Origin of the sequence: Dictyobacter arantiisoli (assembly GCF_008326305.1) — a bacterium.
Lineage (GTDB): Bacteria > Chloroflexota > Ktedonobacteria > Ktedonobacterales > Ktedonobacteraceae > Dictyobacter > Dictyobacter arantiisoli.
In genome coordinates, this window is record NZ_BIXY01000050.1 from 1 (window position 1) to 52338 (window position 52338).

The 52338-nt window shown below is 49.9% G+C and carries 46 protein-coding genes; 17 read left to right on the plus strand and 29 right to left on the minus strand.

Going from position 1 to position 52338, the window contains the following annotated elements:
- Positions 1–76: 76 nt before the first annotated feature.
- Entirely contained in the window at positions 77–1147 is a 1071-nt protein-coding gene (locus F1593_RS16385; protein ID WP_149402643.1) for a hypothetical protein, read from the minus strand.
- Positions 1148–1951: 804 nt separating this feature from the next.
- A complete protein-coding gene (locus F1593_RS16390; protein ID WP_149402644.1) occupies positions 1952–2458 on the minus strand; it encodes a hypothetical protein in 507 nt (168 codons plus the stop codon).
- A 309-nt stretch (positions 2459–2767) separates the two neighbouring features.
- Here F1593_RS16390 and F1593_RS16395 point away from each other — a divergent pair, with 309 nt between their 5' ends.
- Positions 2768–3655: a hypothetical protein gene (locus F1593_RS16395; RefSeq protein ID WP_149402645.1), complete on the plus strand. Its 888-nt coding sequence runs from the start codon at positions 2768–2770 to the stop codon at positions 3653–3655.
- Positions 3652–4119: a hypothetical protein gene (locus tag F1593_RS16400; RefSeq protein WP_149402646.1), complete on the plus strand. Its 468-nt coding sequence runs from the start codon at positions 3652–3654 to the stop codon at positions 4117–4119. The genes F1593_RS16395 and F1593_RS16400 overlap by 4 nt, the downstream gene beginning before the upstream one ends.
- Before the next feature lie 179 nt (positions 4120–4298).
- Here F1593_RS16400 and F1593_RS16405 read toward each other — a convergent pair whose 3' ends face one another.
- A complete protein-coding gene (locus F1593_RS16405) occupies positions 4299–4505 on the minus strand; it encodes a hypothetical protein (RefSeq protein ID WP_149402647.1) in 207 nt (68 codons plus the stop codon).
- A 586-nt stretch (positions 4506–5091) separates the two neighbouring features.
- Here F1593_RS16405 and F1593_RS16410 point away from each other — a divergent pair.
- Both F1593_RS16410 and F1593_RS16415 read left to right on the plus strand, forming a co-directional pair.
- Positions 5092–5910: a hypothetical protein gene (locus F1593_RS16410; RefSeq protein WP_149402648.1), complete on the plus strand. Its 819-nt coding sequence runs from the start codon at positions 5092–5094 to the stop codon at positions 5908–5910.
- 79 nt (positions 5911–5989) lie between these two features.
- Positions 5990–6550: a hypothetical protein gene (locus tag F1593_RS16415; RefSeq protein ID WP_149402649.1), complete on the plus strand. Its 561-nt coding sequence runs from the start codon at positions 5990–5992 to the stop codon at positions 6548–6550.
- A 105-nt stretch (positions 6551–6655) separates the two neighbouring features.
- Here the strand turns inward: F1593_RS16415 and F1593_RS16420 are convergent, their stop codons facing one another.
- The 4 genes from F1593_RS16420 to abc-f form a co-directional block, all read right to left on the minus strand.
- Complete coding sequence (locus F1593_RS16420; protein ID WP_149402650.1) at positions 6656–7930, minus strand: hypothetical protein; 1275 nt, start codon at positions 7928–7930, stop codon at positions 6656–6658.
- Entirely contained in the window at positions 7927–8547 is a 621-nt protein-coding gene (locus tag F1593_RS16425) for an RNA polymerase sigma factor (protein ID WP_149402651.1), read from the minus strand. Before F1593_RS16425 ends, F1593_RS16420 begins: the two co-directional genes overlap by 4 nt.
- 221 nt (positions 8548–8768) lie before the next feature.
- Positions 8769–9455, minus strand: a complete 687-nt coding sequence (locus F1593_RS16430) for an HAD family hydrolase (RefSeq protein WP_149402652.1) — start codon at positions 9453–9455, stop codon at positions 8769–8771.
- Between the two features lie 356 nt (positions 9456–9811).
- Positions 9812–11761: a ribosomal protection-like ABC-F family protein gene (gene abc-f, locus F1593_RS16435; protein ID WP_149402653.1), complete on the minus strand. Its 1950-nt coding sequence runs from the start codon at positions 11759–11761 to the stop codon at positions 9812–9814.
- Positions 11762–12332: 571 nt separating this feature from the next.
- Here abc-f and F1593_RS16440 point away from each other — a divergent pair.
- Positions 12333–13004 (plus strand): orotate phosphoribosyltransferase, encoded by a 672-nt coding sequence (locus tag F1593_RS16440; RefSeq protein ID WP_149402654.1) that lies wholly within the window; start codon positions 12333–12335, stop codon positions 13002–13004.
- A gap of 180 nt (positions 13005–13184) precedes the next feature.
- On the opposite strand, the gene F1593_RS16445 is transcribed toward F1593_RS16440, so the two are convergent.
- Positions 13185–15056: a MutS family DNA mismatch repair protein gene (locus F1593_RS16445; protein ID WP_149402655.1), complete on the minus strand. Its 1872-nt coding sequence runs from the start codon at positions 15054–15056 to the stop codon at positions 13185–13187.
- A 256-nt stretch (positions 15057–15312) separates the two neighbouring features.
- On the opposite strand from F1593_RS16445, the gene F1593_RS16450 reads away from it, so the two are divergent.
- Positions 15313–15585: a hypothetical protein gene (locus F1593_RS16450; protein ID WP_149402656.1), complete on the plus strand. Its 273-nt coding sequence runs from the start codon at positions 15313–15315 to the stop codon at positions 15583–15585.
- A 54-nt stretch (positions 15586–15639) separates the two neighbouring features.
- Here F1593_RS16450 and pdxR read toward each other — a convergent pair whose 3' ends face one another.
- On the minus strand, positions 15640–17175 hold the full coding sequence (pdxR, locus tag F1593_RS16455; RefSeq protein WP_149402657.1) for a MocR-like pyridoxine biosynthesis transcription factor PdxR: 1536 nt from the start codon (positions 17173–17175) through the stop codon (positions 15640–15642).
- Between the two features lie 134 nt (positions 17176–17309).
- Between pdxR and F1593_RS16460 the strand changes: the two genes are divergently transcribed.
- The 4 genes from F1593_RS16460 (at position 17310) to F1593_RS16475 (ending at position 23421) form a co-directional block, all read left to right on the plus strand.
- Positions 17310–18320: an SIS domain-containing protein gene (locus tag F1593_RS16460; protein ID WP_172632175.1), complete on the plus strand. Its 1011-nt coding sequence runs from the start codon at positions 17310–17312 to the stop codon at positions 18318–18320.
- 500 nt (positions 18321–18820) lie between these two features.
- Positions 18821–20953 carry an AbeC-like domain-containing protein gene (locus F1593_RS16465; protein WP_172632176.1) on the plus strand — a complete coding sequence of 711 codons (2133 nt, stop codon included), beginning with the start codon at positions 18821–18823 and terminating at the stop codon, positions 20951–20953.
- A 30-nt stretch (positions 20954–20983) separates the two neighbouring features.
- Positions 20984–21673 (plus strand): CHAT domain-containing protein, encoded by a 690-nt coding sequence (locus F1593_RS16470; RefSeq protein WP_149402660.1) that lies wholly within the window; start codon positions 20984–20986, stop codon positions 21671–21673.
- 80 nt (positions 21674–21753) lie between these two features.
- Positions 21754–23421 carry a serine/threonine protein kinase gene (locus F1593_RS16475; protein ID WP_149402661.1) on the plus strand — a complete coding sequence of 556 codons (1668 nt, stop codon included), beginning with the start codon at positions 21754–21756 and terminating at the stop codon, positions 23419–23421.
- A 558-nt stretch (positions 23422–23979) separates the two neighbouring features.
- On the opposite strand, the gene F1593_RS16480 is transcribed toward F1593_RS16475, so the two are convergent.
- The 3 genes from F1593_RS16480 to F1593_RS16490 all read right to left on the minus strand — a co-directional run bounded on the left by F1593_RS16480 (position 23980) and on the right by F1593_RS16490 (position 26368).
- A complete protein-coding gene (locus F1593_RS16480) occupies positions 23980–24891 on the minus strand; it encodes an energy-coupling factor transporter transmembrane component T family protein (RefSeq protein ID WP_149402662.1) in 912 nt (303 codons plus the stop codon).
- A gap of 95 nt (positions 24892–24986) precedes the next feature.
- Positions 24987–25568: an ECF transporter S component gene (locus tag F1593_RS16485; protein WP_172632177.1), complete on the minus strand. Its 582-nt coding sequence runs from the start codon at positions 25566–25568 to the stop codon at positions 24987–24989.
- Complete coding sequence (locus tag F1593_RS16490; protein WP_149402664.1) at positions 25457–26368, minus strand: DMT family transporter; 912 nt, start codon at positions 26366–26368, stop codon at positions 25457–25459. The genes F1593_RS16485 and F1593_RS16490 overlap by 112 nt, the downstream gene beginning before the upstream one ends.
- Before the next feature lie 314 nt (positions 26369–26682).
- Between F1593_RS16490 and F1593_RS16495 the strand changes: the two genes are divergently transcribed.
- From F1593_RS16495 to glk, 3 genes are all read left to right on the plus strand, one after another.
- Positions 26683–28131 (plus strand): amino acid permease, encoded by a 1449-nt coding sequence (locus F1593_RS16495; RefSeq protein ID WP_149402665.1) that lies wholly within the window; start codon positions 26683–26685, stop codon positions 28129–28131.
- 267 nt (positions 28132–28398) lie between these two features.
- Positions 28399–29142, plus strand: a complete 744-nt coding sequence (locus F1593_RS16500) for a type 1 glutamine amidotransferase (protein WP_172632178.1) — start codon at positions 28399–28401, stop codon at positions 29140–29142.
- Between the two features lie 136 nt (positions 29143–29278).
- Positions 29279–30283: a glucokinase gene (gene glk, locus F1593_RS16505; RefSeq protein WP_149402667.1), complete on the plus strand. Its 1005-nt coding sequence runs from the start codon at positions 29279–29281 to the stop codon at positions 30281–30283.
- Positions 30284–30323: 40 nt separating this feature from the next.
- Here glk and F1593_RS16510 read toward each other — a convergent pair whose 3' ends face one another.
- Both F1593_RS16510 and F1593_RS16515 read right to left on the minus strand, forming a co-directional pair.
- Positions 30324–30761, minus strand: a complete 438-nt coding sequence (locus tag F1593_RS16510; protein ID WP_149402668.1) for a MarR family winged helix-turn-helix transcriptional regulator — start codon at positions 30759–30761, stop codon at positions 30324–30326.
- Between the two features lie 43 nt (positions 30762–30804).
- Positions 30805–32703 (minus strand): chloride channel protein, encoded by a 1899-nt coding sequence (locus tag F1593_RS16515; protein ID WP_149402669.1) that lies wholly within the window; start codon positions 32701–32703, stop codon positions 30805–30807.
- Positions 32704–33144: 441 nt separating this feature from the next.
- Between F1593_RS16515 and gnd the strand changes: the two genes are divergently transcribed.
- Positions 33145–34158 carry a phosphogluconate dehydrogenase (NAD(+)-dependent, decarboxylating) gene (gene gnd / locus F1593_RS16520; RefSeq protein ID WP_149402670.1) on the plus strand — a complete coding sequence of 338 codons (1014 nt, stop codon included), beginning with the start codon at positions 33145–33147 and terminating at the stop codon, positions 34156–34158.
- A 236-nt stretch (positions 34159–34394) separates the two neighbouring features.
- On the opposite strand, the gene F1593_RS16525 is transcribed toward gnd, so the two are convergent.
- From F1593_RS16525 to F1593_RS16565, 9 genes are all read right to left on the minus strand, one after another.
- Positions 34395–34766 (minus strand): glyoxalase superfamily protein, encoded by a 372-nt coding sequence (locus tag F1593_RS16525; protein WP_149402685.1) that lies wholly within the window; start codon positions 34764–34766, stop codon positions 34395–34397.
- A gap of 210 nt (positions 34767–34976) precedes the next feature.
- A complete protein-coding gene (locus F1593_RS16530) occupies positions 34977–36152 on the minus strand; it encodes a cysteine desulfurase family protein (RefSeq protein WP_149402671.1) in 1176 nt (391 codons plus the stop codon).
- A 264-nt stretch (positions 36153–36416) separates the two neighbouring features.
- Positions 36417–36698 (minus strand): glutaredoxin family protein, encoded by a 282-nt coding sequence (locus F1593_RS16535; protein WP_149402672.1) that lies wholly within the window; start codon positions 36696–36698, stop codon positions 36417–36419.
- A gap of 215 nt (positions 36699–36913) precedes the next feature.
- Positions 36914–38155 carry an NAD(P)/FAD-dependent oxidoreductase gene (locus tag F1593_RS16540; RefSeq protein WP_149402673.1) on the minus strand — a complete coding sequence of 414 codons (1242 nt, stop codon included), beginning with the start codon at positions 38153–38155 and terminating at the stop codon, positions 36914–36916.
- A 196-nt stretch (positions 38156–38351) separates the two neighbouring features.
- Positions 38352–38561 carry a hypothetical protein gene (locus tag F1593_RS28990; protein WP_216368885.1) on the minus strand — a complete coding sequence of 70 codons (210 nt, stop codon included), beginning with the start codon at positions 38559–38561 and terminating at the stop codon, positions 38352–38354.
- A complete protein-coding gene (locus F1593_RS16550; protein ID WP_172632179.1) occupies positions 38536–39714 on the minus strand; it encodes an RNA-guided endonuclease InsQ/TnpB family protein in 1179 nt (392 codons plus the stop codon). Before F1593_RS16550 ends, F1593_RS28990 begins: the two co-directional genes overlap by 26 nt.
- A 1-nt stretch (position 39715) precedes the next feature.
- Positions 39716–40114 carry an IS200/IS605 family transposase gene (tnpA, locus tag F1593_RS16555; protein ID WP_149402675.1) on the minus strand — a complete coding sequence of 133 codons (399 nt, stop codon included), beginning with the start codon at positions 40112–40114 and terminating at the stop codon, positions 39716–39718.
- Positions 40115–40223: 109 nt separating this feature from the next.
- A complete protein-coding gene (locus F1593_RS16560; RefSeq protein WP_149402676.1) occupies positions 40224–40823 on the minus strand; it encodes a spheroidene monooxygenase in 600 nt (199 codons plus the stop codon).
- Between the two features lie 238 nt (positions 40824–41061).
- Positions 41062–41835, minus strand: a complete 774-nt coding sequence (locus tag F1593_RS16565; protein WP_149402677.1) for a prohibitin family protein — start codon at positions 41833–41835, stop codon at positions 41062–41064.
- Positions 41836–42291: 456 nt separating this feature from the next.
- Between F1593_RS16565 and F1593_RS16570 the strand changes: the two genes are divergently transcribed.
- Positions 42292–42918, plus strand: a complete 627-nt coding sequence (locus F1593_RS16570; protein ID WP_149402678.1) for a helix-hairpin-helix domain-containing protein — start codon at positions 42292–42294, stop codon at positions 42916–42918.
- Positions 42919–43012: 94 nt separating this feature from the next.
- Here F1593_RS16570 and F1593_RS16575 read toward each other — a convergent pair whose 3' ends face one another.
- The 4 genes from F1593_RS16575 to F1593_RS16590 form a co-directional block, all read right to left on the minus strand.
- Positions 43013–43852, minus strand: a complete 840-nt coding sequence (locus tag F1593_RS16575; RefSeq protein WP_149402679.1) for an aminotransferase class IV — start codon at positions 43850–43852, stop codon at positions 43013–43015.
- 71 nt (positions 43853–43923) lie between these two features.
- Positions 43924–44337: an EVE domain-containing protein gene (locus F1593_RS16580; protein WP_149402686.1), complete on the minus strand. Its 414-nt coding sequence runs from the start codon at positions 44335–44337 to the stop codon at positions 43924–43926.
- Between the two features lie 208 nt (positions 44338–44545).
- Positions 44546–45028, minus strand: coding sequence for a DUF4188 domain-containing protein (locus F1593_RS16585; protein ID WP_149402680.1), 483 nt, complete (start codon positions 45026–45028; stop codon positions 44546–44548).
- Between the two features lie 87 nt (positions 45029–45115).
- On the minus strand, positions 45116–45709 hold the full coding sequence (locus tag F1593_RS16590; RefSeq protein WP_149402681.1) for a TetR/AcrR family transcriptional regulator: 594 nt from the start codon (positions 45707–45709) through the stop codon (positions 45116–45118).
- A 284-nt stretch (positions 45710–45993) separates the two neighbouring features.
- Between F1593_RS16590 and F1593_RS16595 the strand changes: the two genes are divergently transcribed.
- The gene (locus tag F1593_RS16595; protein ID WP_149402682.1) at positions 45994–46353 is read left to right on the plus strand and encodes a DUF4342 domain-containing protein; all 360 of its coding nucleotides are present in this window, start codon (positions 45994–45996) and stop codon (positions 46351–46353) included.
- 131 nt (positions 46354–46484) lie between these two features.
- Entirely contained in the window at positions 46485–46958 is a 474-nt protein-coding gene (locus F1593_RS16600) for a DinB family protein (protein WP_149402683.1), read from the plus strand.
- A gap of 327 nt (positions 46959–47285) precedes the next feature.
- Here F1593_RS16600 and F1593_RS16605 read toward each other — a convergent pair whose 3' ends face one another.
- Together F1593_RS16605 and F1593_RS16610 are read right to left on the minus strand one after the other, a co-directional pair.
- A complete protein-coding gene (locus F1593_RS16605; RefSeq protein WP_172632180.1) occupies positions 47286–49778 on the minus strand; it encodes a DNA gyrase/topoisomerase IV subunit A in 2493 nt (830 codons plus the stop codon).
- Positions 49779–49793: 15 nt separating this feature from the next.
- Entirely contained in the window at positions 49794–51890 is a 2097-nt protein-coding gene (locus F1593_RS16610; RefSeq protein ID WP_235932604.1) for a DNA gyrase/topoisomerase IV subunit B, read from the minus strand.
- Between the last annotated feature and the right edge of the window lie 448 nt (positions 51891–52338).

Sequence of the window (52338 nt, forward strand, 5' to 3'; positions counted from 1 at the left end):
GTCTGCTGATCCGCTGGGAGAAGCGCCCGCGTTCCTATCAGACCTTGTTGTGCTTGGCTTGTGCGCTCATTTGCTTTCAACAATGTGATCGCGTTTCCTCCTTGTAGGTTTTCGGATAAGTTCTTAGAGGATTTAGAGTGTCACAATACTGGACTATGGCATCTTCAATAGTTGAAGTATCATGAATGGCACCACCATGACCATAGCAAAAGTCTTGGCTGTAACTGCTACCATAGAGCACTTTATGATTTGCTGCGGTGTAGAGCGGATCATCAGCAACTAAAAGATCACAACTGCTTGTAACGACTGTCCAATCGGTCGTATATCCTGATACACTCGGGGCTTGCCCATGTGTAATCATGTCATTTATGAAAGCAGAATTTGTGGTCATTTGATGACCTTGGTAACAACCAGCACATCCCCAAGTTGCTAACGCTTCACCAATATTAGGGGTATTAAATATGATAGCATCTGTTACATTCCCAATATTGGTTGGGAAACCAGCCGCATGATCTCTGACCAGTTGCAATGTTCTTCGTACAATGAGTCCCCCCATACTATGACCAACGAGGGTTTCAGCCCAACCATGTTGGCCAAAGTTGTAGTAGAGGTACCATGCCAGTAAACAACTTATATGATCCATGTTCTCGTTATTTGTTCCTGCATTTGAATTTCCGCCACCAACATTTCCACATTGATTTCGGTATGTTTGCGTTTGGAGATTAGCTGAGTAGGTGTGTTCATTTCCGTTGTCCGCACATCCTGAGCCATTTGGCTTGATTTCATTAGCGTAGTAAGTTAGTTGTCGAAAGTCACCCTGCCAGCGACTACTTAAAAAGCTACGTGCATCGCTCCAATAGGTATCGCATCCGGGCATTTGGCTACTTCCATATGATGCAGTTCCTGCTGAACCATCTCCCGCATTCAGTCCATGAACAGCAACGACACTTTCGTTAGAAGTAATTGAGAATGGAGTAACCAATGAAGGTTTATCTTGGTATTTAGATATTGTTGCTTCTCCTCTCTTTGCATTATGAGGAGGCACTAGAGGTGATGCATCAGCAATAGGCGAGAGAAAAATCACTATTAATGTAAAGAAATAAATGCTTAATGAGACGTGTTTAAAGTTAAAGATGTTTTGAAGCACGGAGTAAAATCGACGAAGTTTTGATTCCCTTCAAGCCTTACTTAATATTATATACTTTATATAAACAAAAGAGTGATGGAAGTATCATAACAGATTTTTATACAAGATGCAATAGATTCTTTGAGAAAAATGTATGGAAATAGTTATCGTTTGTCGAAATTCTTGGGTCTGTGTCGTTTGAGTCAATTCACAGGTCTTTCGAAGCATAAATTGTTCATGACCACTCTTGGGGCTTACTGCGCACTTGCTGAACTTGGATTTCTCAATGTAGGAGCGTAGCAACCAAGCAATTTTCCCTAAAGTGGATATGATCCAAATTATGGAACAGAAATTACTTCCAAGAACATTATTCTCGTATATGGATAATTATCGTGGTTTATCACAAAATGCTGCAACATGAACAAAGAGAATAAGTAACCTCATTTGATCTTTGAAATGAAATATTTCCCATTTTGATGGACATTTACTGAAAAAGCTAATAAAGAAGTGGAAAGTCTCAAATAACAAGGGAAACGGATTCCTTGCATCTGGGATAGAAGCGTGCTAGAAAAGCCAGAAATTAGTATTGCAGAAGGATTATAACCGGTTAGATCAAGTAAGGCAAAAAGGCTGAATCGTTCAATATTACTTACAAAAAACCGTTGGGTAGCTCTTATGCGCCACCCAACGGTTTTTTGTCAATGGAAAATGGAAGAAAATTTGAAATCGAACAAATGGACTCTTTTCTGATTCGATGCTCACAACACACATTCTCTAAAAACTTGTTAGTATGTTTTCATCTTGCTATCTTACCATACGCTATTTTTAATCATGTTTGTATGAACGCGCTTCTATGCTCAGAAATAGCCAACTTAAAAAACGCTGAAGAAGAGGACCAAACCCGGTTAGCAGAAAAGAAACAATCAAAGCCGCCCCAAGCCAGGGTAAAATACTTGTGAGAGGTGTATTAAAAGGCCATAAATTATCGTAAATCCCGCCACCAGAGATAAAGGCCCAATAATACCACTGCGCAATAATAATCATCCATAAGAATATTAAGATGCCCCACCAAGCAATTTTTGCTTGTAACGTTCCGAAACACAACAGGAACAAACCAATACCAATATATTCAAGAGCGCCAAACAGCAAACTAAACCCTACCAAACTCATAAATGGAAGGTATCCAATTCTTGTAAAATAATGTCCACCTACTCCATAGTTTGTATCAACTACCTGGCTCGAAAAAACACCATATGCTTGATAAAGTCCCCACAAAATAACAAATCCCCCAGCAGTGAAAAGTATGCTTTTGCAAAGTGTGGATATCCTCATATTCGTATGCACCATTTCTTTTGAAAAAACATTAATAGCTTAAAGATACTCTGTAATATACTATAAATCATAAAAATATTTTATTCAATATTTCAAACACGTATATATTGCTATGATTAATAACACTAACCAAATCACATAATACTTATTGACTTTTCCTTAAAAATATAGTATTTAAATACATGTAACTAAATTAATAACTGTAATAATAAACTTGTCGTTATTAACATTTAAACGATGAATGCCATTTTCACCACCATTCCAAATCATGGAACAGCTTGAGTTAAACAGTGTAAAGAAAGGACTCTTATGACCAATACTACAAATTCATGGAAGAAGACTTGCTTGATTTTTCTTCCTGTCTCAATTGCTCTCGTGTTGATCGTGCTTTTCATGCCATCCATTTATACGGAAGCACATGTATCAAGTAATGTTCCCTCTCCTCTTTCCACGAAGCAAGGTTCCTGGTTAACGCACAATACCACGCTTAGAAACCAAATCATCCACTATACACAAGTGGAGACACTATTCGTAAAACACGATACAGGCCAAAACTATACAAGCACATTACTGGGTAATGTCTGGCTCGAAGTTGATGCTCAAGGCCATGTGCAAGTTGCTCATACCATCTATACATCACTGGATGAGAAGGTATTTCACCAGGAAATCTATGAAGATGGCACTACCAATATAGTTGTCTTCGGAAAAAATGATAGTAATCACCCGTCTATTAAGAACCCAACCGCATCCTCAAATACAACTTGCCTTGTACAAAGTCCGGCAAATACAGTACAAATCAGAGATATGGCATTACCTTCTTTTGTTAATCTAAGCGATCTACAAAAACAGGGGTATGTTTTAAAAGTAAATGCACATACTAAATCCCAAAACGTGCCAACTATCCTGGTGACAACGAAGGCACTACCAGTGAAACAGTATGTTACCAACGCCCCAGTTCATATCTGGGAAAATACAACGCAGCTTGCTGAAGTCAATGCACAACGCTTCGATCATTTCGAAATTGATCAACAGAATCGATTAGTATTCCATAGTACCGCCCGTAAAGACATGAATGGGACAATCATCAGTAGTTCCACATATTCCTACGGTACCATTAGTATCTATAACACTCACGATGTTTCTCTCTCTGTACTTTCTAACCCACAACAGATTCTAACAGAAGGATGCACACGATGAAACGATTCTTTCTTAGCTTAATAACAGTTTTAGCCTTGCTAAGCGCAGACGTATTCTTTTATCAAGGAAACATTGCTCATGCAGTCTCGTTGCAATGTGATCAGGGGCAGAATAACTATGCTGATCCGCAATACACATTTAGTGGTATTAGAATTTGGGGGGGTGTATGTATGGAGTATCCGACTAGTACAACTTGGGGAGCTATTGTTGAAACAAGATCAAGCCAATGGGCAACTATTGCATCCTTATCTTCTGGCATTGATCAGTGCGGCAGCAATGGTTCCTGGGTTTCTGAATTCAATCAACAAGGTAGTTACGCCAGCGCTAACTACGTTACTGTTACAGGAGTTGGAAACTATTTAGAATGTGATCAACTTGGTCATAACTACAAGGTTTATAGTGAACATGATATTTTGCTACAGGGTACCACGTACTTAACAATATACAGTCACTTAAATCCCTAACTGAAACCATTAATAGTATTTCCCTAAAACAGAGCATATTCTAAATGCCAATAAAGGGTTTGTAGAAAACGCGTGATAGGAAAAAGAAGACTTCTACAAACCGGATATCTAGAGCAAAGCATGCGTATACGCGTCAAAGTGACGCATATACGCATGCTTGTTTGATGATTGGCGGCATGTTAGCGTGCGCTGGCCTGGGGATGCAGGAATTGTTCGGGGGTGATAAAACGGGTATCGCCGATCTGTTCGACGGTCAGGTCAGGGACAAATCCGTCACTAAAGCCAGCGTCGGCGTATTTGCCTTGCTTCACAAACAGGGTGGTGACAGTATCCCCTTTGATCTTCTTGATATCCATCAGGATCTGCGGCTTGTCGTCGATGACCACATAGTGATCAGCGGGATAGCGGGCGCTGATTTCATCAAGATGGTGCTGCTAGAACAGGGGAGCGACTTCCGTTTTGAATATAAGATTTTCATAAACAGTGGTGCATCTATAACCCATAATATTTATGAATACGAATTTACGCTTTACATATGACTATATTTAATAAAAAATTAATATTACTAAATTGATTAATATTGACTTTTATGTTATACATTGATACAAGATTATATATAACTTACCATTTGCTTAAATCTTAGATGTATTTTGAGAATCGTCCTCTCAGGCATCCAACATTTGATCATGTAACTATAATTAAACCTTGCCTTGGTGATGAGGTTTGATTTTAATCTCAAATATTATTAGTAAGTGGGAACACATCTCTGTTTCTACCCAAAAATTTAAGCGAAAGATAAGATACAACATATAATTTTTACAAATTTTCTGATAATGTGTACCAGCTTAAAGTAAAGCTAAAGAGGAAGGTGTTATCAAATTAGAATCTTCTAGTGGTTAGATTTAAATCATGAAACAACTTTTTCCTTGTGTGATTCAAACGACATAATCTAGATGTAGAAAAGGATTGACTATGAACTTTTGTCCAAAAAAATCCCCTCGTATTTTGAATACAAGGCAGCATTTTGAATTGCGTGTTGGACTTATAAGTCTAGCGATTTTATTTTCTCTTGCTTTCCAGCTCAATCAAACTTATGCTGCTGGTAATACACCCAAAATCACGTATAATTGCATTAATACTCCAGATTCAACCTCTGGTCACTGCTACTCTATGGCGGAATGGAATGGAGCTTCAGGAGCATTTACAGAGATTTTTACTAATCAACTTTATTCTGGTGGAGGATTTGTAACAAATGAAATGTGGATAGGATCTGGTAATACTCGATGGGTCGAAGCGGGGCTTATATCTTCCGATGTAAGTCTGACACAAGGTTCTGGATCATATAACCATGGTAGCACAGCTGAATTTTTGTTCTGGGGAGATGTTAATAACAGTGGTAAATTTTATTTTCATCCCGGTCCTAATTTAGCTAGTAGTGATTTTGGGAAGACCGCATTTGTTGAAATACAGAAAACGTCATCTACTGCGTATGGGGTATATATTTCGAATCTTCCTAGTGCAAGCCTATTTGGTACGTCCACTAATAATACGATGTCTGACGATTATATACATACAGGCGGTGAATTATATGGGGCAACTACAGCTTCAGCGCCAGTAAATGGATATAGCTACAATGAATGGTATAACTCAAATGGTGGTGGAAGTTGGAATCTTCAAGGAGATACCGATGGATTTGTTAATGGTCCCTGGGAGGGCTATTGGCAGTCAACTGCATCTTCTGATGGCATAGGTGGGGATTGGCGAACCTGTATTCGTGGTGCTGGCTGTTAACCATCAGGAGGATGTTTTACATTCATTTCCTCTTCAGGTTTTATAGGGAAAGTTTGACACTCATGAAAGGATATATGAGATGAGAACTCGCTTATTCTCAGTTAGCTGTATTGTTGGCGCCGTGTTCTTTGGATTATTTATATTAGTACAACCAAATGTACAGGCAGAAAAGACAGATATTATCATACCAAAACCTTTAAATCTTTCTCAAATGAAAGCTAGCAGTTTGCCAGATCATCCAGGGCATCCGGCAATTGATCCTGTTAGCAGTGCAACTGAAATTAACACTGTACATTCAAATGTAGAAGTTTCCATTCGTGTTAAAAGTGATAATGTAAAAACGTATCTACTCAGTCATGAGTTTCCCTGTGGTCCACTCGTAGCAGGTGCAATTCTCAAGGTGGTTTCTATTGATTTACTTTCCAGTAAAGATGCATCAGCAAGATTAAGTGGTGAATCTTTAGGATTACCAGATACTGCTCCTGTGTATTTAGTAAAAGTTCAAGGACCTTTTAAAACAACCATGATGCCCTTTGCTCCAGGAGCAAAAGCAATCTCTCAAGTTCCATATGGCATAGAAGTTTTCGATGCAGAAACTGGTAACATGCTGATTTGGAGTATTCCTATATACGGAAATTAATTTTTTGTATACATGATACGACATTGGCGAGATTTCATTTGGCAAAACAACCTCAACTAAAATGAGGTTGTTCTAATTTGCCAGCGAATGTAACCTATAATCAACTTATTTCTTTACTGTCGCAGTTTCGGTTGCATTAAACATTTTTCGCAATTGATCTTGATTCACAGGATGGCACGTTCCGCAATTTGTATGTGTTGGTTGAGGCCCTGCTAAATGTATAAAATCTGCTTGAGAAATAACTGTCGCTTGTACTGGTGTCTTGCTTAAGAGATAATCCAGACGTATGTACAACGATTGATTGGTGGTTGGGGCTTTTTGAATAGATGATAGTGTAAGCGATAGCAGGTTAGCCGTATGAGTAGCAACGTATGCCTTCTTATCAGTTACATCTGGTATACGCATTATAAGCTCTGGTAAATTTTTTTGATCGACTATAAATGCTCCATATTCTCCACCAGAGCTAGAATCTCCTGTAGGTAATGTGGTCATTTGCGTACATAGGGTCAGATGCCAGAGATTTGGCTGCTCTGGAAATGTTCCTTGTAATACTATCGATTGTTTTACCCTGTTTTGTACATGCATATAAATTATGCCTATTTCAAACTCTCCTATTGTTCCCAGTGATTGGATATGATCAGGAATAGTAATACTGCTTCCTTGATGATATGGCAATATAGAATCAACCTCAATGTGTGGTAACGTTCCTGGGTGCGATGAACGATACGCATAAATGATACCAAATTCGCTGTTATTCACAATAGGAATAAACTCTACTGCAAATATGTTTTGCCCTTGCCGTATTGTCGTTGCGACCTGATCTTGTTGGAACATCCATATCGGTGGTTGTGAGGTTGAATCTACGCTAACTCCAGTTTTATTCTTTGATATAAATTGGCTGATAGCCGAAAAAAACAAGACGTTTAATAGAGCGATACACATAACCGCAGCAGCTAGTCCAACAACCCACCGTAAACGGTTCTTGTACCTTGCCTTCTCTCGTAATGAGACAAAACGAACTGGCTGTTGCGCTACGATTGATGAGCTTAATGTTGCTGGCGTATGTTCTCCACCCATCAGTGTAATACGGTCAAGTATACTATCTGCCAGTAGCGATACGTTTCGTCTATAGGTGGGCGTAAGACTATATTCATGAAGCATTGGTGATCGAAGATCATTCTCTGGTAATTTGAGGAGTGTATGAAGATGTGAGATGTCAGTCAACATATATTGACACTCCTGGCATGAAACAAGATGATGCTCTACGAGCGCTTTTTCCAGATAGGTAAGCTCATCAGTTGAATAGCTGTCGAGAAGCACTATGACTGCTTTATGGTCATTAGAATCAAACGCCTGGGTCGTTGATTGATCCTTTTTCATAATAGCCCTTCCTCATCTTTTAATGTAACGTAGGCAGAACGCAATGTAATTAATCCACGAGCAATACGTTTGCGAACGGCTTCTGTGGTTGAATTGATTTTTTGTGCAATCTCGCCGTATGACTCATCACAACAAAAACGAAGAACGAGACAAAGTGCATCTTCTTCTGATAATAAATGCAATGCTTCCACCAATAATTCTTTTACGAGATATCCTTCTTCTGGTAAGATATCGCTTATTTGCATATTTACTGATAGGCGGTTAGATATATGTTCTAGCCGTTTCTGCTTCTTAAGAAAATCTAGTGCTTTATTCGTTGCGATTCGATAAAGCCAAGAAGATAATGGATGAATTTGGATGTGACACTTTTCATCTACTGAGGTTGTTTGGGTTAGTTCTGCTATATTCAGTTCGGGAGGTTTCCAGCGAGGGAGTGCGTAATAAGCGGCGGTCAAAGTCTCTTGAACCACATCGCGCGTACATTCCCAATCACGAAGAATGGAATAAATGTAGGTCAATAAGGGGCGTTCATAAACCAATACGAGAGCGCCAAATGCCTCTTGATCACCAGCCAGAGTTTGCCGTATTAAATTTAGTTCATGAGTATCCAGTGACATCTATGTATATCCATTTCCACTCTTATTCCTTCTCATACAAGAAGAAGAAAACTTATATCAGATTGGCTTATAGAATGATAACTACTGGGAATGGCAAAAGCGGACAAAATAGTATTTGTTTGTCCATTTTAGGAATTGACATTTAGATAAACGAGTAAAAAAAGTACCCTTTGACAACCAAAGGGTACCTATCTCTCAGCCAGTGCCAGAACGATAGCATGTTAGCGTGCGCTGGCCTGGGGATGCAGGAATTGTTCGGGAGTGATAAAACGGGTATCGCCGATCTGTTCGACGGTCAGGTCAGGGACAAAGCCGTCGGTGAAGCCTGCATCGGCGTATTTGCCTTGCTTCACAAACAGGGTGGTGACAGTATCCCCTTTGATCTTCTTGATATCCACCAGGATCTGCGGCTTGTCGTCGATGACCACATAGCGATCAGCGGGATAGCAGGCGCTGATTTCAGCAAGATGGTGCTGCTTATGGACAAAGAGCAATACACGACCATCCACGGCGGAGGCGATACTACTATTGACAATCTTCTCGGCCTGATAGTGTAAGTCACCATCCGAGACAATAACGGGCTGGCCGATGCGGTTCAGATAATCCAGGGTTTCCATGACGTGGGGATAGAGTTCATCCGCGAAAGGGAAATTGGTGAAGATGGAATGAACATGTTGATAGGTCAAATCATCCATCTCGGAGAGCGCTATATGTTCGCGAAAGCGCTCCAGAGCGAGAGGAATATCCACAACCTTCCGTTCATTGCGAACCTCTTCATAGATATCCCAATAGCGCTGAGCGAGTTGGGGTCCGACCTCGGCGTGGAGCGCCTCATTCTGTCTTTCTTTGATGGTATCGTTGTCCAATAATGTGTTATCAACATCGATCCAAAATACAAGTGTTGCCATGGTATGTTATCTCTCTTTATATTTAATGCTATGGTCTGATCAGGCATGGGACGATTGCGTAACGGTTCCATTAAGAAACACGTATCGCAACCCTTGCCAGTATACGACCAGAACCTCTCTCAACACAAAATCTCGCTGGAGAAGGGGATACATGCCTCTCTTCAGCGAGATTTGTGCTGATATACACAATGAAATTGTCAAACTCCCACTACCATCGGGAGCTTGCTGGCAGGCGCTTGCGCGCCTGCGCCCTTTTTTAGTGTGGTGGAGAAAAAGATGTTTGAGTACCTACAGTGCGAAAACGCATGCACAGAAACCGTGGAGACCACGGATGCTTGCTGCTCAACTGATGATCTCTAGCTAGCCATGTCGGCGAGTTGCTCCCATTCGGCGAGCAGCACATCGAGGCGAGCTTTGGCCTCTTCATATTCGGCCGAGAGTTGCGTGAGTTGCTCGGCGTTGCCTTCCAGCGCGGCCTGCGAGAGCGCGTCTTCCAGGCTTTTGACCTGGGCTTCGGCTTTCTCAACGTCGCGCTCAACCGCTTCCAGGGTGCGAACCTTTTCTTTGCTCCCTTTTTTGTTGCCTTTATTGGCGGGGACAGCTTTGGCTGGCTGGCTTTTCGCTACTACGGTCTTCGCAGGCGTACTGGCACTTGCGGCATTGAGCGCGCTTTGCTGGCGACGCTGGCGATATTCCGTGTAATTGCCCTGGTAAGCATTGAGTACACCATCTTCAATGGCCCAGATGCGGGTAGCCAGACTGTCAATAAAATAACGGTCGTGCGAGACGAAGAGCAAAGAGCCTTCGAATTCGCTCAAAATCTCTTCCAGGAACTGGCGTGATTGCAGATCCAGATGGTTGGTCGGCTCATCGAGGATCATCAGATTGGGACCCTGAAGCGTGAGTTTAGCAAGCGCGACACGGCTACGTTCACCACCACTGAGCTTGCCAATCGGCTTGAACACATCATCCCCACTGAAGAGGAAGCGGCCCAGCAAGCTCCGAGCGCCCTCTTCACTCAAGGCGCTCACCTGCCGAATCTCATCGACAATTGTGCGCTCCATATCCAGTCCCGAGTGGGTCTGGGAATAATAGCCCACGCGCACGCTGCGGCCAATATTGACATGTCCATTGAGCGGCGGCAATTCACCGATCAGGGTACGCAGGAGTGTCGTTTTGCCAGCGCCATTGGGACCCAGCAGGCCGACACGATCACCGCGTAGCAGTTCCAGTTCAGGAACCTGAACCAGCACTTTATCCTCTGGCATCTCTGCCGTTGAATGCTCGCCTTTCGCACGATAGCCCACCGTCAGTTTATGGGTCTCGATCACAATCGTCCCACTGTCATTGACCGGCGTGAACTCAAAGTGCATTTCAGGCATATCCTGCGGGCGCTCGACACGATCCATACGATTCAGCAAAGTCTGGCGACCACGCGCCTCACGGCTCCGCTGCCCCGCTTTATACTTGCGAATAAACTCTTCAGTATGCGCGATATACGCCTGCTGAGCCTCATATTCACGGCGGCGCTGCTCCATACGCTCTTCGCGCAAGGAGAGATACTTCGTATAATTGCCGGGATATTCTTCGATGCGCCCAAAGGCCAGTTCAATCGTGCGTGTCACCACTTTATCCAGGAAATAGCGATCATGGGCCACAATCACCATCGCGCCATGCCAGGCGGTCAGGTAGCCCTCCAGCCACTCGAGGGTCGCCAGATCCAGATGGTTAGTCGGCTCGTCGAGGAGCAGCACCTCAGGTTCTTGCAAGAGCAGTTTGCCCAGAGCTGCACGCGTCTGCTGACCGCCGCTGAGTTGCATCACAGGTGATTCCTGCTGCTCACGCGTAAACTCCAGACCATCCATCACCTGCTCAACCCGATTCTCATAGGTATAGCCGCCAGCATGCTCATGCATCAACTGGAGCTGATCGTAGCGGCGGAGCAACTTCTCATAGCGCACTGGATCATCCTGGACTGAAGCTATTTCAATCGCCAACTCACCGAGTTCGCGTTCCCAGGCACGTGCTTGCGCAAATACCGACAACAACTCGGCGCGTAACGTATTTTCCGCATGGAAATCCGTCACCTGCGTCAGATAGCCCAGGCGTGTATTGCGGGCCAGCGCGATAGACCCCTCATCGGGCTCCTCGCGTTTCGCCAGGATATTCAACAACGTTGACTTCCCTGCCCCATTTGGTCCCACCAGACCAATACGATCCTGCGGCTCAACCTGAAAACTGATTCCCGAAAAGATGCGCTCGGCACCAAAGGATTTTCCCAAATTATTGATATTTACAACTGGCATTTATTTTTCACCCAAGAAATCAAAACAAGCAGAAAGAGAGTGGATATGTTTGAGTTAGCGTACCATAGTCATCCGCTTGACGCAAGAGTTATACTAGCGGCGGAGATCACAGGTCACTCTCATAGAACGAAAACCATCTGTAACAACCACCCATCACGGGCAATACCGTTAAAAGAGCAGTAATCCCGATGGAGCGATGTAGGTGCGTGCCAAGGCCGCAGCCGAGGTGCGCTTTCCCGTTGACGTGCAATCATCTCTCCCGTAGGCCATATAGTACGATGAACAGCAAAGCGCACCTCGGTTGCGACCTCGGCACGCACCTACATCGCGGCCCGACGCTCTGTTCCCTGCCCTGGCACCGTTGTTTAGATATAAATACCTCTCCGTTTGTAGCCATACGCTCAAGGGATAGGCGGCCAAAATTTGCATTACGATCGGTACCATTGCATAATGGAAGAGGTCAGGTACCAGCAGGCAGAATTCAGGGCAACCGGGATGAGGTTGGCTGAACTTATGCAATTTATGATATACTGAAGAAACTAATCCTTCTGTTGAGAGAAAGGATGCTGAGGTGGCGAAAGAGCAGTCTCTGGATAATTTGTGGTTGGCCCAAACACTTTATGATCTGGGCGGCGTGAAATTCGGCAACTTCACGGTCAGTGAATCTGCCGTCAGTTCTCCCGTTTTTGTGAATCCTAAAGTATTGATCAGTAACCCAACCGCGCTTCGTGTTGCGAGCAAATTAATGCAACAAGAAATTGATCTGGCCCAATCATTGCGCCGTCCACGCGTACACCCTTTTTCGGTCGTGGCCGGGGTGCCCGTGGGTGGACTATTACTGGCCAGCGCCTATTCACTGGAAACAAATATTCCTTTGATTTATGCCCGCAGCCGACCGGAAGGGACCGGCAAACGCGGCATTGAGGGACATTTCACCCAGGGTGATACGGCGATTATTATCGACGACCTGATCACACGAGGAAGTAGCATCCTCGAAACAGCTTCACTGCTGGAAGAAAATGATCTGAAGGTAAAAGATGTGATTGTGCTGATTGATCGCGAACATGGTGCGGTAGAACGCCTACGCAGTCATGGCTACAATCTGATCAGTATCTTAAAGCTAGACGTTATGCTCATGCACTACATGTCACGAGGACTCATTAACGAAGAGACCTATCGAACATGTTCGGAGTATGTACGGAGCAAGCAAAGCGATACCCATACCGGGCCTCTGGGACTCTAAACCAGAGCACAAAGAAAGAGGGAGGTGTTGTGCCATTGTGCACAACACCTCCCTCTTTCTTTGTGCTCTGGCACGGACATAACAACCACCCATGAAGGGCAATACCACAAATCATTTTATTTAAGCGGTATTGACCGTAAGGGTTCGCGTTTCGGGGAAATGAGGGAAGATGATCGAAGATTATGCCGGCGTGGCATCCCAATGTACGGGTAGACCTTCCATTTGCATGATGCGCAGGGCGTTGCGCGTGGGGCTGGGGCCATCATGCAGCAGATATTCAAAGACCATCTTGCCGTCGATGATGTTTTCACGGAAGTGATAGTTTTTAATCATGGGATTCCCCTCAGCCAACTGGACAAGTTCAAGATCATGGGTCGAGATGGCTCCTACGCACTTTTTGTCGACCAGCGCCCGAATATAGGCTTCGCTGCCGATGGCTCGCTCATAGTTGTTGGTGCCCCGAAAGATTTCATCGATCAAGAAGAAGACAGGATGATCAGTGCCTTCATCGAGTAGATCCAGCAACCCTTTGAGACGGCGCACTTCGGCATAGAAGTAGGAGTAACCGTCGGCCAGCGAGTCGGTGACGCGAATACAGGCGTAAAGATCGAAAATGGTGGTTTTAAACGAGGCGGCGTTGACGACGCTTCCGGCATAGGCCAGCACCAGATTGATGCCGATGGTGCGTAAGAAGGTGCTTTTACCCGCCATATTGGAGCCGGTGATCAACAGGATCTCGCCCGCCGGGTCCATCGTGAAGTCATTGACGACCTTGTGCTCAGGCTTGATCAGAGGATGTCCCAATGCTTGCGCATCGAAGAAGATGGGATCGCCCGATCGCTTGCGCACTTCAAGCTCAGGGAAGGTGTACTCTGGATGCAAATGCGCGAAGTTTGCCAGTGAGTTGGCGGCCTCTAACTCATACCAAACATCCAGCCAGACTGGCAGATATTCCGCGAGCAGGGTGGTACACTGGATAAGTTGATGGGCCAGGATGGCTCCAATGGGGAAGAGGACATTTACCAACGCCCAGCCTTCGGAGCTGGTGGATAAGGTGGCGCGGTTCAAGATGCGTTCGATGCGCTTGAGGAGGATGGATGGACGACGGTCGGCATGCAAGAAGAAGGGTTCACAGAGCTGACGTAGCCGCGATTTTTTGGCATAGCGGTTCTTTTCCAGAAATTCAAAGATCAGTTGCAATTGTCCAAAGGCGATACGCTGCCGATTGCTGCTTTGCGAAAGCTGTCCCTGCTCTTTTTTGGTGCGTAGATACCAGAACAGGCTACAAAGCAACGCCGCAACGCAGAATAGTACAGAGGTATGCACAAAGAGGAAAGCCAGAATTGAGGCATAGAACAGACATGCCAGCAGGAGCGCGACAACCAGGGATGAGAGAGGCTGTTTGAAGTTTGCTTGTTCCTGGACCCAGGCCGTCAGGGCTTCACTATCGATGGGACTGGTGGAGAAGCGCGTGGCAAAGAGAGAATTGAGCAGGAACTTATTGCGGAATCCGGTCATGGGGATGAGTTCGCGCACCAGACTGCGGCGCGCCCGTATGACCTCCAGATCAGGATTCAGTTCCAGCAACCAATCGCGCAAGAGCAGAGTTCCCTCTAAAGAGACGCCCGTATTGAGTAAACGATGCAGTGAACGCTCTCCGCTGATATCCAGATCGAGCTCAAAAGGATGCATCTCGCCCATCTCCTGCTCCTCACGCGGAGGGACAGGTGGCAGGGCATCCCAATCCAGGTTCAGGCGTGCAATCTGTGTATTCAGCATCCGCACCCAGGACTCATAGCGCAGAGCGCTCTTGCCAAACGCAGGCTGTAGACGCGCTCTCAGCCAGAAGATCACGCACGAGAGCAGAATACAGATAAAACCAATCCAATGGACCAGCGACAGAAATGTCACCGTCACAAAGATACAGAGCGCCAGGATGATGAGGGTTCGCATCTTATTCTGCTGATCCAGTGCCTGTACCTTTGCCAGCCGACGTTGCACTCGCGCCAATTGCCGCTCAAGCACCACCTGCCGAGATGGGATAGTATCCATCTAACTTCTTCCTTATCATATGAAATTACATCTATCATCCACCCGCCAATCGCTGGCGAGAACAAAAGCATAACCATTGACCATTGTCGCACACAACATCGAACATCACAATCCTGAACCATTCAAAGAACGAGAGGGTGGCTGCTACGGGTGGCTCCTCTGGCCTTCATTCCTCTTCTTTAAACGGTATTGTGCGAGCCAGGTGTATAATAGGGGGTGAGTTTTTCGATATTTCCAGGTAGGAGTTGGTGAATAAATGAAGGTTGTGTTTAAGAGTAAGGATTTTGCGAGCGTGGATAGCTCGGGTTATGGCTTTAATAATCGTCGACCAATGGCGAATCCCTGGCAGTATCAGGGGCGAGTACAGCATCGCCAGTGGCAGGGGATCTATGAGTGTGGTTGGCAGAAGACGAATGATCGTTTGAAGCAGGATGAGCTGCTGTGGACGGTGCGCGGCGATGCTCGTTTGTTTGGTCTGGCCGCCGCCCTGAAGACGAAGGGCTTTGAGGTCGAGGTAGAACAGGATTAGAAATTGATGCTGTTCTACCTATGATACAAACTTGCTGGCAGCACCAGTAGCTCGTTATAATCCACTTAACCAATCCTGCTGGCTGAGTAGTTGCTGGAGATGGCGGATACCGGTGCGAATCTCCTGTTCGTCAAAGGATGTGTAGCCAAGGATGAGGCCGTTGCGTGTGGAATGCTGGTAGGCGTATCTTGAGATGGCGGTGAGGATGAGGTCTTGTTCGGCGGCTCGCTTTGAGACAAGCACATCGGGATAAGCGGCGGGCAGGTGCGCACAGAGATGCATGCCAGCTTCGTCGGGTTGGACGGTAAGCAGACCAGTAGCATCCTCCTTCTGGAGCGCGTCCAGCATGATTTCTTGGCGACTGGCGTAGAGGGCACGCATGCGACGGACATGGCGGGAAAAATGCTCTTCAACCATGAAGTCGGCGAGGACCATTTGATCAAGCATGTGTGAATTGCGGTCGGCGGCGGCATGGGCGGCACTAAAAGCATCAATCAGGTCGGGCGGGGCGACCAGATAGCCGAGCCGCAAGCCCGGGAACATCACCTTGCTAAAGGTCCCGATATAGATCACACGGCCCGCCTGATCTAATCCCTGCAAGGATGCCAGAGGATGGCCCGTGTAGCGATATTCTCCATCATAGTCATCCTCAAGAATCCAGGCTCCAGTGCGGGTAGCATGGCGTAAGAGCGCCAGACGGCGAGCCAGGCTCATGGTGACGCCGGTCGGGAACTGATGTGAGGGTGTGGTGTAGATCAAACGTGCCCGAGGGCTCATCCGTATGCCGGCCTCAAGCTCTATGCCCTCGGCATCCACTGGCACGGGGACCAGATGCGCGCCACTACTCAAGAGCGCCCCACGCGCACCCAGATAGCCAGGGTCCTCGATCCAGACATCATCACCGGGATCAATCAACAACTGGGCCGCTAAATTGATCGCCTGCTGCGAGCCTGCGACGATGATGATCTGCTCCTCGCTACAGCGCACCCCACGCGCCGTTTGCAGATAGGCCGCGATCTCCTGGCGCAATGGTCGATAGCCCGCCGGATCGCTATAGCCAAAGTAATCTGGATTGATCTTTTGCCAGCGTTTATGCGCCAGCCGCGCCCAGAGCTTGAAGGGAAACTCATGGAGCGCAGGGATACCATGCCGAAATGTCTGACGTAGGATCACCTGCTCCCAACTCTGGATCGGAGCAACCGGAGCAGCCGCGATCAGCCGTCCCCGCGCCGATAGTCCCGGCGTATGAGGATGCGCCACCCGATCAGCATCCTTTGACGGACCCTGCTGAGACGACTGAGGCAGGCGCAGCAGCTCATCCGGCAGGCTCTCCTCGACATAAGTGCCGTTTCCCACCTGACCACGCAAATAGCCCTCATAGAGTAATTGCTCGAAGGCCACGATCACCGTAGTACGCGAAACGCCCAGCGTGCTGGCGAAGGTGCGCGTCGATGGCAGCCTGGTGCCAGCAGGCAATGAGCCTGATAAGATTGCCTGCCGCATCGCGGAATAGATTTGTTGATAGAGCGGGGTCGAGGCATGATGATCCAACATCAATGTCAATAATATGCTGCTTCCAGTCTTCTGCATTTAGATCTCCAGCGGATAAGAGAATGGTATGCACAGTATAAAGGAAAATGGCCCTGTACGCAAGACCACTTCTCTGTTAGTATAGCGCCATCAACTACTATTCAATTTTCCCATTCTATAAGGAGATGTGTGTGATGCCAGAATTTAAACTTGATACTCAGATTGCAGCGCAGGCGGCGAGCATTCACAGACTGCTGACACAGCATGACCTGCCACGATTGGATGCTGAGCGGCCTCTTATTTTAGCGGGCATTGGGACCTCCTGGCATGCCTGCCGGGTCGCGGCCTACTGGCTCATCGCATTGAGTCATGGTCAGATTCGTCCCCTGGTCTATAACTCCCATGATCTGGCTCTCAACGCACCATTAAGCAAGCAGGATCAGGTCATCGTCGTCAGCCATCGTGGCAGCAAAACCTTTCCACGGCAGGTCCTACAGCGGGCCCGGCAGATCGGTGCCACCACCATCGCCATCACCAGCAGCGACGCACCTGCACAGGATGCGGATTATCATCTCCACACCTGTCCCGGCGAAATTTCAAGTACGCATACCATTTCCTATACCAGCGCCCTCACCGTCCTGGCCCAACTGGTCGCAGGCTGCATCGGCAAACAGGCCAGCCAGCCCTTCCTGGACGCACTCCAGGAGATCCCCACGGCCCTCGATGCCATTCTTGAGCACCCGGCCCCGGTCCAGATAGCCGAGCAGCTCGCCAACCGCGAGCCGATCCTGCTGGCGGGCGTTGGCATCGACGCCATCACAGCCGCCGAAGCCGCCCTCAAGATCAAAGAAGGCACCTACCAATGGGCGGAAGGCTTCGAGACCGAGAACGCCCTGCATGGACCGCCAGCCGCCTTCCGCACCGGCCTGGGAGCCATCACCATCACGCCAGCCAGGGATGATGGAGGGCGCACAGCATCCTTACGTACCCAGCTCCACGCCCTCGGCGCGGTCGCCTTCAGTTGTGGATCGGACAACGAAGACCTCTGGTTTCCGGCTGTACATCCATTGCTACGCCCACTGGTCGCCATTGTCCCTCTTCAGAGACTCGTCGCCGAGATCGCCAGAATCAAAGGGAGCAATCCCGACGCCATCCATACCGACCAGGAACCCTGGACCAGCGCCATGGCAAACGTCACCTTATAAACATCAGAAGGCTTCGAGACCTTAGTGCTCGCCTGTAGACAGGCACTACGCGCCAGTACTCTTTTTATTCTGTGTTGCATAAATGGCTTTCGAGCTATTTATACAACACAGAATATTTTTTTTGAGCATCTAAGGTGTGCAAACTCATATACGAAGATAGCGGCAGACAGGGAAAAATGGTATATCTTACTTTTATGGAACAGAAAGAAGCAAGGGTACAGTGAATCATAAAACATATGAGAATACTATGAAGACACCAAAATGTTGTATATAATGTGTATATATATGTATGAAAAATATCCAATCTTAGCGTTGATATAGCGAGTCAGAAAGCAAAGTCGTGCATATCATTTCATCTTATTTTTTTATGTTTTATTGTAAGTCAATTATGAGCAATGAAGCAGACATTCAAATTCCACTGCGAAACTTCATGTCTCTAATCAAAGCTCACTCTGTTTAGCGATTATTTACTGTTATCCTAAGTAAGGATGGATACTACCATGCAATTCACTCAATTTGTTTTACAGTATCAGGGGCGAGAGTATCCTTTAGACAAACCACAAATCATTATCGGAAGCGATCCAAGATGCGATATCCGCATTGAGAACAATCCACAGGTGCTACCGATGCATGCCCAGGTGATCTCGCAGGCCGGGCAGGTGTTTCTTCAGTATATGCAACGTGGCGCGGCTGTCTGGGTGAATGATTCACCGGCATCTCAGCAAGCGCTGCGGGATCAGGATGAAATCGCGCTAGGCAATCGCGAAACCAGATTGAAGCTTCAACTCAACCGCAATCCCACCGGAGTGAACCAGCAAGTCAACTGGACCAATCCCACTCCAACAGTGCAAAATACTACCGGAACGCAGATGTCAGGGACACTGAATACTGGTGGAATGCGCACACCTGACAGCGCATATCAATCGGGCTTGTTGGCAACGACACCTCCTCAAGCACAGGCTCCCACGGCAACAGTCAATAGTACAGGATTGGATACTACGCGCTACCTGTGCGCAGCCGGACATCTAGACGAGGATTCCCAGGATTATGTGATGCGCAATGTGATCTATGAGGAACGCAAGTCGCTGGGCGAGTCCTATGGTGTGAATATGCCGCTTGTCGTGAGCTGGTGTAAGGCTGGTATTAATCGCATCAATGTCCGCGATATGATTCTGAGCGGCCTGCTCGGTCTGGTCTGCCTTGGCTACTTCCTGGTCATAAACGTGATCGTCGGATATCTCAGCAGATTGACCTCCGCCAGTAGCTCCCCTTCTAGCTATGGTTATGGCTATGGCTCTTCATACAGCGCGCCCAGTCCCGCTACCCCTTCCCCGCTTGTCACCATCATTGGAGGCCTGTTTACCATTGTGTTAGCGCTGATCATTCTCGTCATCGCGTTCAATATCGAGAAATGGATTACACGACGTTGGCCGAAGTCCCATCCAGGTATTGTCACCTATATCATACTCCTCCTCCCATTCAGCTTCATGGGACTCATTATAGTCCCGTTGCTCTGGGGGATAATCCTGGTCGAATTGCTCGTGCGTTACTACGGCAATGCGGTGAAACAATTGCGCAAAGACACGTTTAATCCACGGGTAGGACCAGTCTCGTTGGATAGGAATCTATCAAAAAAGCTTCAGGAGAATTTTGTTACGTCACAACGCAATGTAATCGCTTATAGTGGCTATAAGCCCTTTGCAGGAGCTGGCGAGTATAAAGGCGGTTGGTCGTTTGTGATTGATACCAGTAAAGGTGCTTACGATACCTCCAAATTTGCCACACCATCCCAACGCCAGCCGGTGCGCCCTTTCACAATCAGCAGCCTCTATGATAAGGTTGAGAAGGATGTGTGGGCCCTGGGTGTAAAAAATGTCCTTGAGATTGAAGGGAAACTCTACGTACGTGGCGAGTATCTGCCAGAACAAGTCCCCTTCTTCAATGCAGAAACGCAACGACCAATGACGAGCGTCAATCCAGATTTGGTCGCACAATATAAAGAACATCCAACCGAAGACGTACGCTACTATCAATGCCTCCGCTTCAGCTTCTGGCGCGGGGAGATGATTTTCACGGCCTATCTGCGCTTTGTCAAGCGCGGGAAAGATCTATTCACTGAAATCAATTACGTCCTCCTGCCACCTATGCATCCCGATTACTACTGGGTGGACAGAAGAGAAATCACACCACCACTCAGAGAAATCTGGCAACTCTACCTGCGCTCATTAGACAAACCGGTTCAAACATGGCTTGGGGCACCCTTCCGGCTCGCACGTAGTCGCGTCTATGCGGCTCAGCAGCGCAAACTTGCCCGTGTCGCGTCCAACAATCCCGCTTTCGATTATGGCGCATCCACCAGCCTACGCCAGTTTGCCAGTGACGACGGAGCTCATCTCTTCTTCCAGGAACTCGATGAACAGATGTATCTCAAAATGGTTGAGAAACAGATCCTGGAAACAATCTCCAACTTTCTGGACGCCCACCAGATCGACACCAGCGAATTAATCCAACGCCAGCAGACGATCTTGAATGATAACACGGTCAACAATCTGACCTTTAATGGCGAGGTCAGCAATTCCGGCAGTATGACCATTGGTGCAGGATCACAGATCAACAATTCCGCCCCGGCATAAAAGCCATAAGTTAAGAAAGCTAAAAATGACATGAGTGATACGAATAACACGAATTTTAATGGCCCGATCAACAATTCTGGCAGCCTGGCGATAGGTCCTAAAGCCAGCATTCATAACTATGCGCAACCGCAACCGCAGCCACAGAGCGAAACAACGCAACACGTAAAGACGACCAATGCCCTCTTTGTGCTCTCCAATCCACGCGGCAGCAATAGCCTGCGCCTCAACACAGAGATGCGGGCGATTGAAGAGGCACTCCGCCTGAGTCCACAACGCGACCGGATTCAGAGCCGCACATTGCACGCCGCCACGGCCAATGATCTGCGGCGGGCACTGCTCGAAAAGCCTTATCAGATTATTCACCTGTCAGGACATGGCGGTTCCGATGGTTTTATGCTGGAAGATGAGCAGGGACGCCCTCATCTGGTCTCCCCCCAAGCGCTCGCAGCGTATTTCGGCATCTATCGTCAGACATTGCGCTGCGTCCTCCTGAATGCCTGCTATACATTCAGCATGGGACAACACATCGCGCTGGGCATTCCCTATGTGATCGCCATGCCCGGTCCCATCCAGGATCGAGCCTCCATTGAATTCTCGCGTGGCTTCTACGATGCCATTGGCGCAGGACTGGACATTGAACGTGCCTATCTGGAAGGATTGAGCACTGTACGCTTCGCGCACCTGGATCATAATTTCCTGGCTCTGCTGCTACAAGAATAGGATAGGAATGATGTGTTTCAACAATCAGACAATCAGAGAAGCTTTTTAGCCAGACAGACTTATAGAAGGAGTAGCGCGGCATGGTAGAGTATCAGGGGCAACAAATAGGAAACTATCAACTCATCCAGCACTTAGGAGGCGGTGAGACAGCAACAGTCTATCTAGGCATACACATGTTCCTCAATACGCTGGCAGCGATAAAAATAGTCCAGGCATCCCTGCTTGAACAAGACGCGCCGGCATGCCTGGATGAGGCCCGCACACTTACCAGTCTGATCCATCCAAACATTGTACGACTGCTTGATTATGGAGTACAGGATGAAAAGCTCTTTCTGGTGATGGAATATGTGCCCGGAGATACCCTATGGCAGGTCTATCCACCCGACGCGCATCCGGGTCCGGTATTTATCATTGCGCTGATCAAACAAATTGCAGACATTGTCCAGTATGCGCACGATCAGAACATCATGCACGGCAACCTCAAACCAGAGAACATCCTGTTAGGGCCAAACAATGAACTATTGATCAGCGATTTTGGCATTGCAATGCTCTTGCAAAGCATGGGCTCGCGGCCAGCACAAGCCCACGCCGGAACGCTCTCCTATAAAGCCCCCGAACAATTAGAGGGGAAGCTCCAGCGAGCCAGCGACCAGTATGCCCTCGCGCTCATAGCCTATGCATGGTTGAACAGCGAGCACCTGCTCCAGGATACTATTATTGCAAACAACAGCCAGCATTTGCAGGACCAAACCACGCCGCTGCAAGCACAAGAGACAACGCTTGACGATGTGTTAAATAAGGCAATGGAGAAAGAACCTGCGCAACGTTTCGACTCCATCCAGACATTTGTCAGGGCATTGGAACAGACATATCACAACACGGCGAAAAAAACCATCCCAATCAGTTCGATGGCATCACTCCCAACCATCCCTGTGGAGTATCCAATCAATCCAGATCCAATCCCGTTACTTACTGAGCTGGAAACGCAGCCAGCCGGGCAACCACAACCGGACTGGCAAGCGCAGGAAGTTGCCGCATCTCCCCTGGTGCCCTTTTTCGTACCAGAGAGCGCAGCGCCACCTGCCTATCAGCAGCCATCAAATGAGGAATATCCAGTACTATTTTTTTCAGCACATAAAACCAGAAGCCGGTCAACCCCGGCAGTAATGCTGCTCATACTCTGCCTGATCGGGATAGTGGTGATAGGCGCAGTATTTTTTATCGGACCCAACCGAATTCTACAAATAGTACATGGAGGCCAACAGCTATCCTCAAAATCGTCAGGTGCTCCGGCAAAAAATAGCAGCAATCCCGGTGCCCAGGCACCCACGCTACTCCCATCAGTTGTGTCAACCATCCAGGCACAGACACCGACGCCGACGCCGACATCAATCCCGACACCGACGCCGACACCGCAACCAACGGCCACACCCGAACAACAGGCGCAGTCAGCCATTCAGCATTACTTTACCGCGATCAACAACAAAGACTACCAGGCCGCTTACAATCTCTGGGTAAACTATCCAGATAGTTACCAGAACTTTGCAAATGGCTTCGCGGATTCAAAACACGATGACTATCAGTTTAGCAATGTCCTTCAGCAAAGCGATGGGACTGTTCAGGTGTCGCTCACGCTTGTGGCTACTTCAACCACAGCGCAGCAAACTACCTACCAGGGATACTATATTGTAGGCAAGCAGCCAGATGGCACCTGGAAGATTATCACGGCCAGTATGCAACAATCATAGAGTTTCCCTCTCAAAGCGTTTGATTCCCATGGTCTTCGCCATCCTGGCGTATGAGTTTTCGCACAGCCTCTACACTTCTCCATCATGATTTGGGTACATTCTCTAAATAGGCTTATAAGCGAGATTATTATACGATGAACGGGAAAGCGGGACTCACATGAGGGGAGATGTAGGCTGATGTCAGGGCAAGGGACAGATCGTTGGGAAGCGATGTAGGTGCGTGCCGGGGTCGCAACCGAGGTGCGCTTTCCCCTTCATCGTACGATATCTCTCCCATAGGCTCATCCGTATCCCACCATCCATGTTTGGGTAAATCACCGAGCGTTGGGGCGAGATCACGGTACGATGAACGGGAAAGCGCACCTCGGCTGCGGCCTCGGCACGCACCTACACTTCTCCATCATGATTTGGGTACATTCTCTAAATAGGCTTATAAGCGAGATTATTATACGATGAACGGGAAAGCGGGACTCACATGCGTTCGTGCCGCACCTACAATATCGTGCATTAACGGCTCCTTTATCAAGGGTTGGAATGGGCCTTCGCTGCGCGTCAGGGTCATCGGGTGAGGAAGGTTGGGATGCCCTGGATGTGCATGAAGTGGATGATGCTGTCGGGATAGTAGCCTCCGAGGATGTTGAGGATGGTAATGGCGAGAAAAGCGGCAATGATCAGCGCGATAAGGATGCGGTCCAACGAGCGAGCGCGCAGTTCGATGAGCCAGGTACGTTTGGTGACTCCGAAACAGCGCAGTTCCATGGCGTTGATGATGTCTTCCGCGCCAATAATTGAGCCGATCACCAGCGGAACGACGAGGGGAGCCATACGGGCGATTTTGCCAAAGGGTCCGCCGCGCAGTTTGTCGAGTTCGAAGCCACGGGCACGCTGGGCATCCATAGTCGTACTGAAGTCACGTCCGACGGTGGGCAGGAAGCGGAAGGTGAGATCGACGGCATAGGCAATAGAATCCGGTATGCCGAGTCCTTTGATGGCGCTTGAGATGTGGCTGGGATTGGTGGTGTAGGGCAATGAGATGGCGACGAGGGCGATGGAGAAGTTGCGCATGGCCTGGGTGATCAAGAAGGTGATGTTCTCGACACTCAATGGGAGCATGGCAGGTCCAATAAAGGGGGCATGAGCGGTAAAACCGATAAACGGAAAATAGGTGAGGATGTGTTCCTGAGTCAGATCGGCTCCCCGTACCACGTGTCCACCGGTCAGGAAGAAGTTTCCCAGCACGATCACGATGTTGATCCAGAAGATAAGCAGCCAGGCTTTTCTAGTTTCGGACCATTTCAGATGGGCCAGGCCATAGTAGATGCTCGCCAGGATCAGCGCAACGAGCATGAACCAGAAGTTGGAGGTTTGCGCGACCGCCAATCCGAGCGCGAGCAAGAAGAGCAACTTGGCACGCGTGTCCAGCCGATGGATCGGCGAGTCCCGTTCGATATAAGGAAAATTAATGAGCATAAGATCGCTACTTCCCGTATAGTAATGACAATGTGGATGAGATGTTGGATACAGACCGTTCGATGAGATCTGTATCCAATCAATCAAGCAGTAAACTAGCGGCCAGAGCGTCGCACGGCAGCGGTATAGGCAATCAGCAAGATCGGCAGGAGGATCAGTCCATTGATCAGATCTGAGGCAGCCGATGGGATGAAATCACCAATGACAGCCGCAGAGAAGCTCAGTTTGGAGACCCAGATATCGGTGATCGAAGCAAAGCCAATACCGACAACGATACCAAGGATAGCGAAGACTTCGGCGAAGATGATGTTTTTCCGCTTGAGGTAGCGACCCAATGTGTAGTAGACCACCAATCCGGTGATCAGGCCGATCAAGCCGTTGCCGAGATCCCAGTTCCACCAGACACCAGAGCCAGAGAGCCAGTCACCCAGGAGGTTGCCGACGCCGCCAGCGAAGAAGCCAACCCAGGGTCCAAAGAGGGCGGCAAAGAGCAGGGGAATGACAATCGCGGGCCGGAATGAGACGTTACCAGCGCCGGGCAGTTGCAACGCATTTGTTGCGATACTCAAGCCACCATAGAGCGCGGCTCCCAAAGCGGCATAGACGATCTTTTTGACATCGAGACCCCAGATAGTAGCCAGTTGACGAGATGAGCGTTCTTTTTCCACTGTAGCCATGAACGTGCACCCTTTCTGCAAGACCATAAAATATAAGAACGAAAAAATAAATGAACAGAGAAGCCAGATAGCCTCCGCTGACCGTCCGTCCCGTCTAGCGACGGACAGCCCCCGGTTGGGACAATAATCAAGGCCAGCAGGACGTCTGGTTGCCAGAGGACGGTGCTCTGAAAGATGTGCTGCCACGGTTCAAAGAACAGGGCGGCGATCCCGCTCAGGCAGGCGACGGTGCCCAGTTGGATCACGACAAGATAGTTGATGGCGGTGCGCGCCACAAATTTTTCGGTATAGATGACCTGCAAGGCAAAAGCTATCGAGCAGAAAAAGGCGAGGATGTCGCCAGGATTGATGTGATTGAGGTCGACAAATGCGAGTAGATAGAGGCCAATTGTTGCCATACCAACACCACCCAGGGAGGTCAGACCCGGACGTGTGCGCAGAATCAACCAGGCACAGAGGGGGACCAGCGCCACCGATAATCCTGTTAAGAAGCCGGATTTACCAGAGGTGGTGTAGAGCAGGCTAAAGGTTTGTAGTCCATAGCCGAGAAAAAGGATACAGCCGAGCACGATACCGCTGCCAAAGAGAGCGCGCCGCGAACTGATCGGGACGGCCCCACGCTTTTGTGTAAGACGTGCGAACAGCAGCAAGAGCAAGGCAGCAAAACCAAAACGCAGGGCCAGGAAGGTGAGAGGCGGCAATAGCACGATAGCGTCCTGCACCAGCACAAAAGTGATGCCCCAGATACAGGCAATGATCAGTAAAATGGCATCCGAGAGCCAGCGTCTGGTCGAAAGCATAATTGTTCCTTCGGTATGGTAGTTGCAGAGCTGTTCTTAACAGGATAGCGCACACAGGGGAGGTTGACAAGATGAGTCTTTCTAAAAGCTATAAGAAACATCCTGGCATGGGCCACCTTCTCCCCACCGCGCTATCCCAACCATACTGCGCTATCCCAACCACACTGTAACATTCTCTGTTGCGCTGGCGTGTTTTCAATGCAGACTTGCATTATCAGACAGACTGCTTGTTCGCCATCAAGCAAGCACGGCATTATTCATCGGCTGGCGACCGCTGTTCCCACTGACGCAGCAGGAGAAGGAGAAGGAGAGATATGGCAACCACACGCTCGCGAAACCAAAGTATCTGGCGCATCAAGCCGATTGACATTATTTTGAAACAGGGGGATGAGACTGATAAGTCCCTCAAGCGAACGCTCGGCCCCATCAGCATTACCGCAATGGGAGTGGGGGCAATTGTGGGTACGGGTATTTTTGTGCTGACCGGCATTGCCGCCGCCAATTATGCCGGTCCAGGCTTGATCCTCTCGTTCATCGTAGCAGGTATTGCCAGCGGGCTGGCTGCGATTTGTTATGCTGAGTTTGCCAGTTCAGTACCCATTTCAGGCAGTGCTTATACCTATTCCTATGCGACTCTGGGCGAGATAGTCGCCTGGATCATTGGTTGGGATCTGATTCTGGAATATGCTGTGGGCGCAGCGGCCGTGAGTATCGGCTGGGCGGGCTACTTTACGGATCTTTTTCGCGGCGTATTAGGCATTCATATTCCAGTGGCGCTGACCTCCACCCCGTTTTCGGGCGGGATTATCAATCTACCAGCCGTGATCATCATTCTTCTGATTACCATCCTGCTGATATGCGGCACCTCAGAGAGCAGCACCTTCAATAATGTGGTTGTCAGCATAAAAATCCTGGTAATCCTCTTCTTCATTATTATCGGTATCGGACACATCAATCCAGCCAACTGGCATCCATTTCTGCCCTATGGCGCGGGCGGTGTGTTCCGAGGGGCCAGTATCATCTTCTTCGCCTATATCGGCTTTGATCAGATCTCAACCTCAGCCGAGGAGGCGCGCAATCCTTCACGCGACCTCCCTCTAGGTATTATTACCAGCCTCATAATTTGTACCATCCTTTATATCTCCGTCACCGCCGTCCTGACAGGGATGGTATCCTATACGCAATTGAATGTTGCTTCGCCCGTCTCCCATGCCTTGATCCTGATAGGACTTAATATCGCTGGCTCGATCATCTCAGTAGGGGCCCTGTGTGGCCTGACCACTGTCTTGCTGGTCCTGCTCTATGGACAGAGCCGCATCTTCTTCGCAATGGCCCGCGATGGGCTCCTGCCTGGCTTCTTCTCACACATACATCCACGCTTCCGCACCCCCTACTTATCCAGCATCCTGGTCGGAATTGTCGTAGCACTTGTGGCTGGCTTCACCCCTATCGATATCGTCGCCGAACTCACGAATATTGGAACCCTGGCCGCCTTTGTCCTGGTATCTGGTGCCATCCTGATTCTCAGAAAAACGCAGCCTGATCTGCGCAGAAAATTCCGCGTCCCCTTCGTACCAGTCGTACCCATTCTCTCAATGCTTGCCTCTCTGGTCCTGGTCGTCAGCCTGCCCCTCATCACGATTGGACGCTTCATCATCTGGCTCATTCTGGGATTAATCGTCTACTTTGCCTACAGCAAACGCACCAGCCATCTTGAACGCGACAGGCATGTCCCGGCACCACCACATGATGTAATCACTTAATGCTCTTTTTTATCGGTGGTGCAGTAGCATAACCCTCATTGCAAGAATGAGGGAGACGTTGGTGTGGTGAATCTTTCCACCGTAGAGGGATGAATTGCGTAGGAACTCATCAAGCGTCTGGGAAAGAGATGTTGTATAATTCTTATCATTCGATTTCGTACCGCTTTTCTGTTTTTAGGAATAATCAAGCAAGCGTAGAAAAACACATCGCCTGTCACCATTCAGGATACAAAGCTCTTGTGCTGTCAGATAAGGAGTAAACAAGCTTTGAGCAATACGATACGAAGCACGCAACGAGTATTGGCCTTGCAACACGTCGCGATCAATCCTCCTGGGCTCGTCGGGGAGGCATTGCGACGACACCGCATTCCCTATGATATCGTGCAGGTTGCCAACGAGGCATTACCAGATCCCACTCAGTACAGCGCGATTGTGAGTTTTGGGGGTATACAGCATGTCTATGAAGAGGGAGAAACGCCCTATCACTACATCAAGCAGGAAGAGAAGATGCTCCACACTGCGGTAGAAATAGGCATCCCTGTGCTGGGCATCTGCCTGGGTAGCCAGATCCTGGCGCACGCCTTTGGCGCAAACGTCAAGGCACAACCACCTGCTAAAATTGGCTTTTTAGAGATCCAATTTACGCCCGAGGGACAGCAAGATCCTATTTATCAAGGCTTCACAAACTTCGAGCAGGCATTTCACTGGCACGGAGATATCTTTGAGAATCCTGCTGGCGCAACCCTCCTCGCCCATCATAACTCTGGCAAACATCACGCCTTTCGCATCGGGCAGCACGCCTACGGCTTACAATATCATGTCGAGCTGACCGCCCAGATGTTAGAGCATTGGTTGAATGATCCCTCCTCGCGGCACGATTTTATCGAGGATCGCGGCATCAAAGCCTATAATAAGGTCATACAGGAACGCCCACAGCTCTATCCTCTCTATCATACACACTCACAACTATTAATAGAAAACTTCCTGCGCATCAGTCATCTCATTAATTGATGAGCCAGGTCGAATAAATACGAGAGAGAAACATAGTATGCATATCATTCGTGATAGTGTCTGGAGTTGTTAGTACTACTGTGTGAATCATCCGTATGCCAACAGGTAGAGGTAGACAATAAACCAATGGAGGTAGATGATGCTTATTGCAGGTGATATTGGTGGAACCAAAACGATTCTTGCCGCTTATGCCCACGACTCAAGTCCCAGCAAGCCTATTGTACAAAGACAATATGTCAGCGCGCAGTATCCCAATCTGGAGACCATCACCAACGAATTCCTGAACGAGGTTAATCTGCCTATTCATTACGCTTATTTTGCCGTAGCCGGTCCCATTATCAACGGGACCGCCAAGCTCACGAATCTGCCCTGGAAACTAAGCGAGCAGGGCTTTCAACGCCCCCCGGGAATCTTCTCGATCCGTTTAATGAATGATCTGGAAGCCATCGCCAACTCCATCCCTCACCTTCTGCCACAGGATATCCAGACCATCAACACAGGAAAATCGCAGTCCAATGGTGCCAAGGCCGTCATAGCACCGGGCACCGGGCTTGGACAGGCCTATCTGGCCTGGGATGGGCATGAGTATCGCGCTCACGCCTCCGAAGGCGGACACGCCTCATTCGCCCCTCATAATGATCAAGAAGTGCAACTGCTTCAATATCTCTGGAAACAAATGAAACATGTGAGCGTTGAGTCAGTTTGTTCCGGCATTGGTGTGCCCAACATCTACGACTTCGTCAAGGAGAGCCAGCAATTAAAGGAAAAGCCAGAGGTAGTCAGCAACTTTGAAGGCATTCCCCGCTCCGAGCGCACACGCGTGATCTTTGATGAAGCCCTCAAAGCGGACGAACCAGATGCCATCTGTAGCAAGACGCTGGTAGTCTTTCTGAATATTCTGGGTGCGGAGACCGGCAATCTGGCACTCAAACAACTGGCAACCAGCGGCATCTATCTCTCCGGTGGTATTGCCATGCATCTGCGCTCAGTACTGGGCGATGGGCGCTTCATGCAAACCTTCGTCGAAAAGGGGCGTATGAGTGAAATGCTCCAACAGATCCCCATCCACATCATGCTCACCCGTGCCGCCCTGCTCGGCGTCGCTGGCTATGGCCTCAAAGAACTCTACCGCCATGCCTGAGACAAATATATTTATAACTCATAGTTGATTTTGAGCGTTTTTAAGGGGTGGGGTGATCAGTGAGGGCTTCGAGAGTACGGACAAGCGCGGGTCCGGCTGAGCGAAGCTCCGTCCTATGGAGCAAGGAGAGGTGCCTGAGCACGGTTTCGCCAGCAGTGGTTAACGTGATCAGCACCCGGCGCTGATCCGCTGTATCACGAGTACGCTGGACAAAACCATGCTCGGCCATACGGTCAAGGAGTTCAACAGTACTATGATGCCGGAGTTGCAAGCGTTCAGCAAGAGCGCTGATCGTGACGTTGCCTTGCATGGAAAGACCTTTGAGCGCCAACAATAGTTGATGCTGCTGTGGCTCAAGGCCAGCCGCCCGGGCCGATTCTTCACTGAAGCGCATAAAACGGCGAATCTCATACCGGAATTCACTCAGTGCCTGATAATCCATATCGGAAAGCTCTTCATCGAACATAGTCGTATCCATGCCCTGTCATCTTCTTCACTAATGCTCGTTCACACTCGATCCATTATACGTCAATGGTTTCCTTCTCCAAAACGCTCTCCTTGCCACTCTGCCCACGCCGTGGCAGGAGCAAACGCAATTGAAGAGGACGTTCCCGTATCCGCTCCTCGGCTAGATTATGCGTGCGGGCCCTCAAGAGCGCGCTGAGCGAGATCATACCTAATAGTTTTGGCGTCGTGGAATCTTCAACCACAGGCAGACGCGTAAAACCGCTCACTGCCATACGGTTAATCACTTCACGCAATGGTTCATTCGCATACGCCACTACAGGTCGTTGTTTGATCAATGTCCCGATGGACCAGTTCTCCACCTTCGCGTCAGTTTGCTGAAGGAACGCCTGCAAATCGTTGCGTGTTACCACACCCAGCAACTGCTGCTCAACGTTCACAACAGGATGCAGATGCTGCATGCGCCCACCCTGCTGAGCACCACCTTGCAGCAATGTCACCACATCCGCACGTGAAACGGTATCCGGCAGCGCCACGACATCCGTGCGCATCACCTCACGCGCAAAGAGCAGTTCCAAAGGATCGATGGCATACTCACGGCTCAGATGATAACCACGACGACTGATCTTCTCCGTCAGGATCGAGCGACGCATGACCAGGACCGTGAAGCCATGAGCGACAATGACCGCAATCAGCAATGGCAACAGGGCGTTCATATCGTGGGTCAATTCCAGGGCAAAGATAATCGCGGTGAAGGGTGAACGCATCGTGCCACCCAGCATCGCGGCCATACTGATCAAGGCCCAGAAGCCTGCTCCCTCGGCTGGCAAAAACAGTCCTTCAATGCCACCAAGCGCGCATCCCATCATAAGCAAGGGAGCAAGCACACCACCTGAGGTTCCAGAGCCCAGAGACACAGACCAGATGATCGACTTGACCACCAGTACGCCCACGATAAGTTGCAACGAAACATTACCCTGTAGCAATGTACCGATTGTATCATAACCTACACCAAGGGCCGGTGGAAAGATCAGCCCACCAATACCGATCACTAATCCTCCCAGCATCGGCCACCACATCCAATGGATCGGCAAACGATGAAATATATCTTCAAAGAAGTAGACCGCCATGGTCAGCAGCGAAGATAAGCCACCCGCCAGCAGACCTGCCAGGACACATCCCAGAAAGCCTGCCACGCCAATAAACGCGCTATGGGGTGGGACTGGAAACAGGGGTCCGCCGCCCAGGATAAAATGACGTAGGATCGCGGCACTGGCACTGGCAAGCGCGACCGGGACCAGACTGCGCGGCTTCCATTCAAACAGTAATAATTCAACCGCCAGCAGTACCGAAGCCACAGGTGCCGCGAAGGTCGCCGACATACCCGCCGCCGCGCCTGCCACCAGCAGCGTCTTGCGCTCCGTACTCGTCAGATGAAAGAGCTGTGCGATCATAGAGCCAAAAGCACCACCGGTCATAATGATGGGACCCTCGGCACCGAATGGACCACCGGAACCAATCGAGATCGCAGACGAGATTGGCTTCAAGATCGCCACCTTCGGCTCTACCTTGCTGCCATTCATTAAAATAGACTCAATAGCCTCGGGGATACCGTGTCCACGGATACGCTCAGAACCATACCGTGCCATCAAACCGATCAACAGAGCACCGATAACGGGCACGATCACTTCAAACACGCCCAACGTATTGGCCGCCGGCGAAACAAGATCTGTTCCCCAGCGTTGAAAAAAGAAAAGATTGGTAAAAATACCGATCAGCTTTAATAAAAGAAACGCGATAAAAGTGCTGGCAATACCGATCACAATCGCCAGCAGGGCAATAAAAAGCATGCGCGGCGTCGTCGTAAAGTCACCCGGTTGCCTGACTCTGTCTATAGCTTCGATAGTATCAGTTTCGAATGTACGCGGCTGACGCGCAATGGTAGAAGATGCCATGGGCAAGCCTTTTCCTCCTCATTTATTGAGAGCAACTCTTGTGTCTGTTCTCATCTGTCAGCAATTATATCGTAACACGATACAATTTCGCAAGAGGTCAAAGAGAGCCACCCATAGAGCGGGCCAGATCCCTTGCGGTCGGGCTCGTGAAGCGTGCAAATGGGGTGCGTGGTCCTCCACAAAGCACTGCCTGTAAATAAGTCCTGCGAAGAATTCCCAAACGTGGTATAGTATTGGATGGAAAATGTATGCGACATACATCAAGCATATTGTTTGCGATCAGGGAACCTGCTGTCGTTACCCTGGAACGGCGGCTGAACTGTGTTCACAACTATCGCAGGAAGATATTTTCTCTGCTCTGTTCGTAACATGCTACTAAGACCGTGTAGATGGTTGCGTGTAAAAATACGAACATGCGAAAGAACGAAAGGACACTTTATAATGGAACTTGGAATGATTGGTATTGGCCGCATGGGCGCCAATATGGCCCAGAGACTGGTACGTGATGGTCATAAAGTTGTTGGTTATGCCCGTACAGCCAAAACTGTACAGGATCGCGTAAACGAAGGCGCTATCACAAGCGGCGCAACTTCACTGGAAGACGTAGTCAAACAGTTGAGCGAGCCCCGCATCCTCTGGTTAATGGTTCCAGCCGCCTCGGTTGATGACACCATTGCTCAATTGCTGCCACACCTCTCTCCCAATGACATCATCGTCGATGGTGGTAACTCTCACTATCAGGACGACATCCGTCGTGCCGAAGAGCTGAAAAAGCATCAGATCCACTACGTTGACTGCGGTACCAGCGGCGGCGTCTGGGGCCTGGAGCGCGGCTATTGTGAGATGATCGGTGGCGAAGACGAAATCGTTGCTTATCTCGATCCTATCTTCAAGAGATTGGCCCCTGGTGTTGAGGCTGCTGGCCGCACAGAAGGCCGCACAGGCGAGCCCACCACAGCTGAGCAGGGCTACCTGCACTGCGGACCTCACGGTGCCGGTCACTTCGTGAAAATGGTCCACAATGGCATTGAGTATGGTCTGATGGCTGCTTATGCCGAGGGTCTCAACGTTCTGCGCCATGCCAACATTGGTAAAAAACAACACCTGGTTGATGCTGAGACAGCCCCTGTCCAGAATCCAGAGCACTATCAGTACGACATGAACCTCGCGGACATCACCGAACTGTGGCGCCGTGGTAGCGTTGTGAGCTCCTGGTTGCTCGATCTGTCCGCTCATGCTCTCATGCAGAGCCCAGATCTCAGCAACTTCAACGGTCGTGTCGCTGACTCTGGTGAGGGTCGCTGGACCGTCAAGGCTGCTATCGACGAGGGCGTTCCAGCCCACGTTCTGAGCGCCGCTCTCTACGACCGCTTTGAGTCCCGCAATGAGGCAGAGTTCGCCAACAAGATCCTGTCTGCCATGCGCTTTGAGTTCGGTGGTCACCACGAGCGCTAGTTGTTTCCCAGGCCAGGTCAGGCCATATGCAAACACGGAAACAGGTTTACGCATAAGTAGATAGGGATCTTTAATTTCAACTACGAAAGCAGCCCGACCGCTTCTCCAGCAGGGATGAAGCGGTCGGGCTGCTTTTTTCGCCAGGGGTCCCGCCATAAAAACCCCTCAAAATTCCTCATCGCTCTTCATTGCCAGGGAACCCACTCGACATCACTGAACGAAGGTCTGCATGGCAGCTAGGCACGTCTGGGAAGTTGCTGAAATGACCAGCGATTGCCATCTGGATCGCTAAAATGGGCGAAATCTCCCCAGGGCTGCACATCAATCTCACTGATATCCACGCCCCGTTTCACCAGTTCTTCTCGGACAGCTCTCACATCCTCGACCACCAGGAGACCACCCTCGAGTGATCCAGGCTGCATTTTGGTAATACCCACACCGAATGCAATGGAACAGGCCGAACCAGGAGGGGTCAATTGAACAAAACGCAGATTCTCGTTGACCTGGTGGTCATGGTCTGCGTGAAAGCCGATCTTCTCGGTATAAAAAGCCTTTGCGCGATCAACATCTGTGACAGGTACGATAGCCAGTTCAAGTTTCATTTGCATGGTCATCGTTTTCTCCTCTTCATTCATGCTTAACTGTTTCTTCTGTTCTCAGTATACGCTGAAAGGAGGACAAAATCGACCCTCTTTTTTTTCGGATTCCACAATCTTCTTGACGAATGGTACGCTAGACCCATCCATAGGATCTCTCTCCCCGACAGAAAAGGTGTTCAAAGGGAGAGAGATCCACAGACTCCGCGGGTTCCCATAAAGCTAGCTTTCGCGCTTCTCCCGAAGATCATGGATGGTTTGTGCCAGTAGATCGGCGGCCTGATCGACTTCGCCTTCGCTGGACCAGCGTCCCAACGAGAGACGCAGTGCTCCCAGGGCACGCTCACGCGAGCAACCCATAGCGGTTAATACCGGCGATGGATCGGTCTGACCGGCGTGACAGGCCGAGCCGGTGGAACTGGCAATACCAGGTGTGGCGGCCAGAACCGCTTCGCCAGCGACACCATCGATGCTGATATTCAGCGTATTCGGCAAGCGGTCGGTGGGATGTCCATTGAGATGGGTAGCATGTGGCAGGGCAACTTCGAGACGTTGTTGCAGGCGATCCCGCAATTTTTGCAGCCGGGCTTGAGTGCTCGGAAGTTGTTCTTCCGCCAGCACAGCTGCCGTGCCCAGCGCCACAATAAAGGCAATATTTTCAGTACCAGCCCGCAATCCTCCCTCCTGTCCACCGCCATAGAGCAACGGCTCAACCTGCAAGCCACGGCGGATATAGAGCGCGCCGATCCCTTTGGGGGCATAGAGCTTATGGCCGGCTACTGTCAGGAAATCCACTCCTAACGCGCCTACATCCACCGGGATCTTGCCTACCGCCTGCGAGGCATCGGTATGCAAGAGCACACCATGGCGCTTCGCGATTCGGGCCAGCTCACCAATCGGCTGGATCGTGCCCGTCTCATTATTGGCATACATAATCGAGATTAGCGTTGTCTGCTCCTCAAGCGCCGCCTCTACCTCAGATGGATTGACCAGTCCATATTTATCAACCGGTAGATAGGTCACGCGAAAGCCATGGAAGCGGGCCAGCGCCTTACAAACATTCAAGACCGCTGGATGTTCGCTAACCTGCGTAATAATATGATTCCCATGGAAGCGATTCGCCAGCGCCGCCCCTCGAATCGCCAGGGCATTGCTCTCAGAACCACAACCGGTAAAGACCAACTCGGATGGGATACAACCAAGGAGATGAGCCAGCTGAGCACGAGCCGTCTCCATCGCCTCATGCGTCTGCCGCGCATACGCGTGGGTGCTTGAAGGATTGCCAAAGTAGGTTGTCAGATACGGTGTCAAAGCATCCACCACAGCAGGATCAACCGGCGTCGTCGCATTATAATCGAGGTAAATCGGACCATTTCGCAAACCAGGATGAGTTTTCATTGCAAACCCCTTCCATCTCTCTTTGACAAGAGCAACATTCTGCTATCTCTATCAACAGTACCATATTTCGCCAGAGCACTCCCACCTCAATTATAACCACAATCCTATCACCCAAACGACCATTTGGGATATAAATAAACATGCAGGATTTGGTACAAATGATTAATGATGATTAATGGGGGAGGCACATAAAAATATCCCTCGGCTATCTGGAATCGGGTGGATAACCGAGGGATTGTGGTTTGTTTAGGATGCGGAGCTGGCCTATTTGACGAGGTTGGGAAATTTGGCAGACAGGGCACGCGCATCGGGTTCTACCAGGATTGAGTTGTCCGGGAAGACAATAGTGGGCACAGACTGTCGCCCATTGTTGAGCTTAACGACATAAGCGGCAGCTTCGTCGTTCTGCTCGATATCCACATAGTCATAAGCCACCCCGTGGGAGTCTAACCAGCGCTTCGCAAAGTGACAATCCGGGCACCAGCTTGTCGCGTAGACGACGATTTTCTGCTCCCCCTGCGAGGTCTCGTTCGTTGTATCAGCCATATATCGCTCCTTTTCATGAATCAAATTGTAAATAATGATTTCACTTTCTATCTTTGAAACACATATGTTCAGCCACTTATTCCAACAGCAAACCGGCTCTCCGTCCTTGCGGGTAATGGTGGTGCTGACGTTGATCCGTCGGATAACAAACGTAGTGGGATAATAAGAAAGCCTGCATTCGTATAGATAAATGCAGGCTCTGCTGTGGATTGGGATTAAGCATGGACGCCGGCAGGTTTGTTGATGCGTTCGAGCATTTTGTCGAGGAAGCGTTTGCCTCCTGTGGCGATAAGGGAGGGATTGCGCGCGAGTATTCCCATGACAAGGCTGGCGTTAAAGTCGCCTCGCAGGGCTTGTGCGGCCTGCGCGGGGGTCAGGCGCTTCAGAAGATCAATCGAGCCGTCCCATTGGGCGTCACTATAGGCGGCGATGTGCTTATTGATCATATAGGCGATATCCATATCGCGTCCGAAGCGGCTACGCCAGCGCTGATCGAAGCGCGCGAGATAGGCTTCCGAAGTGTCACCAGCTTTGATGGCTTCGGCGGCGGTTTCGCCCGCCATTTGACCGGAGTAGATGGCGAAGCGGATACCTTCACCGACCAGGGTTGAGCCATGTCCACCGGAATCGCCAGCCAGGAGCAGTCCATCGCGCGAGAAGCGCGGTAGCGCACCCTCGGATGGGAAGAGTCCTGTGTGGAATTCTAAGGGGCTCGCGCCCTTGAAATGTCCCTCTAAGCGTGGGATATCATGAATGATGCGATCCAGATACAGACGGGCATCCTTATCGTTATCGGGATGGATCACACCAGTACCGACACGGACACGTCCTTCGCCATGTGGGAAGATCCAGGCATAGCAGTTGGGGGCCCACTCGCTCCCGACCAGCAGAAAGATCTCATCCTGGGGATAATTGGGCGCATAGAGATCATATTCCGCACCAAAGCCATAGCGCTTAAAGGCATCTCCCATGTCTGTACGCACACCGATATGGCGCGAGAAGCCAGAGGCATCAATCGTCACATCGGCCCGCACGGTGATACGCTCGCTTAAATGATCTTTGGCCGTGACGCCGAGAATGCGTCCATCCTCAAATAATGTCTGCTCTACGGTATGCTTGACGCGCACTTCAGCACCCGCCGCCACTGCCCGCGACGCCAGATGCTGGTACAGGCCACGAATATCAACGACACACACCACTTCCGGAGTATAGTGGAACGCGGCCTCACGGTGTGGACTGATGAAATACACTGTTTTCACAGGATGATACAGATGCGCGGGAATCTTCAACGCCTGCATATCTTTCACCCAGGTTCCACCGCTGGTATGAATGGGATAGCCAATCTCTTTTTGACGCTCTAATACAAGGGTGCGGACACCTTGCTTTGCAGCCGCTTCCGCCGCCGCCAGGCCAGCAGGTCCACCACCCACTACGAGCACATTATAATCGTCTGACATGGAAGTCCTTCTTTAGGAGATTTGATGCACCCAGGCATGGCTCTTGCCGCCCGGTCCTCACACACAGAATGATTGCGGGAACGACGGTCAGAGGAATGCCGGTTCTCGCTTTTATTGACGTTAGTATAGTCGAACTACTGGCGACTGTCTACTGTACCCGACCATTGAAGCAGCCACGGATAATCCTACTAGATAGCTACTCAAGGAAGGCGACAAGCGGATCGACGCCATCCCAGGTGCCGTGGGATGCTACGGGACGAAAACGCGCAAAAAATTCTTCGCGATACCAGTGCTCCTGACGTGTGCGTCGAATCACCTCTACATGTGGCGTGGCTCCTTGACCTACTCCCCACGCCTGAAGGGCGGGGGATTCTCCCCCCTCACGAGGAGAGTCTTCCTGCTTCATTGAGAACTGCCTCCGCCCCTTTCGAGGTCGCAGGTCTTACGTTCTCTCCACAGGCAGCTACGACTGCGAGTCCCGCAGCCAAGATATTATGCGCGGCGTTGATGTCTCGATCATGGCAGACGCCGCACGCTGGACAGACCCACTCTCGCACGTCAAGGGTGAGGCTGTCTAACGTGTACTCACAAGCACTACACGTCTTGCTGCTGGCTTCCCAGCGATCAATGATGACGACGCTACGCCCATACCATGCCGCTTTGTATTCCAGTTGCCGACGGATTTCGCCCCATCCCACATCACTGATCGCCTTCGCAAGGCAGTGGTTCTTGAGCATGCCAGCGACGTACAAGTCTTCCAGGCAGATCACTTGGTTCTCGCGTATCAGTCTGGTGGTGACTTTGTGCTGGTAGTCGCGCCTTGTGTCGGCAATCCTGGCATGCAGACGAGCAACCTTGCGCCATGCTTTGTCGCGGTTCTTACTGCCCTTTTTCTTCTTCGCATGCCTCCGCTGAACGCGGGCTAACTTCTTCTCGTAGCGATGGAAGTGTTTGGGATTCGCAATGGTCTCCCCGTCGGAGGTAATGAGCAAAGATGTGAGCCCCAAATCCACTCCGACGACCTTCTCTGTCATGGGAAGAGGTTCAATCCACTCGTCAACCAGCAGCGAAATGAAGGAGCGCCCTGCAGGGTCTTTGGAGACCGTGACGCTAGAGATGCGTGCATTCTCTGGCAGGGGACGCGACCATACGATATCGAGGGGGTCCTTTTGCTTGGCAAGGATGAGCCTCCCATCGCGCCACGTAAAGGCGTTGTCAGTATAGGTCGCACTCTGTCCTTTGTGTTTCTTTTTGAAGGTGGGATACTTGGCGCGGCCCTCAAAAAAGTTTTTGTAGGCGCTGTCCAGGTGGCGCAACGCCTGTTGCAAGGGGACACTGCTCACATCTCTCAGCCATGCCATCCCTTTCTCTTGTTTGAGGGCGGTAACGGAGGCACTCAATTCTGAGGTCTTGATTTTGCGCTGGTGATCGAAGTAGGCACGTTTCCTGGTTGCGAGAGCAGAGTTGTACACGAAGCGGCAACAGCCGAACGTTTGCGCGAGATTACGCGCCTGTTCGTTGGTTGGGTAAAAGCGGTACTTGTATGCCCTTTTGACCACGTTACTTGCCTTTCTGGCTTTCCACGTAGCGTCTGACGGTTTCAATCGTCACTCCCCCTGTGGTTCCAATGTAGTAACTATTCGTCCACAGGCTTGGAAGCTTCTTTTTGAGTTCAGGAAATTCTGCTCGCAACTGATGAGCAGTCGCCCCCTTGACAAATTTCACCAACCGATGAATACCAAACTGAGGATCACACCCTACCAGCAGATGAATGTGAGCGGGCATGACCTCTACCTCCACGAACTCCTGTCCCCATTTCTCGACACATTCATGGATGAGGACTTTGAGCCGCTCATCAATAGGTGATGTGAGGACTTTGCGGCGATATTTGGGACACCAGACCACGTGATAGTGGCAGTTAGAGGTGATATTTGAATTGCTCCTAACGACTGCCTTCATGCAAAGATTATCGCATGGAACAGTAGTTCGTGCAAGAGTTAATTATTCTCTGCCTCCCTATCCTCCTCAAAAGGACTCGCTTCTATCCCCGTGCCTGAAGGCACGGGTTTTACGCTCGGTTATGATAAGCAAAACTGGTCACCGCTGGCAAGGATTTCCATACACTCACGGTCGCTTGATACAAGAATGGTGCCTCGCCCACGCCCACCGAATTCAACAATTCCTCCTGCTGCAATAACTGTTCCGCCACCGCCGGAACCGCATCCAAAAAGGCCCGCACCTTACGCGGATAGAGGGAAGCGCGCGTCAAAATAATCCATGGACCCGTTGGTGGAACGGGAGCCGAGGTGAAATCCCCGAGAGGATCAGCACCGCCCCATTTGCCATGCCAGCGCACGGGCACCATATGCACCGTCCAGGCTTCCTCGGAGTGAAGTTGGATACGCCGCATCACATGGGATTGCTCCTCAAAGCGGCGCAGATCGGCCAGCGAGCGCCAGACGGTGAAGAGCGCATAGCGCTGCAAATCCGGGTGCGGATCAAAGACGCGCCCCCGTCCCACGCCCAGTAGACGCCAGAAACGCAAGCCAGGCGTTCGCATCAACGGCCAGCGATCCAATCCCAGATGAGCCAACTCTTGTAGACGACGCTGACGTGGATACTGTGCCAGCGTAAAAGCCACCACAGGTTCATGATCATCAAGCCACATATACAATCAATCTACTTCCCAAACGAAATATCTATTCCATCTCGCCATTATCGTCTATAGGGCGATCCAGAGGAAACGCATGGGTAAGGGACGCAAAGCACTGACATATCTGAAAACATTGCTCAATCCATTCTATCAGTATTGCGTCCCACCACACAAGAGCTGGCTTCAGGGGCTAATGCAGTTCCCTTTCAATCCTTCCTGGCACAAAGCGCATTTGCCAAACCCGAGCAGCCTATCATTTCGTTGGGATCTGAATGAAGGGGACCCCATTGGTTGAGCTCGGCAATTTGCCATCCCATTTCTGTATTGCTAAGAAATGCAGATATGCGTCCGTCAAACTTCCTGAAGATTGCAGGATTTTTTGGGAGTCGGCCTGGCCTTTTGCCTGAATCAAAGCGGTTGTTGCTTCAATTTGTGCTTTCTCTTTGTTTTGCTCCGCTATAGTCTTTTGTTCGATAGCATCATTAAATGCTTGCGAAAAGGCAAAATTCACGATATTGAAATCATCAACGGCAATATCATATTTCGCAAGCCGAGTACCTAATTCATTAAAAGCAAGCTGTTTGACCTTTTCTCGCTGAACAATCAAGTCGGCAGCCGTAAATTGTGATGTGGTAGATTTAAAGGCTTCTTGCATTGCGGGAGCAATAATTCTATCAATATAGTCTTCACCAATATTTTGATAGACATCCACCGCCTTTTCCCCGCGTAAATGGAAGTTAAGTGCAATAGTTGATGTGACTGATTGCAAGTCTTTAGAAGCCGCTAAAGCCACAACCTGTTCTTTTTGTGTTCTTGTTTCCATTGCATAGACATTTTCAAAGACAGGGATTTTTAGAACAAAGCCAGGATCGACCACACGATTGACCGCACCAAAGGTTGTAGTAACACCAACATGACCAGCATCCACAATCGTCCATGCCCCGATGCCTGGAATAAAAGTGATCACAGCCAGGAGAATGAGGATACCAAGTAATACGCTCCGTATTCCAAAGACATTCCTGTTCATGATAAACCCTCTCTCTTCATTTCTTTATGCGAGAACAGCGCTTACACAAAATTTTTGATACACCATATTCAAAAAAGTATCACTACACACATTTACACTGTAAATATCACTTTATAAAGCTTACATTCTTCAATCATTTAAATCTCATCAACCAAACCACACTAATGATAGTGACGTTATCACCTTGCTAAAGTAAAAAATATGACGATAGAGCCGAAAATCACGAAGAGTTATGAAAGAAGAATTGACGTAGCACGTTGGGTGTGGTAAAATTAGAACAGGATTTCGAATATTGTCTTCACAACAGCATTGAAAACAGGTCACCGTCCTCGTAGATTCTCCACTTTTGAGCTCCACAAAAAGAATATCTCTATAGATACGTTCGATGAATAAGCAAGCCAGCCGAAACACCATATCACACCACGAACCTACCATATAGCAAGGGGAGGGCAATCTATGATGAGTATTATGCAAGTCACACAAACAATCCATTTTATGCCAACATTGCCCGTGCGCTCCAAAAAGAAGGCCGCTCAACCGATGTTGCCAGGCCTGGAACCCGAGTCAACACAGCCAGAAACAGCTAAAATTACCAATCGTCAGATCGCCGAGGTCCTGGCGGGCATCGCGGAGATGATCGAGGGGCAGAATGGCAATCCCTATCGTGTTCAAGCCTATCGCAACGCAGCCCGTGGCGTCCTCGATTTAACCGAACCAGCAGCAAACATCCTGGAACGTGGCGAAAGACTCCCTATTCCCGGCTTAGGCACGCGACTCAATCAGCGCATCTCCGAACTGGTCACGCTAGGATCGATGACTATCAATAATGGTTTCTGCATGGACGCCCTGCCCATGGGCGTACGTGTCCTGATGAGCGTCGAACATATTGGACCCTATACGGCCATCCGTCTGTATCAAGAACTGGGTATCGAAACGGTTGAGCAGCTCTTGCAGGCCGCCAATCGGAAACAGATTCGCCAGCTCGCAGGCTTTGGCATCCGCAGTGAAGCCCGTCTCAAAGCCGCAGCGGAACAGATTCTCACTCACAAAAATACCAACCACTCCCTGGGCGGAGCCGCTTAAACCGTATAGAACCAACGCTGCCATCGGCGCAGCGTTGGTTCTTGAAAGAACGAGGATTATAATGGAGAAATGTAGTGCTTTGAGCGATATTAACCTATATGCCCTGTTCGATCAGGTCGATGAAGCGCTGTTCGAGTTCGGTCGTGCGTGGGCCAGGCTTTCCATTGCCAATGGTCCTATCATTGATCCACAGAACCGGCGTGATCTCTTTGGATGAGGAGGTGATGAAGGCTTCGTCGATCTCATGCAGTTCGTCCAGCAGGATCGGGCGCTCGTGGATGGTGAAACGTTCACGTGCCAGATCAAGGACAGTGTTGCGGGTTACGCCAAGCAGGACCTCGGCACGCGCTGTGATCAGAGTATCACCTCGGAAGACAAAGAAGTTGCTGCGCGTTCCCTCCAGGACATGTCCCTGTTCATTCACAAAGAGTGCGTCACTGGCTCCCTGTTGGGATGCGGCCTTTAGCGCTCGAATGGCGGCGACGTAATTCGAGGTTTTGGCTTCCGGCGTCATCCTTGTCAGAGAAGTAGTGATCAACTTGCAACCACGGGCGAAGCGCTCCATATCACGCTCAGGGAGCGGATTAATCATGACCGCCAGACCAGATTGCGCGGAGGGCAGGACACCATCCTCGCTGATACCACCCGTGACCAGCAGACGCACCGCGGCATGTTCATAGGGATTGCGCTGGATAATCTCCAGGACAATCTGCGCCAGAAACTCATAGCTATAGGCGACCTCAAGCTCAATCAGGCGCGCGGAATTGTAGAGACGCTTGAGATGCTCCTCAAGATGAAAAGGCCGCCGATGATAGGTACGCAAAGATTCAAAGACGCTATAGCCACGCAAGAGTCCTACATCGTTGATAGAAATAGTCGCGTCCTGCGGATGGACCCAGCGACCATTGATATACCACCAGGCTGTCTGATCCATAAAATGACTCTCTTCCTCTCTTTATACTGCACTGCTCGCTTGAAAGCATACGCTGACAAGGCGGTCAGATATCAAGCCAGCGTATTCGTGGGATAGTGCTCACGCAGCCAGGCAATGAAGGATTCAGGAGCCGACATGGTCGAGAGACGGCTCTGCCGCACCAGACTCCAATCATCGAACTGATGGCACTCCTTGATCGCGCGCAAGGTCACCGGCTCGGCAAATTGACTCACAAACGCCATATCCACCATCCAGCTTTTCGCATCCCGTGGATCGGGACGCGGCTCGGACGTCACACAGGCCACACCCACAATTGCCGCCACACCCATACTATGATAAATCAGAACAGTATCGCCCGGCCGCATACACTTGATACTGGCAACCGCCTGCGCATTGCGCACCCCATCCCACGGCGTCTCCTGATCGCGCGCAAGCTGCTCAATCGAATAGGTCTCTGGATCGGTCTTGGCTAAAAAATAGGCCATCACACACTCAAACTCCTAACAACAAGTTTCTCCTCTCATCATAGCAAACCGCGCGGCGGACGCCAATCCCACACAATGGGATGCAGTCCTTAGCTTCAATACGAGAAATGAAGAGCTCGGCGTTCCACAATCTCCTTCTTTAAGGACGGTATTGGTCCATGCTCCTCTGTGGGTGATCATTTCAGCCACAAAGGAGCATGGGGAGAAGTCAATTCTGTCTGGTTGCCATTCGGGTGCGAGCACTCTCTCGCTGTCCGGTTGCTGGAATGAGGGGGAAAACCTTTCCCAGTCCAAATGCAGGCATGTTGTTGTAAACAGCCTCATAGTGTCCCGCTGGAATACGATAGGTTTCGTGCCAGATTCCTACATCGCCATTGCTACCAACCTGCCGATTAAATTCGCGCCAGGCTGGCAGATGGACAGCGTCTCTGTTCCCTGCATAGACCGCCAGGTCTTCGAATGAACGCCAGTATTGAATCATGACCGTCGTAGGAAAGTTCAGCGTCGTTTCTCCACCCAGAAAACCCATCTCAGGATGCAGCTTCAATTCTTTTAGCATGCGCGTCATTGAAGCTGCGACTGGCGTCCATTTTTGAACCTTCAACACCTTGTTTACCCGCATCCCAATCAAAAACACGACCAGCTCTTGCTCGTTTGCAACTGTCATACGCTCTTTAATCAGCTCTGCCATGGGAGTATCCCTCTCTTTTTTTGATCCATCTTCAGAACAAGAAACGTTTTACGAACACTATACGGTAAACCCTAAAATTTTTTGACACTACTTCAATTGCTCTACAAAAGCCCGAAATGCCCTTTCGTGTATGCCATCGATGTCTTCTGTAATCTGATGCATTAATGTCAGCCGCAACATTGATAAGCCGTGCATCAGGGACCAGGCGGTATACGCTAACTCGCGCGAACCTGCCTCACTTGCGGAACGAATCTCGCCCGACTGAAGACCATCCTGAAAGGTTTGAACCAGTCTAGCGTAGGCCGTATTCTGCTCAACTTCAGCTAATGCGAATGGGGATAATGTGGTACGATTGAACATCATCAGGTATAGCTGTGGTTCTTGTAAGGCAAAGTGCATGTACATTTTTCCCAGCTCCTCTAAACGCTCAAGGGCCGTTCCAGTATGAATGACATGTTCCATACGTGCTGCCAGACGCACAAAGCCCTCCCCAACCAGCTCATCAATGATTGCTTCTTTGCTAGAGAAGTACTCATAAAGGCCCGATGGGCTATAATCGATGCGCCCGGCTATCTCACGCATGGATAACGCTTCCACGCCATGCTGCATCACAATCTGCATCGCCGCTTCCAGGATGGTCTCTCTGGTCCTGGCGCGTCTCTTCTCGCGGGGACTCTTCACGCTGGCATTCCTTACTCAATCCACTACCGAACACTGTACGGTAACAGTATAGCAGTCTATTTTCTTGTTGTCAAGAAACAGGAACAGGAGATTGAGATTGAGATTGAGATTGATGCCCATTTTTTTCAACCAGCATACAGTTAGTTACGTATATAGAGTGTCGCTGAAAAAAGCAACGTGCAGGTAACCTATTATACGACCAGTGAATATCTGTGTGAGAACACATGTATAACTATCGAAAAAAATTTGTACTCAGTATGAAGATACACGAAGGAGAAAATACGATGGCACAGGCAGATCCAAATAATGTCGAACAGAAATTTGGTTATGGCGTAGAAGAGTTACAGGTTGTCGGCGAGCAGCTATTGGCGAAGGTGAAAGAGCTCGTCCATGAGGGCAATGTACGCCGCATTATTATCAAGCAGGATGGTCATTCTCTGATCGAGTTCCCGCTGTCCCTGGGTGTTGCCAGTATCGCTCTCGCCCCCGTCTGGGCGGCATTGGGTGTCCTGGGCGCACTGATCAGTAATTGCTCGATCGAGGTCATCCGCACCGATACAGCCGCCAGGGATGTGCCATTTAACGCTGATCCTACCGCCCATAGCGTCGAGGAAATCAAGCTGGACGGCGGCGAGAAGCTCTAATATTCCAGACAATCTGCTCAATAAACAATCACGAGGGCGCCTGATCTCTTTCCAGAGGCCAGCTGCTCTCGTTTTGTTATATAATAAACGGCAGGCAAACAGCTTTTATTTGAAAGGATATTTGTAAGCATATGCCAGTAGCAACACCCGAGCAGATTGAGAACTATCAGGCCATTACCCGGCGTATTGCAGCAGCAATAGAAGGACTAAGCGAGGAACAGCGTGCGTATCGTCCCACTGAGGATGATTGGAATATTCATACTGTGATTATCCATCTTGCCGATAGCGAGGCAGTTGGCTTCTGGCGTCTTCGCAAGACTCTGGCGGAACCCAACTCCATCCTGGCAGTCTATGATGAAGATGGCTGGAGCAAGTCGTTATTCTATGAGCAACAGGATGAAGTACTGGCCCTGCGCATCTTCACAGATTTGCGCACCGCTAACGCCAACCTTCTCAAATTAATCCCGGCCAAATCCTGGGAACTGTCCGCCATCCATGCGGAGCGCGGTGAAATAAGCATCTACGAAATCTTCCAGACCTATGCTGAGCATGGCGAAGCTCATCTACAGCAAATCGAAACCATCAGACAGGCGCTGCCAGCTTAACGAACAATACATACTCCACAGGCAATACCGCTTCATACGAGGAATGTGGGGGGGGAACCACAAATGATGGAAAACGTAGGTGCGTGCCAAGGCCGCAGCCGAGGTGCGCTTGCCCGTTCATCGTACCATCATTGCCCCCGTAGGGCAAACGTCCCAGAACTGGAACCTCGGCATCGGACAGAGCGTTGGAGGGAGATTTCGGTACGAGTAAGAGGAAAGCGCACCTCGGTTGCGACCTCGGCACGCACCTACACTTCTCCATCATGCTTCTCGTTCTTTAAGCGGTATTGCCGGTAAAGAGTGCCATGATCGGGTTTTGGCATCCGTTTAGAGTTTGATGACACTTAAGACGCGATTCTCAACCAGTTGCTCTCCCCGATGGGGGCGCAAGAAGGTTTTGATGTCGGCGACTTTGTAGACGACAGATTGCTCGCTTTTGCCATGAGTGATGGCGATTAAGACGGTGTCGCTCTCCTGCACCAATAATGTCTGAAGAACGTGATCGCCTTCTTCCAGTTCAATGCCGGGAACACCGCTGCTGGCACGGTTCCTGGGGGCGAATTGGCCGAGTGGGACCTGTTTGCCCCGGCCGGCCTCGGTCAGGATGAGCAGGTTGGTGATGTCCAGATTGTTGCTGACACCAACTTCACGCGGAACTTCGGGATCACTGTCGATAGAGGAGGCGCTGATGACAATGCCACCTTTGTTGAGGGAAATCGCGGCCACACCCTGTCCACCACGTCCCTGGCTACGCAGTTGATCATCGCTGAAGCGGAGCACCTGCGCGTTGTCGGTGGCGACAATGTATTCTCCGCGTCCCAACGAGATCAACGCCGTGACCACGCTATCCCCTTCGGCCAGCTTCATGTCCTGCACCCCATCGGTATCAGCCCCTTTATATTCGCTGAGTGGCGACTTTTTGACTTTGCCATAGGTGCTAAAGGTTACCAGATAGCGATCTTCATCGTAGGCATCAACCGGCAGGATGGTTACAACCTCTTCTCCTGGCAACAGTTCAAGTAGTCCTTGCAGTGGTTCGCCCTTGCCCGAACGCGTTCCCACCGGGATACGGTGAGTGGCGATCTGGCAGACACGGCCGCTCGAGCAGATGCAGAGCAAATAATCCTGTGTGGTGGTGGCAATAATCTGACGCAGTTGCTCATCCCCACGTACGGCTGTGTAGACGGCAGTACTGTTCTTGCCACGCGCCTTATAGCTCTCAGCTGGCAGTGCCTTCACGGCCTGGTTGCGGGTCAAAGCGACCAGTAAAGGCTCACGCTCATGCAAGCTCTCAATTTTTTCGATGGGTGCCAGCAACTGACCATCCGGATCAATCCTGGTGCGGCGCTCATCGCCAAATTGTTTGATCAACTGCTGCATCTCTTTTTTCAGGGCCGTAATCAGAACTTTACGATCCCCAAGGATGTATTCTAGCTCACTGATACGCACCTGAAGATCAAGCTTCTCTTTGTCATACTTACCCGCATCCAGACGCGTCACCTGGGATAACGTCATGGAGGCGATCACATCCGATTGGATAGTGCTCAACTGATAGCGTTGCTCAAGCGTTCGACGGGCCGCAGTACGATCCTCCGCCTGCTGGAAGATCGCGACGATATCCGCTGCATGGCTGGCACCGATAATCAGCCCTTCGACCACATGCAGGCGTTCCTGCGCTTTGCGTAGATCGTATTGCGAACGGCGCGTCATGACATCGATCTGATGATTATTCCAGTAGTTCAAAAGTTCGGGAACACCGACCTGCTTCGGCTGCCGTCCAGGCTGCATCGACTCACCAAAGAGAAAGACCATCTGGAACGAAAGCGCAATCTGGAGATCCGTCTCTTTGTACAGTTGCATCAAGGTCTGAGCGGCATCGGCATCCTTACGCAACTCAAGCACAATGTGCGTTCCCTTTTCGGTATCGCTTTCATCGCGCAGTTCAGGCATCAAGCCTTCCAGCTTGCGAGCATTGATCGCCTTGACGATAGAGGCTTTGAGTTTATCGCGTCCAATCGGTGGCGTCTGTGTCACGACCAGGGCCCGGCGGCGTGGCGTCTCTTCCAGGCGCACATCGGCCCGCACAAAGATCCGTCCTTTGCCGGTCCTGAAATAATCTTTGATCCCCTCGTTCCCAATAATATGTCCGCCCTGCGGAAAATCGGGCCCCTGCATATAGGTCATAATCTGCTCAACTGACAGATGGGGATTATCCAGCAGAGCGATACAGGCGCGCAAGGTTTCGCTCAGATTATGCGGCGGAATGTTGGTAGACATACCAACCGCAATACCGCTTGAGGGATTGACCAGCGGTGGAATATGGCCGGGCAGATAATCTGGCTCGACCACCCTGGGATCTTGTTTATAAGTTGGTTGCAGTGGGACCGTATCGCGGTCCATATCAGCCATCATCGCTTCCGCGATAGGCGAGAGGCGCATCTCGGTATAGCGATAGGCAGCTGGCGCGTCGCCATCCTCACTGCCCATATTGCCCTGTCCCTCAATCAGAGGATAGCGCAGGGTAAAGGGCTGCGACATACGCGCCGCGGCATCGTAGACCGAGGCATCCCCGTGGGGATGATAGTTGCCGAGAATCAGGCCAACCACTTCGGCACTCTTGACCGTCGGACGCGACGAAAGGTAACGCGCATTCAGCATGCCTGCCAGGATGCGGCGATGGACAGGTTTGAGACCATCGCGAGCATCTGGGAGCGCACGATCCGTGACCACGGACAGTCCGTAGGTCGCAAAAGCTTGCGAGAGAATGACGGAAAAGTCCTCACGGATAATTCCAACATCTGCAGTATCTGTTTCTGTCATAGTACGAGCCATCTCTTATATGTCCAATTCCTTAATTTTACGGGAATGCTCGGCCAGGAATGAACGCCTGCGCTCCGCATTTTTATCTTCCATCAGCTCGCCCACCAGTTTCGCAGCCAGCACGCCATCTTCCATTGTGACACGCTTCAATATGCGCCGGGCAGGATCGAGGGTTGTATCGCGCAGTTCTTTGGGGTTCATCTCACCCAGACCTTTAAAGCGCTTATATTCCAGATTTTGCGCATCGGCATGCGAACGCATAAATTGTAAACGCGCCTCATCATCCAATAGCCAATGCACTTTATTTTTATATTTCACTGAATAGAGTGGCGGGCAGGCAATATAAACATGACCATGATCAATTAAATCGCTAAACTCTTGATGAAATAGTGTCAGCAATAAACATTGAATATGCAGCCCATCCACATCCGCATCCGTAGCAATAATAATACGATTAAATTTGAGGCGACTGATATCAAAGGCGTCGCGAGTGCTGGTACCCAGCACGTTAATGATGGTACGGATCTCATCGTTTTCGACAATACTTTTGAGATCAGCTTTTGCCACATTAAGTGGTTTCCCTTTGAGCTTTAAGACCGCCTGGAAATCGGAGAAGCGGCCCTGACCGGCACTACCGCCAGCCGAGTCACCTTCCACGATAAAGAGTTCTGCTCGCGAAGGGTCATTGGTATTACAGCGTAAGAATTTGCGGGACAGCGTGGTATCAATTAACTCACCATTTTTCTTGGTGCCAGCCCGTGCCAGTTCCTCGACCAGTTGCGCCTCGTTGCGTGCCTTCTGCATCTGCTGAATCTTCTTCAGCCACTCTTTACCAACGCTGACATTATTTTCGAACCAATCTTTCAGGCCCTCATCGGCAACCGAGCGCACCAGACCCTCGACCGGAGCATTATTCAAGCGATCCTTGGTCTGGCCCTGGAATTGAGGATTTGTCAATTTGACCGAGATGACGATGTTCAAACCCTGCTGAATCACCTCTGGTCGGAAGCCGTCGCGCTCACGATTTTTGATAATGTTCCATTTGAGCGCATAGTCGTTGACAACCTTGGTCAGCGCGGCCTTGAAGCCAGTTTCATGGACACCGCCATCGCGTGTACGGACCGCATTCGCATAGCTGTACATGGATACTTTATAGCCCGATGTCGGCTGGAGCGCCACCTCGACCCGCACCTCATCTTTTTCTTTGGCAATACTGATAACCTGCTTGAAGAGGGGAGCGCTGGTCGTGGTCGCCAGATCTCGAACGTAGTCCGGCAATCCATCGCGAGAATAAAAGACCAGTTCAACCGGCTCATTGGTCGCATCATCCCAGGCATTGAGATGGAAGGTCACGCCACGGTTGAGGTAGGTTGCAGCCTTCAGACGACTCTCAAGGGACTCCAGTGAATAATAGACATCGGGATCGAAAATAGTGCTGTCATACAGCCAGCGCAACTGCGTCCCGTGGAGTTTGGGATCACAGGGCGTAATCTGATGTGGCATCGCTGTGCCACGGCTAAAAGCTTGCGTGAACTGCTGACCATCTTTCCAGATCGTCAATTCCAATTTTTCAGAGAGCGCATTGATCACGGTCGAGCCCACACCATGCAGGCCACCGGCAGTCTTATAGGCGCCTTCAGCAAATTTACCGCCTGAATGAGGAACAGTCAAAATGACAGTCGCGGCAGGCTGATACTCACCCTGATAGAGCATCGGATCAAATGGCATACCACGCCCTTCATCCCGCACCGTCACCCAACCATCTTGATCAATTTGTACCCAAATATTTTTGCCATAGCCAGCCACGGCCTCGTCTACCGCATTATCCAGCGCCTCCCAGATCAGATGGATCAGGCCTGAGGTAGAGGTAGAACCAATATACATTCCCGGACGATGGCGGATAGCCGCGATACCTTCCAGAACCTGGATGTCAGCCGACGAATAGGTGTCGGCCCCTTTTTTGGCTCGTGGAGCCTGCTTTGCTTCTGCTTTATTTGAAATCATTTTGTCAGATGGTTCACCTGTTTTCCTCACGGCAAAGAGTGAGAGTTGCTCATGCATGGCATCCGACTCATCTTGCGTGGGAGGGAGCGCGTTGGGGGAACGAAACATCTACCCTTATACCTCTCTTTAGAATGCTTTGATTGCTTATTCAGCATACAGCCTTGATTCTCGAAAGTCAAGGCACATTAGACCAGAAGTTCTAAATTAAATTTTCTGTAGGTATTCTAACACAGACAGCAACACTATTCTTGTTGGTGAAAGCGGAAGTGGAATCGCCAGCGGAGCAGTGTGAATGTATACATGGTGTAACATAAAAGTTTTATCAAAACCCTTCACACCTATTTTTCTCACTGGCTCTTCTCCTTGCTCTTAAGCATATACACAAAAAATCTACTTGTCTAGTATACTTCCGGTCTATTCACCCTATTTTCACCAGGGCTTTCCAATTCTAAAAAACGGAACAGTAGCCAGTGAGCAAGAGATCAAGAGCCTTGTCATACGATGCATCAAAATAGCGCATCTGTCGGGCAACATTGCACACGCCGACACGATCCAT

What these genes read in the sequence shown, in the direction of transcription:
- F1593_RS16390 (WP_149402644.1), bottom strand. Translation starts at nt 2,458, where the DNA reads ATGAGGATATCCACACTTTGCAAAAGCATACTTTTCACTGCTGGGGGA.
- F1593_RS16395 (WP_149402645.1), top strand. Translation starts at nt 2,768, where the DNA reads ATGACCAATACTACAAATTCATGGAAGAAGACTTGCTTGATTTTTCTT.
- F1593_RS16400 (WP_149402646.1), top strand. Translation starts at nt 3,652, where the DNA reads ATGAAACGATTCTTTCTTAGCTTAATAACAGTTTTAGCCTTGCTAAGC.
- F1593_RS16410 (WP_149402648.1), top strand. Translation starts at nt 5,092, where the DNA reads ATGAACTTTTGTCCAAAAAAATCCCCTCGTATTTTGAATACAAGGCAG.
- F1593_RS16415 (WP_149402649.1), top strand. Translation starts at nt 5,990, where the DNA reads ATGAGAACTCGCTTATTCTCAGTTAGCTGTATTGTTGGCGCCGTGTTC.
- F1593_RS16420 (WP_149402650.1), bottom strand. Translation starts at nt 7,930, where the DNA reads ATGAAAAAGGATCAATCAACGACCCAGGCGTTTGATTCTAATGACCAT.
- F1593_RS16425 (WP_149402651.1), bottom strand. Translation starts at nt 8,547, where the DNA reads ATGTCACTGGATACTCATGAACTAAATTTAATACGGCAAACTCTGGCT.
- F1593_RS16430 (WP_149402652.1), bottom strand. Translation starts at nt 9,455, where the DNA reads ATGGCAACACTTGTATTTTGGATCGATGTTGATAACACATTATTGGAC.
- abc-f (WP_149402653.1), bottom strand. Translation starts at nt 11,761, where the DNA reads ATGCCAGTTGTAAATATCAATAATTTGGGAAAATCCTTTGGTGCCGAG.
- F1593_RS16445 (WP_149402655.1), bottom strand. Translation starts at nt 15,056, where the DNA reads ATGGATACTATCCCATCTCGGCAGGTGGTGCTTGAGCGGCAATTGGCG.
- F1593_RS16450 (WP_149402656.1), top strand. Translation starts at nt 15,313, where the DNA reads ATGAAGGTTGTGTTTAAGAGTAAGGATTTTGCGAGCGTGGATAGCTCG.
- pdxR (WP_149402657.1), bottom strand. Translation starts at nt 17,175, where the DNA reads ATGCAGAAGACTGGAAGCAGCATATTATTGACATTGATGTTGGATCAT.
- F1593_RS16460 (WP_172632175.1), top strand. Translation starts at nt 17,310, where the DNA reads ATGCCAGAATTTAAACTTGATACTCAGATTGCAGCGCAGGCGGCGAGC.
- F1593_RS16465 (WP_172632176.1), top strand. Translation starts at nt 18,821, where the DNA reads ATGCAATTCACTCAATTTGTTTTACAGTATCAGGGGCGAGAGTATCCT.
- F1593_RS16470 (WP_149402660.1), top strand. Translation starts at nt 20,984, where the DNA reads ATGAGTGATACGAATAACACGAATTTTAATGGCCCGATCAACAATTCT.
- F1593_RS16475 (WP_149402661.1), top strand. Translation starts at nt 21,754, where the DNA reads ATGGTAGAGTATCAGGGGCAACAAATAGGAAACTATCAACTCATCCAG.
- F1593_RS16480 (WP_149402662.1), bottom strand. Translation starts at nt 24,891, where the DNA reads ATGCTCATTAATTTTCCTTATATCGAACGGGACTCGCCGATCCATCGG.
- F1593_RS16485 (WP_172632177.1), bottom strand. Translation starts at nt 25,568, where the DNA reads ATGGCTACAGTGGAAAAAGAACGCTCATCTCGTCAACTGGCTACTATC.
- F1593_RS16490 (WP_149402664.1), bottom strand. Translation starts at nt 26,368, where the DNA reads ATGCTTTCGACCAGACGCTGGCTCTCGGATGCCATTTTACTGATCATT.
- F1593_RS16495 (WP_149402665.1), top strand. Translation starts at nt 26,683, where the DNA reads ATGGCAACCACACGCTCGCGAAACCAAAGTATCTGGCGCATCAAGCCG.
- glk (WP_149402667.1), top strand. Translation starts at nt 29,279, where the DNA reads ATGATGCTTATTGCAGGTGATATTGGTGGAACCAAAACGATTCTTGCC.
- F1593_RS16510 (WP_149402668.1), bottom strand. Translation starts at nt 30,761, where the DNA reads ATGGATACGACTATGTTCGATGAAGAGCTTTCCGATATGGATTATCAG.
- F1593_RS16515 (WP_149402669.1), bottom strand. Translation starts at nt 32,703, where the DNA reads ATGGCATCTTCTACCATTGCGCGTCAGCCGCGTACATTCGAAACTGAT.
- gnd (WP_149402670.1), top strand. Translation starts at nt 33,145, where the DNA reads ATGGAACTTGGAATGATTGGTATTGGCCGCATGGGCGCCAATATGGCC.
- F1593_RS16525 (WP_149402685.1), bottom strand. Translation starts at nt 34,766, where the DNA reads ATGCAAATGAAACTTGAACTGGCTATCGTACCTGTCACAGATGTTGAT.
- F1593_RS16530 (WP_149402671.1), bottom strand. Translation starts at nt 36,152, where the DNA reads ATGAAAACTCATCCTGGTTTGCGAAATGGTCCGATTTACCTCGATTAT.
- F1593_RS16535 (WP_149402672.1), bottom strand. Translation starts at nt 36,698, where the DNA reads ATGGCTGATACAACGAACGAGACCTCGCAGGGGGAGCAGAAAATCGTC.
- F1593_RS16540 (WP_149402673.1), bottom strand. Translation starts at nt 38,155, where the DNA reads ATGTCAGACGATTATAATGTGCTCGTAGTGGGTGGTGGACCTGCTGGC.
- F1593_RS28990 (WP_216368885.1), bottom strand. Translation starts at nt 38,561, where the DNA reads ATGAAGCAGGAAGACTCTCCTCGTGAGGGGGGAGAATCCCCCGCCCTT.
- tnpA (WP_149402675.1), bottom strand. Translation starts at nt 40,114, where the DNA reads ATGAAGGCAGTCGTTAGGAGCAATTCAAATATCACCTCTAACTGCCAC.
- F1593_RS16560 (WP_149402676.1), bottom strand. Translation starts at nt 40,823, where the DNA reads ATGTGGCTTGATGATCATGAACCTGTGGTGGCTTTTACGCTGGCACAG.
- F1593_RS16565 (WP_149402677.1), bottom strand. Translation starts at nt 41,835, where the DNA reads ATGAACAGGAATGTCTTTGGAATACGGAGCGTATTACTTGGTATCCTC.
- F1593_RS16570 (WP_149402678.1), top strand. Translation starts at nt 42,292, where the DNA reads ATGATGAGTATTATGCAAGTCACACAAACAATCCATTTTATGCCAACA.
- F1593_RS16575 (WP_149402679.1), bottom strand. Translation starts at nt 43,852, where the DNA reads ATGGATCAGACAGCCTGGTGGTATATCAATGGTCGCTGGGTCCATCCG.
- F1593_RS16580 (WP_149402686.1), bottom strand. Translation starts at nt 44,337, where the DNA reads ATGGCCTATTTTTTAGCCAAGACCGATCCAGAGACCTATTCGATTGAG.
- F1593_RS16585 (WP_149402680.1), bottom strand. Translation starts at nt 45,028, where the DNA reads ATGGCAGAGCTGATTAAAGAGCGTATGACAGTTGCAAACGAGCAAGAG.
- F1593_RS16595 (WP_149402682.1), top strand. Translation starts at nt 45,994, where the DNA reads ATGGCACAGGCAGATCCAAATAATGTCGAACAGAAATTTGGTTATGGC.
- F1593_RS16600 (WP_149402683.1), top strand. Translation starts at nt 46,485, where the DNA reads ATGCCAGTAGCAACACCCGAGCAGATTGAGAACTATCAGGCCATTACC.
- F1593_RS16605 (WP_172632180.1), bottom strand. Translation starts at nt 49,778, where the DNA reads ATGACAGAAACAGATACTGCAGATGTTGGAATTATCCGTGAGGACTTT.
- F1593_RS16610 (WP_235932604.1), bottom strand. Translation starts at nt 51,890, where the DNA reads ATGTTTCGTTCCCCCAACGCGCTCCCTCCCACGCAAGATGAGTCGGAT.